The following is a 44437-nucleotide window of genomic DNA, read 5'->3' as shown; positions in this document are numbered from 1 at the left end:
GATTAAAGTGGGTGTCTTTGTTAGTTGTTTGTTAGTTGAAGAATCTTTGAAATAACAAAGACACCCACTCTAATTTGATTTAGTTTGGGTGTTTTACTATGTTTAGGGTAATATCTAGCACAAGTAGTTCACTATAATTAATAGATTAAGTATTTGCTGCCGTGTATTTTTTTTGGAACGCTGAACTACCATGCTAATATAATTTCTATTTTTGAAGAGTATTAAGTGAAACCTTTTTTAAGCTTTCTTTTGCTTGTTGTTAGTTGTTTATTTTATGCTGCTGCGTGTGATCGCACACTTAACGTAAGTGTGAGTGACTCTTGGCCCCCATATTCTTTTAAAAACGGCAGTGAGTATGAGGGGTTGGATATAGAGATATTAAATCTACTGCTTAAGCACAATAATTTATGTGCTAATTTTTTTGTTTACCCTTCATCTAGTCGCGCTTTTGAAGAGTTTAAAAAAGGTAATGTTGATTTAATCCCTGCGGCTACTTTTTCGCAAAAGCGCCGCGCCTATTCTGAGTTTAGTATTCCCTACAGAAACGAAGTAATGGGTCTTTTTCATAATGCTAAAAGTGACAAAACAAGAGCTATAGTCACGCAACTCGACAAAATTGACTCTCCGTTATCCTTGTTAAATGAAAGCACTGTTCTGGTTAATCGAGGCAGCTATTATGGCGCTGCTTTTGAGCAATTTTCATCTAATTGCAAAGACTGTGTTGTTTATCTGAATCAAACAGAACAAAGATTTAAATTACTGAAATCTAAAAGAGTCGACTTTGTCGTTGAAGATGCATTGACCGGGGGATATTTTAAGTACCAAAAAGATGTCGTTCTGACACCCGTTTTGATAAATAAAAGCCCAACATACTTTATGTTACGCCCTGGTTTTTTCAATGAGCAAGAGCTGCAAGCTTTCAACCTATCAATCATTAATAATCGTTATGAAATTAAAGCGATATTGAAAAAATATGCTAAAAATTATGGCGTTGATCTCTCGCAGTAATCACAGTTTTTAAATAAAACGGCCTAGGAATATATAACAAAGACACCCACTCTAATTTGATTTAGTTTGGGTGTTTTTCTATGTTTAAGGGAGTTAACACTTCTTAAGGATGAGAAGTCATGGCGGTTCCAAGAAAACAGCAAATTAGTCTGGTTGATACTCCTTTCTATCATTGTATTTCACGTTGCGTAAGGCGCGCCTTTTTATGTGGCGAAGATAAAGTTACAGGGCAATCGTTTGAGCACCGTCGTGTGTGGGTTGAAGATAAATTACTTGAATTGTCCAAGGTGTTTTGTATTGATGTTAGAAAGTTAAAGTGGGTGTCTTTGTTATTTGGTGTCTTTGTTATTTCATGGTTAGATTTTTAAAAGGTTAGCTAAAATCAGGAAAATTAAAAGGAGTGTCCTCGATAACTCATTTACCATAGTGTTTTATGTTTATTTGTTGACAACGCACAATGCTGGGGGGTTAAATGTAACCTATTATTTATAATAAGAAATCCAACTAACAATGAAAATATGCAAGGACGTATCGATAATCATTCTTACAATGCTAGCTCTACAGGCATGTATTTCCGCAGATATTGTATTCACCGCAACCGAGGCCACAGGAGATAAATCACAAATCACCGAAGATGCAGAGAAAGTATTTGATCACGACGGTAGTTACAAATGGGCAGGCATTGTCGTTGGGCCCATCGTCCCTCTTCCGGTTCCTTTAATCATACCCTATGGCCAAACGGGCACAACGTCATGGTATGTTAATGGAAAAATAGTTTATTCAGAGTATGTAACAACTAAAGCATTCGGTGCGACCTGTAGCATGATAATTTTCCCGTACTGCGGCACTGAAGTAACATGGGGGCAATATATGTTTGGCAATATTCAATGGCACTAGAAATCAGAGGCGATGATTTTGACTCTGCATTAACTAGTAACACCATTGACAATTAAAGTGAGTGTCTATTGTAGTGGCATAGTTATTTTGGCCACCTAATTAGGTTCAGATCTATCCCATAGGCAACTTACAAGTATCATTAAGAATGCTATAAACAGCTAATAACAAAGATATTGAAGCAATATAAAAAGAGCGGGTGATCCGCTCTTTTTAAAGATTAGAACTTGTAAGTCACGCCGATTGAAAATGAATCGTGATCAATTTTAGCGCTGCTTTCATCAACGTTGATTTCGAAATCAGGGTGTAAGCTGTAATCTGCATAAACTGCCCAGTTTTCATTAAAGTTATACTGTGCACCTAAACCAAAACCCACGCCAGAATCTGAAAATGCAAACGATCCTCGAGACGGTATGCCCGTTGTTGCACCATTTTCGTCTAACCGGAATTCTACAAATTCGCCTTTAATTTCTGTGTCCAGATACGAAGCATAAGCAAATACGCTAAATGCATCGCTGATAGGGTAAGTGCCTTTGGCTTTTAGTGACCATTGGCTGTCGATGTCCACATATTCTTGTGTGAAATAGTAGGCATCTTTCGCTTCAAACAAATCATCGTTCGAAGAAACAACAACGTTAGCTTCAACAGAGAAGTACTGGTTTACTTGATAACCAGCAACTAGGTCAACAGTTTTAACGCTGAAGGAACCGGCATCAGCCTCATTTGGGGAAAGTTTTTGGTTGTTATAAGCTGCGCCTAAATAAATGTCATTCGCTAGCGCTGATGAGCTTAATCCTGCTAATGCTAGCGATGAAACAAGTAATACTACCTTTTTCATAATGATCCTTACTAATTAATAGGTTGAGTAATTTTCGGCATTATATTGCTCAATCATTGCGTTGTACCCTGAATGTTGTAAATAATTGTAATAGAAAATTTTTTTATAATTTAGAAAAGCTTAAAGTGGGTGTCTTTGTTATTTCATATAGACTGTAAATTTACAGGAGTAAAATTAAAAGAAGAGGTGTAATTGGTTGTAATAGACATTTCCCCAACCTTTCATAGTATTAAATAGCCTTTACAAGGAAAGCAAAGCCTATCGGCAAGTGTTGTAGTTTGGTGTAGTGAAATTACGCTGCAGCTTTGTTACTTAACACCCATATAAGGAAGATATTATGAGCAAGAGCGTTGACTTTTCGTCATATTATGCGACCCCCGCAGAGATCAAAGACTTTCCCAATGAGCCAGAGTTACAAAGTACCATGGATAGGTTATGGGATTCGGGTCTTGACGCTGCTAATCAAGCAGCAATAGTGAGCAATCCATGGACCGTTGATAATCAAGCGCCATGTAGCTGGTATGTAAACCGCAAAGAAGTGCAGTTGCCACTCGATTCACATATCGTAGAGCCCGTATTTTGGACAGCCTTTCCAAATCGTTTGAAACTTTATTTTTCACAAACGGAGAAAAGCCCTTATGGTTTGTCGGACCAACAAGTGTATCATTTGGCTGATTTTGCTGATGTGACTTTATCACCCTATCCAGCAAATGTGCCAGACAAAGATCCGAGTAATAATGGATTGCCATTTAAAATCCCGTCTAAAACCTGTCCGAATATGTCTTGGCAAGAGTCGCAAAGTACTTGGCAAGGTTATGATCCAAATGGCCCTAGGGGCTGGCTTGATGAATACTGTGAATGGGCCGTGACGCGTAATAAAGATGGCAAGATTACGAAAATCAACTTTACCTGCGAAAATCCAGAGTATTGGTACACGTTATGGAAAGTTTCACCGTCAAAAGTAGCAGAGCTTTACACCCAATTACTCGATAATGGCACCACCATTACCGTTGAAGACTTGCAATTGAAAGATGCAAACGGTGAGCTTGTTATTGACCCATTTACCGACGCACCTGCTTACAACCCGCTTAATAAGTGGAATGTAGGTACCATCGCTGACAACGAAAAAGGCGGTGCTGTACACTTAACAAGTCCGCCAAATACGATAGGTGCGGAAATTCTACTGGCATCACAAGCGACGTTATTGAGGGATTTACCTGCTCAGCAGTATAATATGCAACGGCTTGTTTGCGCAGGTGCCTTTGGCCGTCCCTATCGCAATAGTGATCCACATATTGGATTCCAAGTGAATCAGGTGATAAAAAACTTAACCGTTAAAGCAATGCTAACTAACCCGCTAGGTCTTTACTTACAAGCGCCAGATTTTAGTAGTTACACCTTTCCTGCGGGAACCCAATTAAGTGATTGGTTTAGTATTGTAAGGGGTAGAGCGGCGCTAGATGATGGCGAAAGTTATGACCAAATTCTTCACATGCAATTTCATGCACCTGAAGGTTTTACGCTTGAAGATGTAACGATTGGAACGACTGTTGAAGGCGCTGCAAGTGGGCCAAGTCAACAACCCCAAGCGATAAAATATGCAGGGCAAATTGCTGAAACCTTTAAAGTAGGTATAGCTGCCAGTGCTGTGCCATCAGAACCGAGTCAAAAACAGCAGCCCTTGCCTAATGTAATTGCTAAAACTTCAGAATGTAATGGCTATCCAGCCATGGTGATTGCAGAGAATGTACTTAACGCTATGATGGCGGCAAATCAGAACCCACCGTTTGTTTCATTCCCTGCTTATTTAAATAGCAATACCAGTTATCAGAATATTGTCGTTCAGGCGGGCTATGTTAGTCCAACAGGAAATGTGACCCAAGCGACGGTTGAAGCGTGCCGTGAAGACGGTAGTGTCGATTCAAATATTATTATTGTAGTTAACCAAGTTACAAACAGTAATGGAACACCTGTCGGTGGTGGCTCTGGCAACAGCGCAGGCTATTATAACTTTTTTGTCACTATCCATGTTGAAGCGAGCGCTGAATCTGGATTGCGTGGGGTGATAGTGAAAAACCCCGCATCGACAGAACGCCCGACGCCAATGCCTGGCTTACTTTATATTAATGTTTAGGAGTGCTATGAAATGAAAATCAATAAATTAGTTTCAATGCTTATGGTACTTTCATTGTTATTACATGTACTTTTAGCATCGGTGAGCGTTAAGGCTCAGGAAAAGCAGGTCTCTTCGCCTTCATTTGCTTGTTTAAATGCTCCTAAAGTGAGTAGTTTTGTACCTGGTGACACTAGTATTACGTCGCAAAATGGCTTGAATTGCTTTGCGTGGCAAGTGTTTATGGGGCTTAATTGGGCAGTAAAAGAAGGTGAACCGGGTAAACCCGAACTCAGTGTGCTCGCTGCGCAATTTGGTGCATCGGGCAGCGCATCAGAACAGCCTACAACGGTTTGGGAAACGTATGCGAATGCTGATGCCGTATTTTTACCAAATGCGGCAACGCCTGCACCATTTGGTAGTCAAGCTAAGCCCTGGGGCAATAAACCAATACCAGCAAGTTGTTCGGCAAATTCGACGAAATATCGCGTTATGAGTTCGAGTCGCAAGGCGAGTATGACCTCAAGCACTGGCGAATCCTTTAATTTAAGTGCAGAAACAGCGCAGGCATTTCCTAGTAATAACCCAAATTGGTTGGCTGATAAACGCGGTCAGTTGGTTTATTACGAAGTGCTTATGAGTGAAGACGAATATAACTTCATTGTCGACAACACCCTTTATGATGCGAATGGTCAAGCCGATAGGATTAATGCGAAAAAGAATATAGCAATGCCTTTGGGTGTAGGCACTAATGCAAAAGAAAAAGTCGTATTAGGAGGCCTTGAGCTCAAGGCCGCTTGGTTAGAAGTGGCCGATCCTAACACAGGCAATTGGCAAACTGATTTCAAACTGAGTACGGCGACTATTTATGATGAGTCAACCAATGCTTGTAGTACTAAAACTCTGGCATTAGTTGGCTTACATATTATTCACAAAACGGCGTCACAGCCGCAGTGGGTATGGGCTACATTTGAGCATAAAATGAATGCGCCTGACACTGCAAAAATCGACCAGCTGGCTAATCCAAATGACTATACCTTTTATTCTCCAAGCTGTAGCGAAAAAACGGTTCCTTCTGCCTGCAAAGCTAAAACGGTATCGGGTGTGGCAGTTACTAAAACGAGCTGTGATGTCAATGTGTCACCGGCTTATATGCTAGATAGTAAAAATGGCTGTGAACCTTATCCAATACAAGTGTCACGTGACTTTACTATTAAAGACACAACCGATAATAAGATAGCATCAATTAATGCATCTGCCCAAGCACTCATTAAACAGGCGAATCCTAGTTCTGTATTTGCTAATTATCAGTTGGTAAATACGCTTTGGTCATCGGCGTCGATTAATGACAATGAACCACCAGGCAACCCACCATTAACCCCATTATCTATCAGTGGGGCAACCCCGACGATTAGTGAAGTACCTGTGGCAAATACAACGCTAGAAACTTATGCTCAGGGCTTTAATTGCCTGTCTTGTCATGCCTTTGCTGGAGTGCCAGAAGGTGCGAGCAAATTGCTAGGTGGAAAAAGTTACGCTACCGATTACTCATTTGTATTTGGTTTTGCCCAATCGGCAAGTTGTTATTGGATGCAAAACAGTGCTGGTTTTGCATGGATTGATGCACCGCAAGGGGAGTTAACTAAACAGCAATGTTACAATTTAAATAGCTGTGGCGACGGTGGCAATCAATCTGGTGGAGGCTGTTACAAATGGGCGGCAGGTCCAAATCATCCGCCTCAACCATGGGCTGTTCAATAGTCACCTAGATCCCGTAGTTATTCCTCATCGGGATAACTACGGGCTTTATTATTATTGGCTCTAAATCTAGAAAATTTAGCGCAATCGCAATCATCGCGTCTTTGAAGCGCTCTTAGAAGAACAACAAAGACACCCACTCTAATTTGATTTAAGCAAAAAACTCTTTAAGTGTTTTTAGAACAGCTTTTACTTTGTACGATTGTTTTCTATCAATGGTTAACGCATATAAATCTAGGGGTTCTAATTGCCAGTCTGGTAACACTTTTACTAGCATACCTGCCTTGATTAAATGCTGAACTTCTAAATCAGGCAAAATAGCCATACCGTACCCAGCTTGCACATGGCTTGTAAGCGCATTGATATCATTAAAGCGCATTCTATATTTAGGTTGATAATGAAATGTTTCGTTATTTGAATGAGTAAGACTGATATCCGAAAATTTTCCTTGGCTTAGGTGTTTTAACCAATAGTGCTTTTTCAGATCGCTTGGCAGAACAGGGTTACTATGCTTTTTTAGATACTCAGGGCTTGCATAAATACTTTTAGCTAACTTTCCTAGAGAATGATAAATAAAATTAGACTCTTCAGGCTCACCTACTCTCACGGCAATATCAATGTGCTCTGCAACCAGATCAATACTTTTATCATTTGCTATAACAGTAATCGATAAGCCAATATTGTTATCCAGAATCTCCTTTAAGCCTTGCGCCAAAGGGTGAGATGCGATGCCTACTGTTGCAGAAATACGAATTTCACCTTCCAAGGAATGCTTTACTTCGTAAATGGCATCTTCTGCATCTTCTGCAGCCATCAACATTCTCTTTCCGTGTTGGTAGTAGCGCTCACCCGCTTCAGACAAACTAAGCCTGCGTGTTGAGCGATATATTAGCGCAACTTCAAGCTCATTTTCTAACTGGGTAATGTATTGGCTTACTGCTGAAGGGGTCATACTAAGTGCTTCGGATGCTGCCCGCATACTGCCACATTCAATAACCTTACAAAAAATAGCCATTTGCTTTAGGCGATTAATGGATGAAATACTCATTAAATTGACCAACTATTAAGTAGAGCTTAATAAAGTAATCAATTAATAGCATCTAATCAAATGATTGGTTAGTTATTATTATAAATTTCGAAATCACAAGCCATCACGTTAAGGCAAATCATGAAAATCAAACATTCAACTAGTAAGTTCTTGGCTGCAATCATCACCTCGGTGTCAATATTGAGTAGTGCTAGCGCCAATTCAACAACGTTAGAACTGTCAAAACAAGGTAACTCAATGAAAGCAATAGCAATTAAAGCACAAGATGCATTTTTTAAAGATTACAATGCAGCAGAAGTTAAAAAGTACTTCCGAGAGGATTATATTCAACATAATCCGCATGTTCCCACGGGGTTAGCACCGGTGTTAGGCTTTTTACCGAAATTAAAAGAGGCGGGCACAACTTATACAAACCATCGTCTGTTACAAGATGGTGAATTTATCATTATGCACAATACCTACAACAACGCAGAAGCGTTTGGTGCTAAAGAAGTGGTCACTTTTGATATCTGGCGCATGCAAAATGGGCAAGTTGCTGAGCACTGGGATGCGATTGCGCCAATTGTTAAAGAAACTGCTAGCGGAAGGTCACAGTTTGATGGACCAACAAAGGTTGAAGATATTGATAAAACTGAAGCCAACAAAAAGCTTATTGCTAACTTTATGCAAGATGTTTTTTTCGGTAAGGCGCCGCAAAAAATTACCGAATACATCAGCGCAAAGCAGTATGACCAACACAATACTATGGTTAAAGACGGCTTAGATGGCTTGAATGAAGCGCTTGCCTACCTCGCATCTCAAAACAATATGTTTGAGTACCATAAAGTTCACCGTATTTTTGGCGAAGGTAACTTTGTATTGACCCAAAGTGAAGGTCGCTGGAATGGAAAACCTCAGGCATTTTACGACTTATTCCGTGTGAAAGATGGTCAAATCGTTGAGCATTGGGATGTTATTCAAGAAATACCTGCTCAAATGGCTCACTCAAATACGATGTTTTAAATTAGCTAGTCAGTGGGGCAGAGGCGTTGATTCTCGGGTTCGATTCAGTTCATTTCATTGGGTAAAGCGCTTTTTTAAAAGCTAGATAAAACTATCTAGCTTTTATCTTGATAGTTTATAACCTACCGTTTTCTGGATTCATTACTCGTTGCGCTAGTTCTTTTGAATTCGCAGCTTTGAATTTTGGTGCTAAGTAGGTTTTTGCCATTTCAACACGGGTTTTAAATTCATTACTGTTTAATACGTCTTGATTAACCACTTTTAATCTTGCTTTATTTTGCCATTTAGAGATGGTTTTTTTATCTTCTTCAGCATCTAAAGGTAAAATTTGTACATGTGCTTGGTTCCAGCCCATATCAACATCAAACTCTACAAAATACTCTTTGCCAGCTTCTACATTTGCTTCAAGTACTGAATAACGTTCTGATAGGGCGATATATTTATGCTTGCCCGGTTTGACTTTAACTTGAAAATATTGTCCCACTCGCGTACTTGCGACAAAACCATCCTCATCCCATATATCAAATGGAACACTGCCTATTAGTTTTTCCATGCGGAAAAAATTAATTACAGCATGTTCGTTGTCTGGCTTTATAGGGGTTTTGCCATCTTGCATCACATCAAAACCAAGTAGCGAAGGGTTTGCGAGCAAATTGTCATATGCATCATTTTTTCTTGGACTATCAAGCTCGGCTTTATACTTAGTGCGCATTACCATCGATGCACCTAAATCGTAGTCAAGCTCAGTTGTTTTTCCTGTCGAGTAATCAATTGACATGAATACAGTTTCACCTGGTCGGTTATCAATTTTCGCATAACCGAATCCTGCTAGTCCTTGTACTAGGTGGAGTGAATTGATCCCCGAATCCAACTTCAATAGTGTATGCGAGCCATTTGAAAGGTCAGCCACAACTTTATCATTTACCGCAATCCATGCGCCACGAGCGCCTCCTTGAAAATTGCTCCCTCTAATCATGTAAACGTAAGTTTGATCTTCTTTTGGTTGTTCAGTTTTAAACTGCTGAACTAAATTTTGGTCTACCTTGTAAGTTGTTTTACATCCGGTAAGCGTAAGCATTAAACCTAAAGCCACGGCCGAAGCGGAAATTTTAAAAGATTTCACTAATCTCTCCATATAGTTTGTTTTTATATCCAATTAATTCGCTTAATAGCGAGCATATTATCTAATAAAAACAAACTACTTTAAGCTATTTATATTACTTTATTGTAAATGAACGAAAATCAATGGTGTCAAATGAGGGGGTAAGTTAAAAACACGGAGTCCGGTCTAGAATTGTGCATTGAAGAAAAAGTCACCTAATTTTATTAACCTTTCAGGCATACTAATGGGCGATCCGTTCGCCCCATCTTATTTTATTTTGTAAGCAAAAAATCACTTTGGATTTGAGTGAAGAACGCTTTATTAAATGCAGGTTTAGTGCGTGTTGATTTTGCAATAGTTACGTGGCTGTTGTAGTTTGTTGCTTTTGACGTGATATGTGATCTGCATAAGGAATGCAATGAGTAGTACCATTAATATTTTATACGTTGAAGATGATGTCGCCAGTGCACAAATTTTAACCCTTTATCTTGAAAAGCAAGGTTACCGAGTTAGTCACTTTGATAATGCAGTCGATGCTCAGCGGGCGCTCGATAATTTGGCGTTTCAGTTAGCTATTTTCGACGTTATGATGCCAGGAGGAGATGGTTTCTCTTTATTAAAAAATGCGACCAAAAAAGACATTCCCAGCATTATGGTGACGGCAAAGGTAACTGAAAGCGACCGCATTCATGGCTTTGACTTAGGCGCTGATGATTATGTGTGTAAACCCTACAGCCCAAGAGAAGTGGTATCGCGTGTTCAAGCGTTACTTAAACGCAGTTACAAGCATACAGGTGCGCACCAAGTATGGCTGTTCGGCCAGTTAGAGATTGATGTCGATGCCAAATTGGTAAAACTAGCTGGCGATCATTTAAAACTCACCGCTGTTGAGTTTGCCATTTTAGTTAGTTTAGTCACTCATGCAAAGCGTATTATCTCGCGTGAACAATTGATTAATCTCGTGTGGCAAGGGCGCAGCGATATCACCGATAGAGCAGTCGATACCCATTTAGCTAACTTACGTAAAAAGTTGGGTGATAGTAAAAAAGATCCAACCTATATTGCCACACACTATGGTCAAGGTTATCAGTTTGTTGCGGCTAAAACACAATGAAATTACGTACCAAATTTACGCTATTAGTTGCTAGTTGCACTTTTGTATTGTTGGGAATTTATTACTTGTTAAGTGTATACACAGCAAGTAATGCATTTGTCGAGTTTAACCAAAAAAGTGTTGTGCAAATGACCACTGAGTTACTAGATGATGATGACGTGGAAGCGCAGATTACTTCGTTACCACACAATTTGCCTGTTCAGCAACAATATACAGCACTATCTCATGTCTTTACTGAGCAGTTATTTATTTTGGTGCAAAACGAGCGCGTTATTTTGCCATCAGAAAGTGCGACTGATTTGCGGATTACCTATATTGCTGTGGAGCACGGTCATCAGTTTAAAATAGCGCCGCTCAATCAATCTCCATTATTAATTCAATTCAGCCAAGAACAGTTGCTACTGAATGACCAAATGGGTGAATATGCATTATTTTGGTTACCCAAAAACACGTTGGAGCGAAAGCATCAAGAGTCTTTGTTGATGTCGCGCTTGGCCGATGAATTTATGCTGAGTTTGCTTGGCTTATCTCTGCTTGCTGCGCTGCTGTCTTGGTTGGGCGCATGGTACTTTTTAAAGCCGCTAAAACACCTTAAACACAGCTTTAAAGATATTGAAAATGGCAATTTAGACACCCGTATTGAAGTAACTAAGCACGATGAGGTAGGTGAAATCTTAGCCAGTTTCAACCGCCTTGCAGCGTGGTTGCAAGGGTTGCATCAGCAATATCGGCAAATGAATTCAGATCTTTCTCATGAACTACGTACACCGCTCAACGCCATTCGTTCACGTGTTGAAGCAATGGAAGACGGAATATTACCGATGGAGCTTGAGCAGCTAAGCGTACTTGGTAAAGAGGTTGAATCACTGAGTCAGTTAATTGATGACTTAAGCCTGTTATCGCTGACCGAATCAAATCAGCTAACCTTACAATTTGAAGAGGTTAATATTACACAGCTTATTACTGATTTAATGGCTAAGTATCAGCTTCAGGCAAGTTCGCATGGCATTGTGTTTACATCGGATTTAGCACCAAACACTAAGTTAGTCACCGATGCTAAAAGACTGAGGCAAATATTGGTGAACTTACTTGATAATGCATTTAAATACGGGTCAGCTGGTCGGTTTATTAAAGTAAGCCTACACGCTTGTGACACGTATGTTGATGTTGCCGTAGAGGACCATGGTGAGGGGATGTCGCAAACTCAATTAGACAATATCTTTGAGCGCTTTTACCGAGTACAAACATCTCGTAACGATACCAATAGCTTAGGGCTCGGGTTGCCTATTTGTAAACAACTTGCGGAGCTCTTAAGTGCAGCATTGACGGTAGTAAGTGAACCAAATAAAGGCGCAAAGTTTTCATTAAGGCTTTTTAAAAAATCTTGATAATTGCTTAACAATTGCTTTTTAAAGTACACCTAACAAAACAAAGAACAACAAAGAAGGTGATTTATGAAAGCAATTTTAAGTGCAGTAATTGTGGGAATTATGAGTTTCTCAAGTAATGCAAATCAGGAGAACACGAAACCAGTTACAATGCCAATGCAGTTCACACAATATGGCCATGTTATGGTGGATGCTCAGTTAAATAACGCCGACACAGTACCTATGGTTTTAGATACCGCAGCTACTTCAGGAGTTATTTCAAATAGTTTATTAAATGAGTTGGCATTGCCAGAAAGCGCACTCGAAAAAGAAGAAGTGACCAGTGCAACAAGTAAAATGATACTCACGCAAGCAAACGTCAATACAACCCGTGTTGGTCATACTTCGGTGATGGATTTACCTTACATAACACAAGATTTAACCGTGCTCAAAACCGCACAAGGTAAAGTGCCGGGTATTTTAGGGTATGGATTTTTAGAAAAACACTGCACCGTTTTAGATTTTGTTAAAAGTGAAGTGACTTTTTATGCACAAACCTGTTCAGAGCAAGTTACGCATGATTTAAAATCGCAAGCGTTTTGGCTTGATGAAGAATTTATTAAGTTTAACGTTGAGTTTAATGGCCAGAATGTTGATGCGGTGTTAGATACAGGCGCACCTATAAACATCATTAACTCTCTCTTGTTGGCAAAGCTTGACGTTGAAAAAAAAGACAAAGAAGATCTTAAGGGCCTTCATGGTAAAGCAATACAAAAACAAAAGTTAGGTGAGGTAAGGTTTAATATTGGCGAACATATCGTAACTAGCTCTAATACAACGGTTTCTGATATGCCAGTATTTAAAAAACTCGGCTATGAAAATAAGCCAGTAATACTAATGGGCCTTGCAGATTTCAAAGGCGGAAAATTGGTTATCGACTATCAAGCCAAGCATATTTATTTTTAAATCAATACACTAAGAAAATAACAACGATTTACCCATCAGGAACAACAAAAACACCCACTCTAATTTGGCTTAGTTTGGGTGTTTTTATATGTTTAGGTATGGCTTATGGGGTTAAAGAGCTAAAAATCACAGTAACCCACTTTATTCTAATTGAGTTAGTGTCATTTTAAGCAAATGGGAAAGATCAGACTCTCCCCATTGAGCAGGCCTTGTTTAAGGTGGTGACTAAAGCTTTTGTTTGAAAGCTGAATACTCATTTACGGCTGTGGGTATAGACATGTAGGGGTTAGTACCATGATCAGCACCTTCTGTAAATTGATGGGCCCAAACCAAGTTATTAGGTGCATTTTCATCGAGCGCAGCTAACAGTCCTTTAAACGAGCCTTGTAATAATAGACGGTTCTTTTGCCCCTAAACTTAAATAAAAAAACTTCGGTGCACCCTCAAGTTTAAATAGGTTCTTTTTAAATTCTTTTACAACCACTGAATCGTCGTACCACGCTGCAGGGCTAAACGCAAAATATGCATTAAATAGCGAAGGGTGAGTGATCATGGTGTACAACACAAAACTGCCACCTGCAGAATAACCGCTGAGTGAACGGTCGTTTGATATTTTATAACGACTTTCTATGTAGGGCAGCAACTCGGTTCTAATAAAGGCTAAAAACGTATCTGCGCGGCCAAACAGCTCTCTTGCTGTTTGATTAGTTGGGCGAGTAGAAAGAACAAAGACACCCGCTCTGATTTTTCATTGTTTCTTATAAATAACAGAAAAAACAAATGCATAATAATTAAACTTTAACGTCATACTATGTAATAAAAAATTGGGTAATAATAGTTCCAGAGCTCGTTAAAAAAGTGTTTCGGCACGCAAACTCTTAACTAGATGTCTATATTTGAATTCTTTGCTGTGAACAATTCATATGGAATAAAAAACAAAGGACCCTATATGAACAATTTTACCCAAGGACGTATTGCAGTTAACGTCAAAACATTACGATTACTGAGAAAAAAAAGCCCTTAGTCAGGAGAAACTGGCAGAAGAATGCGCTCGCTGCCGACTACCTGTTTCTGTTTCATCAATAAAAAGAGCAGAAGCCGGCAAGAATATACTTTATCGAACCCTCTTTAACCTCGCCCATTACTTTAATGTCAGTGTCGACTCACTGATTCAAAAAGCCCCATTGCCAACGTGGCTTTATAGTCAGCTAATGAATGCAAGCCCAGAAACTTGTTATGGCAGAGAGTGGGAATTGCAACAACTTCACACGTTACTCAATCATGCTGAAACTGAATGTAAAACTAAGGTCGCGTTTCTGTCAGGAATGATTGGGATTGGTAAAACCTGTTTATTGGGGACATTTACCAAGCAGCTTGCTACCAACAACAAAACGGTGGCCAATATCGAAGTCTGTGCCACGCCTCATAGCAAAGGGTTTTCAATCGCTCTGCTGTTAAAACTACTACTAAAGATAAGCGAAGCAGACTCGTATGATGACGTAAAAAACAAAACGCAACTTGTCTTCAGTTCGACCAAAAGCGCAGTAAGGGTATTGTATTTAATGAACTATGCGCTGGATAGTAATCAGATGAATGCGCTCGCCAATATAAACAAAAACCAACTTGATGAGATAGACGCACACATCGCAAACGATCTACTGGCCTATTTAGGCCATAAAAAAGTATCCGTTGTTGCGATTGATGGGCTACACCTTCTCACCCATGACGAAGTAACGTTCATCCGTCACTTAACGCAAGTGAAAACCTCTGCTCCGGTACTAATTGTACTCACTGCACAAAACAACGGGCTATTTACTTATTTGCCCAGTTGGTTATCTAGTGCGCATAGTATTCCGATCAAAGAGCTGGATGTGCCAACACTGGAAACGATTGCAAAAAACACACTAGCTAAACAAGGGGTTTGTCCTCACAAATATCGCGAAAAAATAGATCTTGCTATTCGTCGTATCAACGGTAATCCGCTGTTTTTGAATCAGCTATTGATTGCCCCTAATATCGACTCCTCACTCCCTGAAAAGCTAACACAAAGTATCAAGTCGACCCTTGATGAAATGCCACCAGATGCATGCGCCATATTGAAACTCGCATCCCACAACGGTCAACACTTCGATTCAAAACAGCTACACCAGTTTTCATCTCATAAGGCGATTAAGTTCCCGCTTTGTATGGTGCAAAAACTCCTAAAAAGTGGGCTTGTAACCCAAACGACAGAGCACTTTAGCTTTGTACACCCAATGGTGTGCGAAGCCATTAAACACCATACGCGCGACTTTGAAGATCATGGGTATAAACCACAACAAAATAGGCAAAACTATCAAGTGAGCCGTAACTGACCCATTTTAAGGTACACGAAAAAGTAACCTTTCCTTGAACCAAAAGCACCCATGAAATAGTTCCTACTAACAACTTCATGGGCTGCCTTTAACACATCAAATTAAGGAAAGGTTATGCTCACAGAACTGACAGTAACACACGAAGAAACAGCATGGATTGGTAGTAGCGATGCATTGTTTCAATTAAAAACACGTATCAACAAACTTGCACATTCAGATTTGCCAATTCACATTGTTGGGGAGCCTGGCAGTGGCAAGCAACTTGCGGCTTATCAAATTTACCGAACCCCTTCTTACAAAAAAGGCAAATTTGTCAGCTTTTGCTGTAAAGAGTTCTCAGAGCGCAACTTAGAAAAACAAATGAAAGGCCTGATAAGTCAGGCAAAACGGGGGACTTTATATTTAAAAAATGTGTGTCATCTGACATCTTTGCAATTCAACGATATCAAGCACTATTGGCTGACGGATGTGGCTCAAAAAGACGATGTTCAGCTGATCACCTCAACCACGGCGCAAAATCAGCTTAACGCACATCTCGCCTCTGACCCAGACGAGCTGCTGAATTGGCTGCAGTACCATTGTCTTGAGCTATCAATGCCGACACTGGCACAGAGGTGTGATGATATTGCCTATTTAATTGACCACTACAAAACCACCAACGACAAGATAGCAGCTCTTAACTTCGACGCCACAGCCATGACAGTATTAAAAAACTATGCGTGGCCAAACAATGTTAAGCAACTCAAACGATGCCTCGAAAAGCTCACTTTTTCAGTCGACGATCGCGAGATTAACGCTGACATTTTACTACGCAACTTTCCGAGCATGAACCACAATGGTGAAATATCAAACGCGCCTGGAATTACCAGCAACAACCCTCACTCACAACCGACAATATCACTTAGCAGTGACGATACTCACACGGTAGAGCAACCCGTGGATTCGATGTATTCTCACGAACACTATTTGCAAATTGATATCAACAAAACCCTCACACCAAGCAATAGAGTTCACCCGGCACTGGGTAAAGCCCTTTCATATATTGAAGTGTATTACACCCACCCTTTAAGTCTAAGTGAAGTTGCCAGTCATGCCTGTGTAAGTCCATCGCACTTATCCTATTTGTTTAAGCGTTATGTGGGGCAATCATTTAAACAAACCTTGCTGAAACACCGCATTCGCGCGGCGATGAACTTATTTCGCAACGACCCTTATAGCCAAGTGACCGAAGTGTGTGACGATGTTGGCTTTTCAGATCTCAGCTTTTTTGTACGTAAATTTAAGGCGGTGGTAGGGGTTAGCCCTGGGGTTTACCGCGACCAAAGAGCGAAACATTAACAATGGATAATGCCACGAGTGTGGTCAATCGCACTCGTCTAGCGGCACCAGTTGAGCTATCCGGTGGTAGGTATATTTGCTTTTAATGCATGTTTTTTTCCCTCGTTTTTACCAAATAGCTTGCGCGTTCCTACCAATCTAAAGCAAAACATCGTCAGTATACTGAGTTCAGTGTTTAGGCAAATGGTTTACAGTGAATCGCCTAAGCATTAGGCATTCAAACACATTAATTTTTCAATAAAAAGGTTTAATCATGGCATTTCCAACAGCAGTTAACGATCAAATTACAGATTCAGTCACTCAGGCAAACGTAAAAGTGCTAGGCGATGCGCCAGCGATGTCGATGGGCAACTTATTTCAAGCCACATCACAAGCACTTGCCAATGCAGCACATAACGCGACCTCGGCGCAACAACAAACCGGCGTTACCGCACAAGCTGCGACCACAATGGGCGTAACAACATTGTACTCAATTGATACGGCATCGACCGGGGTTGCAACCAAAGACATCTTAACCCCGAGCAACAAGGTTGCCGGACTCGGTAGCTAATCCGCTCAAACAGTAGACTTATTAGGAGTTAATTATGGCTTTTCCAACCGCTGTAAACAGTCAAATTACGGACTCAGTAACACAAGCAAATGTGCAAGTGTTAGGAGACGCGCCTGCCGTTGCTATGGGCAATTTATTCCAGGCAACGTCACAAGCGCTGGCCAATGCGGCACACAACGCAACAACGGCACAACAGCAAGCAAATATTACGGCGCAAGCAGCCACAACAATGGGCGTAAATTTACTTTACTCCATCGATACCGCATCTACTGGTATGGCGACTAAAGCAATTTTGGGTTAATCCCATCGCTTAATCTCAGCTAGTAAATAACCTTGTAATCATATGATTACAGTATATTTAACTTAAAAAGGAATATAACTATGGCATTTCCAACAGCAGTAAACAGTCAAATCACAGACTCAGTATCTCAAGTAAACACGAAAGTGCTAGGTGATGCGCCTGCTCTTGCAACTGGCAACTTTATGATTGCAACAAGCCAAGCGCTTTCTAACGCTGCACATAATGCAACGTCTGGTCAGCAAAACAACGGTATTACAGCGCAAGCAGCTCTGGTACAAGGTGTTAATACGCTATACAGCGTAGACACAGCTTCTGCAGCTGTAGGAACGTCTAGAATTTATCGTTAATTAGGCGATTGCAGAATCAATCATTATATTGATGCTCACCGCAGGTGTTTTGATATTCGCTCGTCGCAATCAAAACACCTGATTTATAGGAGACGGCACCCAATGCAAAGCCAAGTTTTTTCAGTCGATGTTGCAGCTATTGCGATGGCAAATGCCATTGCGCTTGTGATGGAAAATGCACAACAAAATGAAAAAAACGCACAAGCGATTCAAAACGCCAGTGTGACCCAATGCTGCGCGTTGATGATAGCCGCAGGTGCTGCCGCGGCTGCGAAAGGTTAGTTAGTCATTTAAGCAGCGAAAATAAAGACAAAGGACATTCAACATGAGTACAGTAAACGATCAAGTCACAGATGCAATCACTCAGCTAAATGCACTGCTTAGTGGCGGCGCGGCAGCACAGTCAATGGGCATGCTCGACGTAACGGGTACAGAAACCATCGGCATGTCGATGTTTAATGCGGTCACCGCACAACAAAATGCACAAACGTCAGCCTCAGCAGCTGCAACGGCAAGCTGCGCGAAAATGCTCAACTTGATGATACCAACGCCACCACCTGAAAAGGTATTAAAGCCTGACGACAAAAAGACGATTGCTGATTTAACACACACAATCCAAGCGCTGCAAAAGAAAGAGCCAGCCGCGGCAAGCACCACCGCAGGTGCGCCCTCAGAAGGTGGCACTGACAACGCAAGCACAAAATAGAATTACACGGGTTGCACGTTAATGGCAGACAACTGTATAGCGGTATTTGCAATCTCAAACCCAATCGAAGGTAGATAAGGTAATAAATTATGGCCGATTCCACACAAGTCAATCCGCAAATAGTCAACGCACTGGAAGTCATTCAAAACGGTGTGCTGTCAGGTGAAATGAATAAGCTGTCAGGTGCTGGTAAGGCGTACCAGTCGGTTTCACAATCGTCTGCAATTGCCGTTCAGGATGCAACCGACAACTTGCGTAACATCAACACAATGGCAACCACAGCGATGGGTGTCGCGATGGCGCAAATGCTTGCTACCGGTGATGTTGCTAAGTATTCACAAATTATTGACGCGGCCAATACTATGGTCAGTGATGGCGCAAGCAACTTTAAAACGGTCGGTGAAAACGCGGGTACTTTGTTGAGTCAATTTCCAACAGGTGGTTCTTCGTCTGCTTCATAAATAAACAAAACCTCGCAGCATCAAATAAGTAGAGCTCATTATGACGATAAAAATTAACAATACAGAGATAACGGCACTCGCACAATTACCGAATAGAATTCAGACGTTATTGACATTTACCCAGGGTGACAAGGGATTTGATGCGCTGGCGAGCAATAAAGATGAGGTTTTTGAGTTTGCGTCGTTTGATGCATTTGCAGAGCAACTACCACAGGGCTTTCGCAATTCATCCCTGATCCTAGTAGCGCCAATACAGTTGGTTGCAGATGTTAAAAAGCTGCTGGAGTTTAGCGCTAACGACTTACGTGACTTGGCTGTATGTAAGAATGCGCAACAAGCAAAACCGCTGCTGACAAAATATCAATTGCTCAATAACGCTGACTTTGAACTCGTTAATCAGTTTTGTAAGCAAAACGGCCTATTTACGCAACCAATCATGGCCGCCGCGCAATTTAGCGAGCACATTGTGTTGCAAAATGTACTTACCTATTGCGACAAGGTATTTTCGCCAACCACCACACAGCTTAAGGCTGCGGTTAATTGGGCGCTGGGAGCCGCGCAAAACCTAAGCGAGTTTGCACACTATTACTGCTTATATTTGGCTTGGCAAAACAGTGACCCGGGTAAAAACCAACGCATTGATGACGTAGTGGCGCAGCTAACTGACGTTGTTAAAGATTACTTTCAATGCCCAAAGGTAACGTATGAGCTAGATGCGCAAATGCTAAACGCCGCCATCATCCAATGGCATGCTAAGGGGAATTTATTGGGTTTTACCAGTATTAGTAGTGCCATATTGAGTACCGCACTGCATATCAAATTAGCTGACTCCTCAACAGTTGCAGAACAAGCGAATACCTATTTAACCTCGGTACAAAACGAGCTTGCAAGCAAGTTAGCCAACGATAGCTTCATCGAGCAGGCAGGCACAGCACGCAGCTATGTATTTGACCTGGATTCATCGCAAGCAATTATCAATATTGATCCTATTGGCTGTATGAGCATCGCAAGTATTCGCCCTAACTACCCCATTGTTAACTCGGCTAAATGAGGCAGTTTTCATGAAAAATGACAATCCTAACAATCACAATACGCCAACGGATAATACGCAGCCACAAATGCATGCCTTAGCTCAGCTAGCCATGCCTCCTGGTCTTGATAATTTATTGGCGAGCATTGATCAGATGCTCGCCAATGCGCAACACACTATCGACCAGTCGCTGCAACAATCAACACAACTCATTGCGCAATCTCGTCAACAATTGCAACAGTACGAACAGCAAAGTACCGTTAATTCTGATGAAACCGGCGCGCAAGACAGTTCAGCAAACCTTGCCTTTTCTTCACTGGCAGAGCAGCAACAAGCGGCCCAAGCCTCGGCAAAAGCGGCTCAAGAGGCGATGGATAAAACCATTCAAAACATGCATGCGCAATTGCTGGAGAAGAACAAGCAATACGAACAAGCAGTGACGCAACAGGTAGCAAACCATCAAATACAGCCCAGGATAAGTCATTATGATATCGCTTTGTGCAACGCCCATTAACGATTTACCTGACGAAGAAGTTAAGAAAAGTGCGGCATTAAAACAAATGGAAGAATTGGTTAGCCGCTTACAGAGCGGGCCAAAATACCACACGCTGACCGCATCAGATCGCGCCTTATTGATCAAAGAGGGCTATGCCAGTGACTTGGTAAATAACCTTGTTTTTATGACCCAAAGGCTCACACACCCCGTTCATACACTAGGCAGCTCGCCAGTGACGCACGACGACCATGTAAAAATAGGCTTTACCTATGCTGCGTTTGATCCCGCGCTATATGCAAGTAACACGGTCGCTGAGCAAGTAAAACAGCGGTCAAAAGGATGTTGCGCACTGTGTGAAAGCGATTTAACAGCAACCGAAAGCGGTGCCGTGAGCCATTTTCGCCCTGTAAAATTACTTGATGACATTGCCAACGATGGCAAAACGCCTCACACAACCTATTCCCCTTACTATGCCTTGGCGTATCAACACGACAACCTTCTTTACGTGTGCAAAGCGTGTGATGAACAGCATAAAGCCGGACTATTCCCCGTTATTGGCAAACGCTTTCCAGATACGCCTCTTGATGAAGAGCAAGCGATTTTAATTCACCCGTATCGCGAACAACCGCGTGATTTTATTCGCTTCAACCCCCTCAATGGACAAGCATTTGCCTACGACCAGCTAAGCGCGTTTCTTATGGCATCTCGCCAGCTGTCCAGTCAAGAGGCTGAACTATTAATATGGACAGATCCAAGGGTGATCCCAGAACAACATGCCACAAGCACTCCTATCAGCGATGATTTTCAGCAATGGCATGAGGCATTGCCTAGCGACCAACAACAGTTATTGAGCCGCGGCCAAATTAGCATTGACACCTATGGGTTAAATCGACCAGCTCTGGTCAATGCGCGGCAAGCACATATTAACCAATTATTATCGTTGTATGAGGCGCATAAAAAACTGTTTTCAAACGAGGCAACAATAACGCTCGACGACATTCCCGTCAGCGCCTACCGTAGTTTGTCAATTGACGTATTTAACTACTTGAATACGCAGCAAAACGTTGACAAAAGCAAAAAACAAAGCACACCGAAACCACTTAATATCGAGCCTGACTATAGACCATCACCCGCGCCAATCGCCATGCTGAATTACCCAACATGGTTGCGCTCTTGCCTAGTTTATTGCGTTGGAGAATCAGAGCTACAACAGCAGCAAAAACGCCGCTTAGTCATGCTGTCTGGACAAGATGCTCATTTTGGTAAAAAGCCCATTGAAAAAAGCGTGTTTTTGGCGATTGATTGGCAGCGCGACCAACACAAAATAGTCAAAGTAAAGTCTCATCGCAATATATGGGAAACCTCGTTTTCCGAACTTGCTAACACGCGCCCGCAGGAATTAACTCACTTATTTAGCCAAAATGAAGTCTGGATTGAAGGCGACTTTTCAAGCCTCCAAAACTAACCATTACTAAATAAGTGTATCCGTATCAATTTTCTAACCAACCAACAAGGAAACACAACCATGAGTCAATCGACTGAAGAAAACATCAATATCGCAGAAGCCGTAGCAGCAGACGCAGTGCAAGATTCAGATATTTTAGTCTCTGAGCAAAGTACCGGTTATGCCGCTTACACACCTGAGCAGGCAGAAGCAATTGCCCGTGATGCGGTTATCAACGCCATCAATACCACTGCTCAGCAAATTCAAGGTAGTGTTGGCTACAGCCAAGTTGATCAGGCAGAGCAAAACGCTACACAAGCTGTTGCAGCAACAGACTTTGACTAAACACCATCTTGATACGCCCATCAACCTCCTTACGTAATATAACTAAGGAGGTTTTTTACCATTTAGACACCTCTACTCTTGGCAATCACCCCCCCCCTGAGATCAGATAAAGTACCAACAAACCCATAATAACGACCAATCATCAGCCTAAAAACAGCCCTATAGTAAACGCATCAAAGAATGAAAGGGCTTGATTATGTGGCTCACACAAACCAAAACACTAACCAGTCAGTACCGCAGTGCCGTTGCGCAGAAGCGCCGAAAAGTGCCTCATATTCGCGCGTTACCGCCCCGTTTACAGCGCGGCATGGAAGCATTGACGGGTGTGAACCTAGCGGATGTGCGAGTGCACTACAACTCCCCGAACCCGGCACAAGTACAAGCCCACGCGTATGCACAAGGACGTGATATTTACTTAGCTGCCGGCCAAGAAAAGCACCTCCCCCATGAACTGGGCCACATAGCCCAGCAAGCGCTGGGAATGGTAAAGCCCACCACCGAAGTCAATGGTGTAGCGGTCAATGACGATCCTAAACTTGAGCAACAAGCGACAGACTGGGGTGAGATGGCGGTTCGTTTAGGTGGGCAGGGGTAGTTGGAACGCAAGGGTTTAACAGCGAACTTGGCCGCGGGATTGTAGGAATGGGCAAGAGCTTACGTCAATAATACTTACATGAGTACTCTTCACAAACATTTTTTAAACACGACAATGAAATGACGACCGTGTTAAAACAAACCGAACAGTAATAGAAGGAAAAACAGCTATGTATAGAAGTTTACAAAAACGCCATGAGCGATACTCACCTAAAAGCTGTGTACGTACCTTGGATAATAACAAGGAACACCGATTTAACGACATAACAACGAATAGAATGATCCGACCAATACACAGCAGCCACTGCCCTAATGTGCGCAGTAACACTATGAAATTTATTCAACGCGCGTGTAACAGCTACGCAGAAAATGACGGAACTATAAAAGATACGGGAAGAGTGACACTTCTATCGATAAAACGAGGGAATAACAAAGAAACTACAAAGATACCACCCTGCCATTACTTAACAAAGCAAGGGAATCCAATTCAAGGGAATCTAAAGCACTACATACCGTATAAATCAATAAGTGAGAAGCTTCAGAGAATGATCAAATCAGCGCGCAACCGCACGGTAGGAGGTCAACGGTTACGGTCATTATGGCTACAGTTATCGGGTGAACTAGTGCTCCCCTTCGAAGATAGCATGAGTGTATACGAATGGAATGAGAAGGCCTCCCAGCTAATACATAATGTGTGTATGTACGGTAATAACCTATTTAAAGGAGACTCCGCTGGCGACAGAGACATATATAACAAGCTAATAGACGACATACCTACTGACGATACTCTTGCAAAAATAATGAAAGATGACACCGAAGATTTTAGGAAACTTCTCGACGCGTATAACACACTACAAAGCGACGAAGATATTGAACCTAACCCGGCAGAGAAGAACAAAGAGATAAAAACCCTTCATGCAGGACTGCAGTCAATTAAACAACAAGGAAGCGATGAGGAAAATATAAATGGTAGTAATATGAATGTGAAAATAGAAGACGATGGGGTTCATAACATCATATACAATATAAAACCTAACGGAGTGGGGCAAGAGAATACAACGATAGAAGAGGAAGGTGAAGATGAAGATGAGCTCTGAGGCACACATCAGTCAGCTGCTGTAAAATAATAGTGTGATTTTTTAGCGAATAATTGTGAGAAAAATTCTGAGGGTCTTTCTTTTTGCTTTTAGCCTTTTTGAAATAATGAGCACACTGTGAACGTGTGTTCATCGCTTACGAAGCTTATAACTTTAAATCGGACAACATGATGGTCACACATCAGCCGGCCACACTGAAAAGTGGTGAAGGTTTCTACCGAATTGTTATTTCAGGGTAAGAGGTGATCACCTCCAGCTTCCTCAAAACCACTTTCTTACAGTGCCAGTTAGCTAATCATCCGTATAAAAATTCATAAAAAAGACCAAATTCTTAGGAGCTATTACCAAGGCCGATACTGCCTGCTGTAACGGTCAAATAAACGTATAGATTCTTATCTGGCAATGTGTTGGTCACACATCGGTCGGCCAAAAAAAATACTGAGAATGTCTACCGAATTGTTATTTTAGTGTAAGAGGTATCACCTCCAGCTCCCTTAAAACCACTTTCTAACAGCACCCGTTGGCTAATCATTCGTATAAACATTCATAAAAAAGACCAAATTTTTAGGAGTTATTACCAAGGCCGATATTGCCTGCCCGCCTAAAGTTAAGATAGTAAGCGTTCGACCAATTAATCAAATTAATCATGACACCCATTTTTATTTGTTAGATGAGATAAATATTTAACCGTGACCTTAACGTGAGCTCCTGAAAATAAAATAGGTACGCCTGAGCGTGGTTTGTTAACAGTTCTAAAATGCGTAGTAAGTGGGTGTTAAAGGGTTACTGAAAATGAATACACGTTTAATCTAAAAATTGAATAGGGATTGTTTTTTAACACCGCGTTCAGGTGTTAAAAAACCATAAATGATAGTGAGATAGTCAAGGTATAAGCCACTCACTTTTACTTGTGTTGTTATAGGTAATAGGGACAGCCTAGTGCATTGGCTAATTAAAAACTTAAAAAGGTTTGAGATATGTATGAACAAGTAGAGAAGTCGAAAAAAAAATTAGAAGGACAGGCATCATACGCGAACAAATTACCCAGATATGAATACAAAAATACGGTTTGTTTCACCAAAACACCTAAAGCCATTATTCAAAAAAGAATGAATGTCAACAATATCAACTGCACAGATTCAGACTCGGAATTCCAAGCCATGGAGCAAGCTGTAAGGGCCAGCACTGATATTGTTCTACAAGCTGGCTGGGCAGCTATCAATCACAGGTTTTCAGAAACAGAGTTAAAAAGCATTATCGCTAACTGGATTTCAGGCGGAACCAGTACCTCTTCAAAAATTTGGGAGGCATTAGGTTATACGCCATCTGTTGCAAGGACGTGGGATTTTTCCTCTAACGAAGAAGCTGCTCGTACTTTGGTTGCAGAAGCCATGCGCCCACATGCAGAAGCCAAAGAAACAGCTCTGGCTGATGAAGTTTTTGATTCTGCCGAGATACTCACCGGTGTGCGACGCTATCTGAAGAAGGTAAGGTCTTATGTTAATAAAATTATTGCATTACGTTACCGGGATGATGATTGGCTGGATGACACCAGTATTTACGGCTATTACTATAACTCGCTGAGCTCTACACTTTGGAGTAAGGTCAGTGGTAAGAAGGCCACGACAATTAACGATATTCTCGCTAATCCAGATGATTACTCATTGGAATATTTGATACCTGCCGTTAAGGATATTACTCAAAAATTTTGGGACTGGTTTAATGGCCCAATTAATTCCCAGGAAGCTCTAGATCTTGCTAATAACTCCATCAATGTGCCTGCACATTTGAGCAATGCACATTATATTGATGCTGCTGGACTGCCTCAACATGAGCCTATTAATATCGTACGGCCCAATGGTATTATTGACGAGTCCAGTGCAACAATGCGTTGCCTGCGTAGCAAGGGCATGATCGTAGACCATGGCCCATCCTATAGTACCGGTAGAATGATGCAACTGGGCCGAGCTGTTGGTGCTACAGATGCAGAAATGGAAGCGGTGGCCTTAGGTATTTTTGCTTTCTGGAACAGAAAATATTGGCGTAGTACCAGTGGCATACATCAATACCACTTTGTTATGGATATGTTGAAAAACTATGTCCCTGCTATAGACAGCCTAAATTACCCCAACGATCTAGCCGCAGGTATGTCGGTAGGACTTACTAATATCAACAACACACGTTATCAAATAAACCCTCAGGCGACGGAGGGTAACTGGGTTGCTCCATAACAAAATAGTACGGTTTCACCCATTAGACAGCCGTTGTAAAGTAGTCGAGTGAATTTCTACCGAATTATTATTTCAGTATAAGCAGGTAGCCACCTGCTTTTCACTCGCCCCCGTTGTTTGTTTGCGCTGATGTCAAAAATGCATCTACATAAGTCATATATTTTTCATGATTAGTCAGTGCCTTATCAATCCTTACCCCCACTTTCATTTTTAACAAACCCATAAACCATCAAATTATTCGTTGCTTTTACCAAGAGAAGTAACTCCGACAATTCTAAAATCTAGCGCATGTCGATTAAACATAAGCGAGCTGTGCAAGCCGCTTCACAATTTCTCAAACACAGTTGATCTATGTATGCCCAGTTAGTAAAACCAAACGCGCAAAAAAGCAAATCCATCGACAGTGCCATTACCCAACGAAAGAATTTGGTTAGGCAAAAAAACGAAACTACACGTCATATTCATAAGACGGCTGTGCAGTGTAGAGGTGCCCACTCGAACACATTTCGCCTTGTTGTTAATGGCGTGGCGTGACGAGGAATGAGATAGAACACGCAATTGAACAATATACAATATACCTGGCGGCAATGGCGGCAATGGCGGCAATGGCGGTTATGCAGAGTAAAATGGGAATGCTGGGTTTGATGTGGTAATTTATGCACTCAATACGTTACCAGTTGCGACGGTAAGAAACGCTTTGCAGAATCACTTGCCCAACGCAATTCTTGGTCCAATAACGCGCACTGTTGAGCACTAAATATTGTCTTCACTTTAAAAACCATTCAAGCTGTTTTTCGGGCGATACTTAGGCATTACACTCGTATCGCTCCTGTCACTTAATTACATGCATCCCGTAAGTATATGAACAAGCAGTAAGTCTCGATATGAGAAGAGAGCCTGAACAGCTCTCTTTTAATATCGGTATACGTTTTACGATAACGCTTAAATAACCGCAGTTACGCCATTGGCGCAAGACCTGCCTTGCTCTGCATCATAATTCAATGCCCACACCATGATTCCACCATACTGCGGATTAGATAAGACATCGCCATTCTACTATCACCTAAACTCCTACTCACTTAAAACAACACTCCCTCAGATACACCATTATTTTCATAACATTTACCAATCGAGTCTGCCATTGCGCCATTAAGCTACATAACGACAAAAAACGCCTCTAGCAATAAAGGACACCAAGATATGAGCGAAACGTCAGTAAATGAGCAAGATCATACTACCGATCACGCTAGCGCGAGTGACGACGATACACCACAACATCAAGTTGAAACAAAAAACAGTGAAAGTAAGGCTGCAAGCACTAAAGTAACATTACTTGCGCTGATCGTTCGCGTTCTAGCATTTTTACCCGGGTTTACGAACCCACAAAGGGATGATGTGATCTTCGCTAATCATATCTTTAACTTTGGCGTAAAAGATATCCCAGACAACGACGTCGCCTATGCTAAAGAGGCAATGGAGTCAGCGCGTAGCTTTTACCATAAATACGCTCACTTGCTTGGCCTGCTTGTGGGTGGAACGATAAGTGTTGGCGTAGAGTGGCTACAGCATACCTACCCCGAATATCATGGGATTCGAGCTGCACACGCTGGCAGCGGCGTGGCTGCTGGTTGGGTCGTTAATAACATTATGAGTGAATACGAAAAACGTATACATCAGTTAAAAATAAAACTAGTTTAATTAAAAATACGGCTATCAATTAGCCTATGGTAAAAGGAAAAAATAATGAATACGGAATTAATCTATACTATTCAACCAGGTGACACTTTAACAAAAATAGCAAATGCCATTTCTGCATGCGCAGGTGTAACGCCAGAACACATTGAACAAGCCAACACGCTTACTGACCCAAATAATTTGCAAATAGGACAATTGATAGCGATTCCCTTTGTTCTCGGTGTTGGTGATTTGTCGTATACGATCCTCTCAGGTGATACCTATAGCAATATCTGTAGCCGATTAGCTCAAAGCACAGAGCTCTCAGTTGCTGACATCATTGTCGCAAATAAAGGTATAGAGCCTAACAACTTGCAAATAGGTCAATTATTAACGATCCCCTCAACTGAATGTGACCAAAGCAGCTCTTTATCTCCAAGCGCTGATGTTATGGGTTACTGGCACTGGACTTACTCTCAGGCAGCAAACCCAGGCAACGCAACAATCAGCCTTGCATTTAGCGGGTATGTTAATGTCAATGAAGTGCTGAGTAATGCTCAAAAAATAGAATCCAGTTTAACTGGCGGCAAATATGTTTGCTTTGGAGGCGGGAATCAAGCCGGTGCATTTAATATTCAAGCATTGGTCGGTATTTATGAGGCAATTCAGAGTAATTTATTGCAGGGCTATGATGGCATTGCGTTCGATATCGAAACAGGAGACAGCGGATTAACTCAAGATTTTCAGAAAGTCTTTGCAAAGGCCAAAAAAGCGGGGCTTGATGTCCTTGTCACCGTAAGCCACTCTGCCCCATACGGTATTAGTGATGGTAACGAAATGATGGGTACTTTTTTCGCAGATTCCAATATCGATATAATTTCACCGCAACTCTACACCACAGGTGAAGAGCCGCAAAATGACTACGCAACCAGCCTAGGAGTGCAGTGGAGTGAATTCGCTAATTGCAAAGCTAAAGTCGTACCAAGCTTGGTAAAAGATGCGTATTACCCAAGTGCTGTTAATTATTTTGCCAACCAAGGGGTAACACTTGCTGGCTACATTCAGTGGCAACAAACTAACGCACAATAACCTCACGGTTCCCTTCAAAATGAGTAGGCATTTGCCTACTCATCACATCATCACTTTTTCTCTGCTTTTCAATTGCGTGGTTAATACCAATCACATTCGTAACTTTTACCAAGTTGGTAAAAGCTACTCTCGCTAAAGTTAATTCAACCAATTACTTTTGCTAATTGTGTTGAAACGATACTTTATCCATTAACAAGGAGTTTAACCATGGCCGCAACGAACACTGATAACGTTGAGAAGCTATTAGAAAACACCAACGCCATTTTAGAACGGATGGCAAACAGTCAATCCCCTATCATTCAAGCCTATGCAGAAGTTGCAACTGAGGGAGCCAAGGGGTTTGTTTACAACGGTGTAATGAAGCCAAGTATTGCCCAAAGCTATACTAAAGAACACTATGAATTTTGTATTCGTAACTTAAATTGCAATGATAAAAATGGTCTTGATATTCCGCTCTCAGCGCAAGAAACAAACCGCATCACTGCAACCACAAATAATAACGGCTATGGCTTAAAGCTTATGCCTTTGTATCATTTGATAGAGAATGATAATTTGTACAAAGCGACACCCACAGAAGCAGATCTTCAAGATGTAGCTGAAGCTGTCTCAAAAGACGTGATCAATTTGCTTGAAAAAGCACATATTCCTATTGGCACTACGGTTTGGCTAAAACTGGCAAATGGCGACAATAGTATCAAACTCTACATTAAGGGTATTGAGCACAGCATTTTTCAAAAAGGTTATTCTGTAGGCATTATTGGAGATGATATTACCCAACAGCAACAAACAAATAGCAGAACGCTTGAATCGACTTATTCGCCGTTTGAAGAGTCCACCTGTGGCAGTACGATTAGAACCATGACCATAGGAGAGAATGACGGCACGTTCAAAATCTACTGGGCTGAGCAATAACTGCAATTAAACTATACAGCCGGTGCTTGCACTGGCTTATTGTATTTATGCAAAAGGCCCTTAAATACACGGTGCAATTAGGCGATACCATCGCAACGATTGCACATTTAATTAATGTCAGTGCTGGCATTCAACCTTGCGATATTGAAAAAGCAAACCCTAATATCTACACGACCCCTTTAACACCGTTTACGATATTAAACTCCCTTACCGTGATTCTGATGGCTTTTTAGAATATGTGAGTCAACCCGGTGATACTTTGCAGTCGTTCTTCGCCGTCTTATTGTGTTTAAAAGGTCCGAAAGTAAGTGACCTTGTTAGCCACAATGCTTTGCCACTCAATAACAACATCGATTTTCGACGCCTCCATGTTAATCAAACTCTATGAATACCAGTAATTCCTGAAAATAACCAAATCCTCCCCTAGATTTACCAATCCTTGATTTCATGACTTGTTTAATATGTGTAACACACCTTATTAAAGGACTCTAAACAGGATTGTTCATGTGGCAACAAAATACAGCAAACGTCATCGATGCCATTGACCCGATTACATCAAATGCCACTGATTTAACGCGAGATTGCGAGTGGCTATCACACATTATTACGCAACGACTAAATCACTATTTTGAACAGAACGCTGAACAAGCACATTTGTCAGTTACCGAGCCTGTACCAATTACACAACCCACGTCAGCCTATGGCAAATTCGTTGTTTCACATTCCCTCACTACATTAGAAAGGCTAGTCACAGTTTTAAGTTTAGTGCCCATCATTAAGCCTCAATTGTTTGATGTGCTATTGAGTATAAACGAACATACCAATCGCCCGTTTACAGAGTTTGGTATGGTGGAAGTGGCAGGTTGTGTGTATGCAACGGGCGCAACTGCCGCGTTTATTTTGAATGGCGATTGCATTAATGGGCAGCTGGCAGTGCTTGAGCAATTGCATACTAATACCAAATTTAAACGCCTATTAGAGATTCATGAAGAGCATTGCGAGCCGTCAAAACTAAAAGCGCCACTTAAACTTAATCCTGAGTTTAATCATGCGCTCACGATCGCAAAGCCATATCGCCCTGAAACCAGTCATCATTTCCCCGCTTCGCGTATTACCTCCAACATGGATTGGCAGGATTTAATAATACCAAAGGCGACTCGAGAGCAGTTAGAAGAGGTTATCGACTGGGTAAAACATGGCCAAACGTTGGCAAACGATTGGGGTATAGGAAAGCACCTCCGCCCAGGACTCAGAGCGCTTTTTTATGGCCCGCCGGGCACAGGTAAAACGCTGACTGCAAGTATACTTGGTCAAGCGGTAAACATGGATGTGTATAAAGTAGATTTGTCGATGATCACCTCAAAATACATCGGTGAAACGGAGAAAAACTTAGAGCAAGTCTTTACCTTAGCTGAGCATCGTAACTGGATCCTCTTTTTTGATGAAGCTGATGCGCTCTTTGGCAAACGCCAAACAACGCAGTCGTCAAACGATCAGTTTGCTAATCAAAATGTCGCTTACTTACTGCAACGCATAGAACGCTTTGATGGGGTGATTATTTTGGCGTCGAATTTTAAAGACAATATTGACGATGCGTTTTTTCGCCGCTTTGAGTCTATCGTGCAGTTTCCGGCACCAAAAGCAGAACAGCGCTTAACAATTTGGCAAAACGGATTTTGCAACAAAACCCAGTTAGCACAATGCGTTAACTTACCTCAACTTGCGGAAAAACACCCTTTAAGTGGCGCGGAAATTGTCAATGTGGTGCGTTTTGTCTCGCTTAAATTGCTTTCAGAGCAACGCACTATTGTACGACTTACCGACATCGAACAGGGGATTAAACGAAGCCAAGCACATCAAGCACAACCGAGGTGGTAAAAACACGCATGACTGCGCTGCTGGCTATTAAAAACACTTATTTATAGCGTGCTATTTAACAGTTTATCAATAAGTTAATCCAAAACTAATCGAATCGACTCGGATATTATGAATATCGGTAACAACCTAAAACGTAGATAACTACACAATTAATACTAACTAAGGAAGATAACATGGCTTTTCCAACTTCAGTAAACGACCAAATCACAGATGCAGTTACTCAGGCAAATGTAAAAGTACTCGGTGACGCACCTGCAATGTCAATGGGCAACTTGTTCCAAGCAACCTCGCAGGCTCTGGCAAATGCAGCGCATAATGCAACAACAGCGCAGCAACAAGCGGCAATTACGGCTCAGGCGGCGACGACTATGGGTGTCACTACCTTGTATTCAATTGACACCGCAAGCACCGGTATAGCGACTAAGAAAATTTTAGGCGCGAGCTAATCTATACACCAACCACCTGTGATAGCGCTGAAACACGCATTTTTAGGTGGCTTGGGTATAAAGGCACAGGCATTAGCCTGTGCTCTATTCTTACGTGAGATTAAAAAATGAGCTATTTAGAGTCAACAGAGCAACAACCCGAATTGGCGCCAGATAACGTGAGTGCAGATCAACCTAAACAGCAAGCATCTGCCAATGTAACTGACGCCTTTCAAGAACCTGACAACAACGACACGGTAAGCGTGATTGCTGACGAGTCATCGAATATGCCAATCCAACGAAACAGCACAAGCCTGATTTATGCACTAGGACTCGTGCATGTGGTTTTCCCCAATAAGGGACTAGAAAAGCAATTTTTGGCAGCTGCCCGGGCACTTGGCGTCAATGAAAAAAATTACTACGCCGTCTTTACCAATAACAATTCCACGTCAGAACCAGACAAGTATTTGTACCTTGCAGAGCAAGTTGACTGGGTATTGTCGATTGAAAGCGAGCGGGTATATGTCTTAACGCCAGCTTCTAAGTCGGAATTAACGGCTTTGATTAATACGCTTAAGCCTCCGGCTGATACGCTGGAACAAGTATATACCTGTGTAATTGGTAATGCCTATTGGCAGGACAATAGCTTAGGGCTGGAAGCGGTTCTTTGTCAGCAAGTTTATTCTCATACAATGAGTGAATTGCACGATACGATCAAAAACATTTCTACAGCTGAAACTAACGCAATACAAGACGTGATCAAATCGTTAGAGCTGGCGCCTAATAAAGGCCGCTCTAATGACGATCGCGCTAAGAATTTTATTGCCTTTCGCTACCCCGATATATACGCACATACGCATTCAATGCAAACGGGCTCGGCAAGTGGCAAAAGTGCATCACTTATCAAAATTGGTTTCACGCAGTTTGACGCCTCATCAGAACATTCAATTGTCGACATTACTTTTACCTACCAAGAGAACAGCTCTGAAAAGAAACACAGCTATTTTTGCCGTGTTGATGTCTCTGGGTTGTATCCATTTATAAACACAGCAATTCAACCATTTACACCTATTCAGCCTAGGTTATAAACGGTGTTCGAGGAAAGATCTAAGATGAACTTATCAACCAATACATCAGGTACTGAACAAACCAGCGCTAGTGACTCTACAACGCAGGACGCGGTTATCCAATGCAATCATGCAGGGGCTTTTGAGAATGTCTATGCCATCGGGTACATCAAACCTTTTTTCTCGACACTCGATTTGGAAAAACAGTACGAAGCAGCGGCAAAAGTAGTAGGCAAACCGACGACTAACTACAGCGATATTTTTAATTACAGTGTGACCAACCAGAATCAACCCACACTAAACTATCGCCCATTTATGTATTTGGCAAAACAAGCAACATGGGTGTTAACCGTGAACAATGTTGATACGTTTGAGCTAAAACCGAGTACACCAACCCAATTAGACGCGCTTATCGCTGCAGCCGGATTACCGACAAACCTGTTTATACTTGTTGGACAAACACAGCATCATGAACCTGGCTTTAAGCCAAGTTTACCCAAGGTGCGCGTGGAGCATTTAATTGACATAACGAAATTGCAAGCAGCTCATAAAACGACAAGCTCAAGCAAACAACTGACGTTCCCAGCGATTAAGCCCAACATTGGCCGCACAGCAACAGCGCGTGCAACAAATTACCTGACAACCCATTTTGGCCAAATCAATCTTAGCGAAGCAAACACGGACATTATGGGAGCCATTAGCGAAATACACTTTGAGATACAGGCAAACCTCAGCGACAGACAAATTATCGAGTTTATTTTAACGAGTCCAGATGCCAACCGTTACGCCTGCTCCATTGATGTATCTGACCGCTACCCGTTTGTTGCCTCACCGCTAGCCCCATTTGCCAAAAGTAACTAGGAGCACGTAATGATTCACCACAACACACAACTAAAACAGCAACCACAGGTTAACCCTAGTGTGCTTCAACGTGAGATATCTGAGCACTTTGATGTTGACGCCCAGCTTATCAATGAACAAAGCGTTTACGTGATCGGTAACATCAATGCGAAGTTTCCAACACTTAACCTTGAAAAAGAGCTCAATCAGAATAGCTTGATGTCATCCGAAGCCTTGCCGATGTTGGAAAACGTTAATGACAACATTGCGCTAGAGCAGCTAAACCGCAACCCTCAACGCCACCAGCAGCTGTTTACTGGGCTAAGCCAACCAGGTAACCGTTACATTGCGCGCAGTATGGATTGGACACTCGACAATCGCTACAACGAACAACAATACTCACTGTTGATAACCACAGAAGAATTGCTTAACCAATGTATTACCGCATTAGGTAGGAGCGATACCAATAGCTTTGGACAAGTTGCGGTCATTGGCAAGGCAACCGTTGCTGGCGAGATGCATGTTACTGCAATTATGCCCATTTCGGTGATGCCATTTGGCCAACTGCTCCACGGTGATAACAGTAATAACGCAAACTTTTCGAAACTGATGGACGAGATCACCCGACTAGACTGCTCTAGCGGTTGCACTGATGGAACACGTGCGCTTAATTTTGCTCTGTACAATAACCCTGAAGTCTACAATCAATCCTACAAGCTCTACTACGGCGCCAGCGCCAATGGCCCGAACCCCAGTGGCTACCAGTTAATTGACGTTGATGTGGAAACCGCATTTAGCGGAGACCGCATCATTGCTAATGTGGTATTCAAATATCAAGGGATTAACACTGGCGCATTGCAGTTTTGGTTTAGCCGCGTGGATGTAACAGGTGAATACCCTTTTACCATTGTCCCTTGGCTACAATTTTTACCAAACCGTGAAGGGTAGCAAAGTCAAGCCAAGAACCGTTTCAAGGATCGGTTCTTGGACGACATTACAATAAATATTCAGTAGAATGGCATCGCTTAATTCAATGGGTGACTCCATTGCCCCTGTTGTTTCAAAAATACTAATAATAAGGACTTGAGTATTAATGAAAAAGTTTGCCTTTTTAACACTTATTTTGCCATTTACAGCGATTGCAAACCCTTTTGACTGTACAGCTGAGTTTGAGTGGCTCAAAACCACGTTTGAAAATAATGATGCCGGTTTTGAATATGCTGTTTCTACAAAGGGTGAAAGTAGCTATAAAAGTCACAATGTTGAATACCTTAGCGCAGTTAAAAATAGTGGCTCAGCAACTGAATGCCATAAACAACTAAACGGCTGGTTGTCGTTTTTCCGTGATGGGCATATTGGTATTGGGCTTAATGTTAATGGCGAAGAGTTACAAAACAAAACGTCTAAAATTCATGAGTTTAATGAATTAGCTTTTAGTCAGTATCTTGATACCAAACAAGAAGAGGATTGGGAGGGGATTTGGACATTCTCGGGCTATACACTTGCGTTGAAAAAAGAAGGTTCGAACTATAACGCTTACGTTATTGAATCGAGCAACGAAAGTTGGAAAAAAGGGCAAATTAAATTCACAATTCATGATAGCGGCAACGGCACACATACAGTGAGCTACTACATGTCAGATCACTCTTTACGTTCTATCGATTCGATAAGTAACCTAGATAAAAACCATTTATTGATAGGTAAAAATTGGTTAACGCTGTCACGTCAGAATGAAAAAACTGTGAGCGCACCATCGGTTACTCAATATGTGAAGCTTATGGCGGCGCGCAAACCACTATTTGAGGTTTTATCAAATAAAACTGCATTACTCAGAATTCCGTCATTTGATCATAGTTTTAAAAAAGAGATTGATAAGGTTATTAAAGATAATTTAGACACCATTTTGCAGACGGAAAATTTGATTATCGATATACGTGGTAACGGCGGTGGCAGTGATGTTAGCTATGAAGAGATCTTGCCAATTATTTATACCAATCCTATCCGCACTATCGGCCTTGAGTTTTTATCTACAACACTTAATAACTCTCGCATGCTACAGTTTATGGAAGATGATAACTTTAGCGACGAAGACAAAGAATGGGCAAAAGAAAGTTACAAAAAGTTAGAAAATCGCTTAGGTGAATTTGTTAATTTGGAAGACGATACGGTCACGGTTGAAACATTCGAGCGTGTTCATCCACTGCCTAAAAATGTTGGTGTATTAATTGATAATCGCAATGGAAGCACGGCAGAGCAATTTTTATTGGTGGCCAAGCAAAGCAAGAAAGTGAAACTGTTTGGTGTGACAACCCGCGGCGTTTTAGATATTTCGAATATGTATCAAGTTCAGTCACCAAGTAAACATTTCACACTCTATTACAGCTTGTCAAAGAGCTTTAGAATTCCAGAGATGGCGATAGACAGTAAAGGCATTCAACCTGACTATTACATTGATGCGAGCGTGCCGGCTTTCCAATGGATTGATCACACACAACAGATCTTAGAAGCGCGTTAATTCGTTTTTGCTAAATTGAATTAGTTCAGACGAGATCTGATACTGAGGTTTGTAACGCCAGTCATTTTGAAAAAGGTTATCGTTTTACGCGTTAACCTTTTTCCTAAATGTTAATAACTTAGCGTTTTGAATTGTGCTTAATCTAAAACACAACATGTTTTGTAATTAACGTTCACCTTGCACTTCAAATTCGTCGTCAATTAAGCGCGCTTTGCCGTCTTCTTCAACGCGCCATAATTCGCGATGTACAACACCATACGCTTTATTCATTGTCCATTTTGAGCTAAGAATAAAGCTCTTATCATCGAACTTTGACCATGCAACATCTGTGTATTCAACGTCTTTAAATCCTTGTTTAATGATCCCTTGCCAGAAAAATTCAATCTCTGTAGTGCCTTTAAACGTACCAAAAGGGCGAGCATGCATTACGGCATGTTTACTGTATTGTGCAGCACAGCCAGCTGCGTCTTGGTTGTTAAATGCGTTTTGCCATGCCGTAATACTATCTTTACAGGCGTTTAAAATCTGTTGTTCAGTCATCTTGCTGTCTCTTAGTTAGTAATGAGTGGCTAGATTAACGAGCTACTAAGTGCTAAAAAACAGATGTAATAGAAATAACTGTTTTGCTATACAGAACAATAAATATGAATCGACTTAAGCAAATGATGATTTTTGCCCATATTGTTGAGGCAGGATCGATATCGGCAGCTGGTGAACAACTCAACTTATCGAAATCAGTAATAAGCCAAAACTTGAAACAGCTGGAACAATCGCTGGGAGTTGTTTTACTCAAGCGCACAACACGTAGGCTGTCACTGACAGATGTGGGGGAGCGTTTTTACACCAAGTGTAAAACAATTAACTCGATTGCGGACAATGCTTGGGAGCAAGCGCAAGCTTATTTAGCTCAGCCAAAAGGGCGTATTCGCATTACTGCGCCAAATGCCTTAATGGAAACGTTAGTAACGCCAGTGATTGCAAAGCTAATGAAAGACTATCCAGGGTTAAAGCCAGAACTGATAAGCGCGGATGAACAGCTTGATTTTATGGCAAACGATATTGACTTGGCGATTAGAGTTGGCAGATCTGCAGACAGTAACTTGACGCAAAAACGCATTGGGTCGTTTAATGATGTATTGTGTGGTGCAGTGGGGTTTGAGCCGAAAAACATCGATACATTGCCCTACATTGCAAATGTTTGGCAGGGGAATAGCATAAAACACACGTTTACGAGGCCAGATGGCTCTGAACAACTTTTCTCTACTGAGGCGCAATGCACCACGAACTCATTTTACGCGTCTGTGGCATTAATTAAAGCCGGTGCGGGTATTGGGATTGTTCCAGATTTTTATTTGTCGCGATTCGATAGTGAATTAGTACCGGTAGACTCAAACCTTAAATTGCCTAGCAACCCGGTTTTTGCAATTCATCCTTTTGGTAAAAACCAACCGATTAACGTTGTAGTGTGTGTAGAAGGTATCCAGAAACACTTACAAAACTTAGTGGGCGATAGCTAATTTTTGTGGCAATTTTAGGATGCGCAATCATGAGGTTTTTTACACTATGAAAAAAGCATTAACTCACCTTTAATTTAAGCAGAATTACCCCCTTTAATTTCATGATTATAATGATAAAAGTGACTAGCCGCATTTCTCCAACTAGTCACTGCTGTTAAGTAATCACCGGTAATTTATCTATGTATTTGATTAAACTTAACGCCAATTTAACTACTGAGGTTGATAAAGCGGTTGGCTCAAACTCCTTGCTTACAATTTTGCTTTAACGTCTCTAACTAAGGTGTTTATGGCAATTGAATGGCTTTCAAATATATTGTCGTTTGAAAAAATGGGGTATGACTGCGCTGGTTTGAGCCCAATACCTTCAGATATTTTGCCGTCACTTTCTTGATATGTTTCATTAGATAGGCCTAAATGCCAGCCATTTAGAAGTGTTTTATCTAATACATCGGAGTGATTTCCTCGTGTTGTATCACCAACATGAATCACGTTAGGAATTGCTCTCATCGCCATGGTAAAGGTTTCAGCCGCACTAACGGTATGGTCGCTTGTTACTAAATAGACAGGCTTAATATACGGTGGCTCATTTGCTGTGTTTACATAGAACTTTTGAGGTACGGTAGGGCCTCCTAACGCGGTTTTCGAATATGCCAATCGCTGCTTCGTATTGAAGTATTGCGCAATGACTAAGCCAACTTCATCATGTCCACCACCATTGGCAGTAATATCAAAAATAATCGCGTCGCTGGCAGCGAGTGTTGCCATAATGGTATCCATAGCTTGCTGGATTGCCAACACATCATCTTGAATAGAGCCACTTTGTGAAAAGTTCTGCATGCGTTGAAGATTGATGTAGCCAATATTGTCAGTCATACCCCAAATAATGAATTTACCTATATCGTTGGCACTTTCGTTTAAGATGGCGGTGCGCACTTGGTGTTTGTAATGCTCATACCAATGTAAACGGAAGGTGCGTTCGTCCTTAATTTCATTTTGTTCTTTGAACGCGCGCGATAATGCTGGGCGTAGAATACGGGATTCATTCGGCTGAAATCGCTTTGATGTATCGTTTATACGTGCAGATAAAAACAAATGAGCGTCGTCTAATTTCTTTATCATATTTGAAAAGAGATTAAACAGTTCAGTTTGTGACATATCGTCGTTCACTTTCGGCTCGTACTGTTCGATAATTTTTGGCCAGTCCTGCTGGTATGTCTCAAAAAAGGCATAGTGTTCTGCCATGGTTTGAGTAAAGTAAACAAAATTGTCTGTAGGGTTTTGATTGGGTGACGTTAAACACTTATCGATGACGCTTTTCGCATCCTTATTGGGTAACCGATTAAAATAATAGCGCGTCGAATTAGGAGTTTCACTCACCCAAATATGTTCATCTGTTATAGTATGGAATACGGCCATATGAGATGCGATATCGGCACTGCTCATCGCTTTTTGCACGCAACCTACTCGTGTTGTATCAAAGAGTTGCATTCCGTTGGCATCAATTTTCATTAGATAGCCATATCCTTGCGACTGCCACACCCCCGAATGTTCTGCAATATTAAAGGTTGATGATGTTGGAAAATTAGGGCGATTATCGCATCCTGCCAATGCGAGTACGCCACTTAGTATTAATGTTTTTAAAATTTGCATAGTCACGCTCATTTATTGTCCATAAGAACCTTGATACTATGATTTTGTTTGTTTTTTTCGTCCGTCTAAGCTGATTAGTACACATTAAATAAACTTACTTATTGCGATTTTGTGTGTGCCCAAGGAAATTTACGTGGAATTAAAACTAGAAAGTGCTATTCAAATTTTGCTTGTAGGTGCATCTTTTGGCGTATGTCTATTCATTCTTGCGCATTTGTGGCTCAAAGAACGGGTGACATCAGTCCGTTATTTGGGACTATTTTATGGTGCGAACATCGCAAATATTCTTGATGAATGGTTTTGGCATTTTGGTGTATGGCAAGTAGCACCCATATTAACCAACGCATATCTGCCTATTTTATATTTGATCGCTCCTAGTTTTTATCTGTATGTAAAAGGGTTAACAGATCCTAGTTATAACAACCGTTTATTGGCAAATGTAAAGCATGGTATTGGGTTTATCGTAAGTTTCTCGGTGTGTGTACCTTATTATGCTCTCGATAGCGATATCAAACTCGCCCGCTTATCTGCTCCATCGGGTACGTTAGAGCATTTAGGTTTAACAACATTAGGGCCAACCATTGTTTTATTGTTGTTATTGCCGTTTTCGCTTTGCTACGTTATCGCCATCGTTAAGTTGTTAGCTCAACATCTCAATACTATAAAAAGTTATTTTTCTAATATCGATAATCGCAATTTATCATGGATCCGCTGGTCAATTATCGCTTTGTGTATTGCGTTCGCTGTATCAACGATCCGCATATTTTTACCCGAGCGGCTCTCAGAAGAAGGATGGCATAATATCTTCTTCTTAACTTTTGAGCTGTTTTGGCTTGTGATCGTTGGCGTACTATCAATCACTCAAGGCCCAATCTACAAAAGTGAAATTGAGTCAGAGCGAGCGCTACTTTGTGCTGATAAACAGCAAGGGAAATATCAAAACTCGCCAATGCAATATAGCGATATTGAACGAATCAAAAACAAACTGAACGCAGCCATGGCTGATGGCTTTTACAAAGATCCTAACCTTACCTTAAGGAAACTGTCTGATTTAACTGGAATAGCTGAAATTAGGATTTCTCAAGTGCTAAACACAGCCATGAATATCGGCTTTTATGATTTTATTAACAGTTGGCGAATTAAAGCGGCATGCAAATCTATTGAGCAATCTGAACACACTATTTTAGAGGTTGCATTTGAAGTAGGGTTTAATTCTCGCTCCACGTTTAATCAAGCATTTAAAAAGCACGTTGGGAATACACCAAGCGCATACAGAAAACAGCTTATTACTGAACCTAACGCATCTGAAATTTGACGAAGATTGCAATCAATAGAACCCAATCCTGAACTGTACAAGACGAAAAGCGCATTTTGTTTTATGTTTAGAAGCTAAAACAATGGGCTGTAGGCTTATCGAGTGAATCTTAAAGTTCGCAAACATTATCAATTTAACATCAAGTACTCTTTGTTTGTCGCAGTCAGTTAACTTAATCAACGCACTTAAAGTGAAAATAATGAAGCATAAACACGTAACTAAAAATCAGTATGAGCATCGGTTGCTTAATGTCATTGACTATATCTATGAACATGTCGATGGAGAATTGGACGTGAATGCCCTAGCGGATGTTGCCTGTATGTCGAATTATCACTTTCATCGTATTTATCGTGAATTTGCTGGTGAAACGATCAATGTAACAGTGCGGAGAATGAGGTTATTGAAGGCTGCGGCGCTTTTATTGCGGAGCAACTTAACCCAGCAACAAATTGCGAAAGAGGTTGGTTATGGCAGTGTTGAAGCATTTAACCGTGCGTTTAGTAAACACTATGGTGAAACACCCCACCAATACCGAATAACGCGCGTTGAAGAAAGGGTAACCTTGCTCTATCCCAAGTCTAACAAGGAGTACACCATTATGTATCAAGTTGAACAACACACTGTGCCTGCCATGAGCTTAATTGGCGTTGAGCACAAAGGTGACTACATGAAAATAGGCCAAGCGTTTGAAAAGCTATCTGTGATGGCAAGTAAGCTCGGTCTTATTAATGAAAATACACGCTTTTTTGGCATTTATTATGATGACCCAAAAACGGTTGAACAAGATAAACTTAGCGCGAAGGCATGTATCTCAGTTGATGTAACTCAACTACCTGAAGAGCATCAGTTTGAACTGTTAAATATACCCTCATCCAAAGTTGTTTCACTATTATTTGAAGGCGACTACCCTGAGCTAGAAAAGCCTTATGATTGGCTATTTGGTGAATATTTGCCTCAAAGTAATTTCCAACTTAAGGACTTTCCACCGTTTGAAGAATATTTAAATGATGCGAAGAACACACCGCCACAGCAGCTATTAACCCGTATATACTGTTTAACGGCTTAACAATAAGAACCTAGCGATTGCTAGGTTCTTATTTTTACTATTTTTTAATTACTTCTAACACACCTTGATGATCTAGAAAGCTCCTTTTGGTATCCAGATAAATGAGTAATATATGGCTATCCGTTACTTAAAATAAACTAATTAGACAATAAATTAGATGTTTTACACGAAACGATTATGTGTCTATGAGCGTCACTCGCTTACCGTTTTTGTCTATTACAAGTTCACCATCTTCTTTGGTTAAAGGCCCTCTAGGTAGCCGGTCAAGTAAATCAAACACAGTTTCACTAGGGCGACATAGCTTCACGCCATTTTTTGTCGCAACAATTGGCCTGTTAACTAAAATGGGGTGCTTTAGCATATGTTCTAGAATGTGTTCATCAGATACACCATCCTCTGGCAGTCCCAGCGTCTTGGCTGGCGACTTGGTTTCACGTAGTAATTGGCGAGGGGTTAACCCTGTTGCCGCTAATAGTGCTAAAAGCTGTGGCCGTGTTCAGCCTTCTTTTAAATATTCAATCACCACAGGGGTATAGCCAGATTCTCGAATAAAGCGCAGCGCATTTCGCGATGTCCCACAGTCGGGGTTGTGATGAATAACAATCATAGTTACTCCTTAAACCACTGCCGGGTTTTATTGGCAAATGCAACCAAAGACAGCATTACAGGCACTTCTACCAATACGCCAACGACAGTTGCTAATGCTGCACCTGAATGCAGGCCAAATAAGGAAATAGCCACAGCCACGGCAAGTTCGAAAAAGTTTGAGGTGCCAATCATGCAAGCAGGAGCTGCCACGTTGTGGGGTAATTTCATTTTTTTCGCGAGTAAATAGGCAAATGCAAAGATCCCATACGTTTGGAGCAATAAGGGAATTGCAATTAATACAATTGCCACCGGGTTGCCTAAAATAGTTTGCGATTGAAAACCAAACAGCAATACCACGGTGGAAAGTAGCCCAATAATCGACCAAGGCTTTAGCTTACTAATAAAGTGATTGAGCTGAGTGTGGTTGACTTTTTTGTCTAGTAATTTACGGGTAAAAACGCCCGCGAGTAAGGGAATAACAACATACAGCAATACTGATAAAACAAGCGTATCCCAAGGGACTGTAACATCCGTCACGCCGAGTAAAAATACAGCGAGTGGGGAAAAAGCAAATATCATAATCAAATCATTTACTGATACTTGTACCAAAGTGTAATTGGCATCGCCTTTAGTTAGTTGGCTCCAAACAAATACCATTGCTGTGCACGGTGCAACACCGAGCTAAATCATACCGGCGATATATTCATTAGCGGTTTGTGGGTCTACCCAACTGAAAAAAATATTTTAAAAAATAGCCAACCAAGAAACGCCATGCTGAATGGTTTAATAAGCCAGTTTACGATTAATGTTAACACTAGGCCTTTTGGCTTTTTGCCGACGTCTTTAATCGCTGAAAAATCGACTTGCACCATCATAGGGTAAATCATTAACCAAATGAGTACCGCAATCACAATGTTCACATGTGCAAACTCTAAACCAGCTATAACAGTAAATAGGTCAGGTAGAAAGCTACCTGCGACAATACCGGTGACAATTGCCAGTGCGACCCAAACCGATAAGTAGCGTTCAAATAATCCCATAATATGCTCCTGACTATTTGCAAGTATTCGCGTCCGTTTGAGCGGACTTAAGGCGAGTTAGTGTATTTTGAAAATAGGGTTTATTATTAGCTGCACTGAGAGTAAGTACCTGCTTTGCCCAATTAGGTAGTTCATTGTGTATTTGGTAGTAAACCCATTTTCCCCGTCGTTCATCCCGTAACAAACCGCATTGTCTTAGTGATGCTAGATGACGTGATATTTTTGGCTGATCTAACTCAAGTGCGCTTATAAAATCGCAAACACATGCTTTTTCAACCTGCGTTAATAACAATAAGATATGCAAACGGGTATCGTCTGCTAGGCATTTGTAAAATTGAAGTGGATCCATAGTATTTT

General features: G+C 41.3%; 44 protein-coding genes and 3 pseudogenes. 38 read left to right on the top strand and 9 right to left on the bottom strand.

All coding sequences use genetic code 11. The features are described from left to right. The first annotated feature begins 225 nt into the window (after positions 1-225). The 3 genes and pseudogenes from L1068_RS20415 (at position 226) to L1068_RS20405 (ending at position 1905) form a co-directional block, all read left to right on the top strand. Positions 226-1008: a transporter substrate-binding domain-containing protein gene (locus L1068_RS20415; RefSeq protein WP_237131721.1), complete on the top strand. Its 783-nt coding sequence runs from the start codon at positions 226-228 to the stop codon at positions 1006-1008. A gap of 119 nt (positions 1009-1127) precedes the next feature. Then, positions 1128-1313, top strand: a pseudogene (locus tag L1068_RS20410) (transposase); the annotation flags it as partial. A gap of 244 nt (positions 1314-1557) precedes the next feature. After that, on the top strand, positions 1558-1905 hold the full coding sequence (locus tag L1068_RS20405) for a hypothetical protein (RefSeq protein ID WP_237131720.1): 348 nt from the start codon (positions 1558-1560) through the stop codon (positions 1903-1905). 217 nt (positions 1906-2122) lie between these two features. On the opposite strand, the gene L1068_RS20400 is transcribed toward L1068_RS20405, so the two are convergent. After that, complete coding sequence (locus L1068_RS20400) at positions 2123-2740, bottom strand: porin family protein (RefSeq protein ID WP_237131719.1); 618 nt, start codon at positions 2738-2740, stop codon at positions 2123-2125. Between the two features lie 337 nt (positions 2741-3077). On the opposite strand from L1068_RS20400, the gene L1068_RS20395 reads away from it, so the two are divergent. Together L1068_RS20395 and L1068_RS20390 are read left to right on the top strand one after the other, a co-directional pair. After that, positions 3078-4874 carry a hypothetical protein gene (locus L1068_RS20395; protein ID WP_237131718.1) on the top strand — a complete coding sequence of 599 codons (1797 nt, stop codon included), beginning with the start codon at positions 3078-3080 and terminating at the stop codon, positions 4872-4874. A 12-nt stretch (positions 4875-4886) separates the two neighbouring features. Beyond that, positions 4887-6614 (top strand): hypothetical protein, encoded by a 1728-nt coding sequence (locus L1068_RS20390; protein ID WP_237131717.1) that lies wholly within the window; start codon positions 4887-4889, stop codon positions 6612-6614. Between the two features lie 148 nt (positions 6615-6762). Here L1068_RS20390 and L1068_RS20385 read toward each other — a convergent pair whose 3' ends face one another. Continuing rightward, a complete protein-coding gene (locus tag L1068_RS20385) occupies positions 6763-7659 on the bottom strand; it encodes a LysR substrate-binding domain-containing protein (protein WP_237131716.1) in 897 nt (298 codons plus the stop codon). 120 nt (positions 7660-7779) lie between these two features. Here L1068_RS20385 and L1068_RS20380 point away from each other — a divergent pair, with 120 nt between their 5' ends. Then, complete coding sequence (locus L1068_RS20380; RefSeq protein ID WP_237131715.1) at positions 7780-8661, top strand: nuclear transport factor 2 family protein; 882 nt, start codon at positions 7780-7782, stop codon at positions 8659-8661. Between the two features lie 115 nt (positions 8662-8776). Here L1068_RS20380 and L1068_RS20375 read toward each other — a convergent pair whose 3' ends face one another. Then, complete coding sequence (locus tag L1068_RS20375; RefSeq protein ID WP_237131714.1) at positions 8777-9784, bottom strand: hypothetical protein; 1008 nt, start codon at positions 9782-9784, stop codon at positions 8777-8779. Positions 9785-10181: 397 nt separating this feature from the next. Between L1068_RS20375 and L1068_RS20370 the strand changes: the two genes are divergently transcribed. From L1068_RS20370 to L1068_RS20360, 3 genes are all read left to right on the top strand, one after another. Further along, positions 10182-10877 carry a response regulator transcription factor gene (locus L1068_RS20370; RefSeq protein ID WP_054981555.1) on the top strand — a complete coding sequence of 232 codons (696 nt, stop codon included), beginning with the start codon at positions 10182-10184 and terminating at the stop codon, positions 10875-10877. Continuing rightward, the gene (locus L1068_RS20365; protein WP_237131713.1) at positions 10874-12265 is read left to right on the top strand and encodes a HAMP domain-containing sensor histidine kinase; all 1392 of its coding nucleotides are present in this window, start codon (positions 10874-10876) and stop codon (positions 12263-12265) included. Before L1068_RS20370 ends, L1068_RS20365 begins: the two co-directional genes overlap by 4 nt. A 66-nt stretch (positions 12266-12331) precedes the next feature. Then, positions 12332-13210 carry an aspartyl protease family protein gene (locus tag L1068_RS20360; RefSeq protein ID WP_054981557.1) on the top strand — a complete coding sequence of 293 codons (879 nt, stop codon included), beginning with the start codon at positions 12332-12334 and terminating at the stop codon, positions 13208-13210. 373 nt (positions 13211-13583) lie between these two features. On the opposite strand, the gene L1068_RS20355 is transcribed toward L1068_RS20360, so the two are convergent. Continuing rightward, positions 13584-13853 carry an alpha/beta hydrolase-fold protein gene (locus L1068_RS20355; RefSeq protein WP_237131712.1) on the bottom strand — a complete coding sequence of 90 codons (270 nt, stop codon included), beginning with the start codon at positions 13851-13853 and terminating at the stop codon, positions 13584-13586. Between the two features lie 568 nt (positions 13854-14421). Here L1068_RS20355 and L1068_RS20350 point away from each other — a divergent pair. From L1068_RS20350 to L1068_RS20230, 26 genes are all read left to right on the top strand, one after another. After that, on the top strand, positions 14422-15564 hold the full coding sequence (locus L1068_RS20350; protein ID WP_237131711.1) for an ATP-binding protein: 1143 nt from the start codon (positions 14422-14424) through the stop codon (positions 15562-15564). A 114-nt stretch (positions 15565-15678) separates the two neighbouring features. Continuing rightward, entirely contained in the window at positions 15679-16902 is a 1224-nt protein-coding gene (locus L1068_RS20345; RefSeq protein WP_237131710.1) for an AraC family transcriptional regulator, read from the top strand. Positions 16903-17155: 253 nt separating this feature from the next. Beyond that, complete coding sequence (locus tag L1068_RS20340; protein WP_237131709.1) at positions 17156-17452, top strand: RebB family R body protein; 297 nt, start codon at positions 17156-17158, stop codon at positions 17450-17452. A gap of 34 nt (positions 17453-17486) precedes the next feature. Next, complete coding sequence (locus L1068_RS20335) at positions 17487-17753, top strand: RebB family R body protein (RefSeq protein ID WP_237131708.1); 267 nt, start codon at positions 17487-17489, stop codon at positions 17751-17753. Positions 17754-17833: 80 nt separating this feature from the next. Next, positions 17834-18100, top strand: coding sequence for a RebB family R body protein (locus L1068_RS20330; protein ID WP_237131706.1), 267 nt, complete (start codon positions 17834-17836; stop codon positions 18098-18100). A gap of 102 nt (positions 18101-18202) precedes the next feature. Continuing rightward, positions 18203-18382 (top strand): RebB family R body protein, encoded by a 180-nt coding sequence (locus tag L1068_RS20325; RefSeq protein ID WP_237131705.1) that lies wholly within the window; start codon positions 18203-18205, stop codon positions 18380-18382. Positions 18383-18425: 43 nt separating this feature from the next. Beyond that, positions 18426-18806, top strand: coding sequence for a RebB family R body protein (locus L1068_RS20320; protein WP_237131704.1), 381 nt, complete (start codon positions 18426-18428; stop codon positions 18804-18806). Positions 18807-18895: 89 nt separating this feature from the next. Next, entirely contained in the window at positions 18896-19267 is a 372-nt protein-coding gene (locus tag L1068_RS20315) for a hypothetical protein (RefSeq protein ID WP_237131703.1), read from the top strand. Positions 19268-19307: 40 nt separating this feature from the next. Beyond that, positions 19308-20318, top strand: coding sequence for a hypothetical protein (locus L1068_RS20310; RefSeq protein ID WP_237131702.1), 1011 nt, complete (start codon positions 19308-19310; stop codon positions 20316-20318). Between the two features lie 10 nt (positions 20319-20328). After that, positions 20329-20811, top strand: a complete 483-nt coding sequence (locus L1068_RS20305; RefSeq protein WP_237131701.1) for a hypothetical protein — start codon at positions 20329-20331, stop codon at positions 20809-20811. Further along, entirely contained in the window at positions 20783-22258 is a 1476-nt protein-coding gene (locus tag L1068_RS20300; protein ID WP_237131700.1) for a hypothetical protein, read from the top strand. The genes L1068_RS20305 and L1068_RS20300 overlap by 29 nt, the downstream gene beginning before the upstream one ends. Before the next feature lie 60 nt (positions 22259-22318). Continuing rightward, positions 22319-22582: a hypothetical protein gene (locus tag L1068_RS20295; protein WP_237131699.1), complete on the top strand. Its 264-nt coding sequence runs from the start codon at positions 22319-22321 to the stop codon at positions 22580-22582. Between the two features lie 196 nt (positions 22583-22778). Further along, positions 22779-23177 (top strand): DUF4157 domain-containing protein, encoded by a 399-nt coding sequence (locus tag L1068_RS20290; protein WP_237131698.1) that lies wholly within the window; start codon positions 22779-22781, stop codon positions 23175-23177. Positions 23178-23799: 622 nt separating this feature from the next. Beyond that, positions 23800-24273, top strand: a complete 474-nt coding sequence (locus L1068_RS20285) for a hypothetical protein (protein WP_237131697.1) — start codon at positions 23800-23802, stop codon at positions 24271-24273. 977 nt (positions 24274-25250) lie between these two features. Then, positions 25251-26504 carry a hypothetical protein gene (locus L1068_RS20280; RefSeq protein ID WP_237131696.1) on the top strand — a complete coding sequence of 418 codons (1254 nt, stop codon included), beginning with the start codon at positions 25251-25253 and terminating at the stop codon, positions 26502-26504. A 530-nt stretch (positions 26505-27034) separates the two neighbouring features. Further along, the gene (locus L1068_RS22105; RefSeq protein WP_275419809.1) at positions 27035-27157 is read left to right on the top strand and encodes a hypothetical protein; all 123 of its coding nucleotides are present in this window, start codon (positions 27035-27037) and stop codon (positions 27155-27157) included. 547 nt (positions 27158-27704) lie between these two features. Continuing rightward, entirely contained in the window at positions 27705-28202 is a 498-nt protein-coding gene (locus tag L1068_RS20275; protein WP_237131695.1) for a hypothetical protein, read from the top strand. A 45-nt stretch (positions 28203-28247) separates the two neighbouring features. After that, complete coding sequence (locus L1068_RS20270; protein WP_237131694.1) at positions 28248-29267, top strand: LysM peptidoglycan-binding domain-containing protein; 1020 nt, start codon at positions 28248-28250, stop codon at positions 29265-29267. A gap of 207 nt (positions 29268-29474) precedes the next feature. Continuing rightward, a complete protein-coding gene (locus tag L1068_RS20265) occupies positions 29475-30179 on the top strand; it encodes a DUF1906 domain-containing protein (protein ID WP_237131693.1) in 705 nt (234 codons plus the stop codon). 47 nt (positions 30180-30226) lie between these two features. After that, a complete protein-coding gene (locus L1068_RS20260) occupies positions 30227-30412 on the top strand; it encodes a LysM domain-containing protein (protein WP_237131692.1) in 186 nt (61 codons plus the stop codon). Between the two features lie 271 nt (positions 30413-30683). After that, a complete protein-coding gene (locus tag L1068_RS20255; RefSeq protein ID WP_237131691.1) occupies positions 30684-32057 on the top strand; it encodes an ATP-binding protein in 1374 nt (457 codons plus the stop codon). 173 nt (positions 32058-32230) lie between these two features. After that, positions 32231-32503: a RebB family R body protein gene (locus L1068_RS20250; RefSeq protein ID WP_237131690.1), complete on the top strand. Its 273-nt coding sequence runs from the start codon at positions 32231-32233 to the stop codon at positions 32501-32503. 107 nt (positions 32504-32610) lie between these two features. Then, entirely contained in the window at positions 32611-33570 is a 960-nt protein-coding gene (locus tag L1068_RS20245) for a hypothetical protein (RefSeq protein WP_237131689.1), read from the top strand. Positions 33571-33594: 24 nt separating this feature from the next. Next, positions 33595-34410 (top strand): hypothetical protein, encoded by an 816-nt coding sequence (locus L1068_RS20240; protein ID WP_237131688.1) that lies wholly within the window; start codon positions 33595-33597, stop codon positions 34408-34410. 9 nt (positions 34411-34419) lie between these two features. After that, a complete protein-coding gene (locus L1068_RS20235) occupies positions 34420-35337 on the top strand; it encodes a hypothetical protein (RefSeq protein WP_237131687.1) in 918 nt (305 codons plus the stop codon). Positions 35338-35482: 145 nt separating this feature from the next. Next, the gene (locus L1068_RS20230) at positions 35483-36904 is read left to right on the top strand and encodes a S41 family peptidase (RefSeq protein ID WP_237131686.1); all 1422 of its coding nucleotides are present in this window, start codon (positions 35483-35485) and stop codon (positions 36902-36904) included. Between the two features lie 165 nt (positions 36905-37069). Here L1068_RS20230 and L1068_RS20225 read toward each other — a convergent pair whose 3' ends face one another. After that, the gene (locus L1068_RS20225) at positions 37070-37444 is read right to left on the bottom strand and encodes a nuclear transport factor 2 family protein (RefSeq protein ID WP_237131685.1); all 375 of its coding nucleotides are present in this window, start codon (positions 37442-37444) and stop codon (positions 37070-37072) included. Between the two features lie 104 nt (positions 37445-37548). On the opposite strand from L1068_RS20225, the gene L1068_RS20220 reads away from it, so the two are divergent. Next, positions 37549-38421, top strand: a complete 873-nt coding sequence (locus L1068_RS20220; RefSeq protein ID WP_237131684.1) for a LysR family transcriptional regulator — start codon at positions 37549-37551, stop codon at positions 38419-38421. Between the two features lie 249 nt (positions 38422-38670). On the opposite strand, the gene L1068_RS20215 is transcribed toward L1068_RS20220, so the two are convergent. Beyond that, a complete protein-coding gene (locus L1068_RS20215; RefSeq protein WP_237131683.1) occupies positions 38671-40071 on the bottom strand; it encodes a S41 family peptidase in 1401 nt (466 codons plus the stop codon). 133 nt (positions 40072-40204) lie between these two features. Here L1068_RS20215 and L1068_RS22190 point away from each other — a divergent pair, with 133 nt between their 5' ends. Then, positions 40205-41386 carry a helix-turn-helix domain-containing protein gene (locus tag L1068_RS22190; RefSeq protein ID WP_237131682.1) on the top strand — a complete coding sequence of 394 codons (1182 nt, stop codon included), beginning with the start codon at positions 40205-40207 and terminating at the stop codon, positions 41384-41386. A gap of 199 nt (positions 41387-41585) precedes the next feature. Further along, positions 41586-42452 (top strand): AraC family transcriptional regulator, encoded by an 867-nt coding sequence (locus L1068_RS20205; RefSeq protein ID WP_237131681.1) that lies wholly within the window; start codon positions 41586-41588, stop codon positions 42450-42452. A gap of 175 nt (positions 42453-42627) precedes the next feature. Here L1068_RS20205 and L1068_RS20200 read toward each other — a convergent pair. From L1068_RS20200 to L1068_RS20190, 3 genes and pseudogenes are all read right to left on the bottom strand, one after another. Further along, positions 42628-43059 (bottom strand): annotated as a pseudogene (locus tag L1068_RS20200) (arsenate reductase family protein). Positions 43060-43061: 2 nt separating this feature from the next. Further along, positions 43062-44080: pseudogene (gene arsB, locus L1068_RS20195) on the bottom strand (ACR3 family arsenite efflux transporter). A 13-nt stretch (positions 44081-44093) separates the two neighbouring features. Continuing rightward, positions 44094-44429, bottom strand: a complete 336-nt coding sequence (locus L1068_RS20190) for a metalloregulator ArsR/SmtB family transcription factor (protein WP_237131723.1) — start codon at positions 44427-44429, stop codon at positions 44094-44096. Positions 44430-44437: the final 8 nt, after the last annotated feature.

Source organism: Pseudoalteromonas sp. MMG024 (assembly GCF_021654175.1).
Classification (GTDB): domain Bacteria; phylum Pseudomonadota; class Gammaproteobacteria; order Enterobacterales; family Alteromonadaceae; genus Pseudoalteromonas.
Note: the sequence above shows the minus strand (reverse complement) of the source record. Positions and strands in the feature narration are given on the sequence as shown.

Bases quoted from the DNA above. Each gene is read 5' to 3' on its own strand.
- L1068_RS20295 (WP_237131699.1), top strand. From the start codon at position 22,319: ATGAGTCAATCGACTGAAGAAAACATCAATATCGCAGAAGCCGTAGCA.
- L1068_RS20405 (WP_237131720.1), top strand. From the start codon at position 1,558: ATGCTAGCTCTACAGGCATGTATTTCCGCAGATATTGTATTCACCGCA.
- L1068_RS20220 (WP_237131684.1), top strand. From the start codon at position 37,549: ATGAATCGACTTAAGCAAATGATGATTTTTGCCCATATTGTTGAGGCA.
- L1068_RS20340 (WP_237131709.1), top strand. From the start codon at position 17,156: ATGGCATTTCCAACAGCAGTTAACGATCAAATTACAGATTCAGTCACT.
- L1068_RS20235 (WP_237131687.1), top strand. From the start codon at position 34,420: ATGATTCACCACAACACACAACTAAAACAGCAACCACAGGTTAACCCT.
- L1068_RS20380 (WP_237131715.1), top strand. From the start codon at position 7,780: ATGAAAATCAAACATTCAACTAGTAAGTTCTTGGCTGCAATCATCACC.
- L1068_RS20240 (WP_237131688.1), top strand. From the start codon at position 33,595: ATGAACTTATCAACCAATACATCAGGTACTGAACAAACCAGCGCTAGT.
- L1068_RS20390 (WP_237131717.1), top strand. From the start codon at position 4,887: ATGAAAATCAATAAATTAGTTTCAATGCTTATGGTACTTTCATTGTTA.
- L1068_RS20345 (WP_237131710.1), top strand. From the start codon at position 15,679: ATGCTCACAGAACTGACAGTAACACACGAAGAAACAGCATGGATTGGT.
- L1068_RS20335 (WP_237131708.1), top strand. From the start codon at position 17,487: ATGGCTTTTCCAACCGCTGTAAACAGTCAAATTACGGACTCAGTAACA.
- L1068_RS20365 (WP_237131713.1), top strand. From the start codon at position 10,874: ATGAAATTACGTACCAAATTTACGCTATTAGTTGCTAGTTGCACTTTT.
- L1068_RS20300 (WP_237131700.1), top strand. From the start codon at position 20,783: ATGATATCGCTTTGTGCAACGCCCATTAACGATTTACCTGACGAAGAA.
- L1068_RS20290 (WP_237131698.1), top strand. From the start codon at position 22,779: ATGTGGCTCACACAAACCAAAACACTAACCAGTCAGTACCGCAGTGCC.
- L1068_RS20320 (WP_237131704.1), top strand. From the start codon at position 18,426: ATGAGTACAGTAAACGATCAAGTCACAGATGCAATCACTCAGCTAAAT.
- L1068_RS20395 (WP_237131718.1), top strand. From the start codon at position 3,078: ATGAGCAAGAGCGTTGACTTTTCGTCATATTATGCGACCCCCGCAGAG.
- L1068_RS20225 (WP_237131685.1), bottom strand. From the start codon at position 37,444: ATGACTGAACAACAGATTTTAAACGCCTGTAAAGATAGTATTACGGCA.
- L1068_RS20280 (WP_237131696.1), top strand. From the start codon at position 25,251: ATGTATGAACAAGTAGAGAAGTCGAAAAAAAAATTAGAAGGACAGGCA.
- L1068_RS20385 (WP_237131716.1), bottom strand. From the start codon at position 7,659: ATGAGTATTTCATCCATTAATCGCCTAAAGCAAATGGCTATTTTTTGT.
- L1068_RS20370 (WP_054981555.1), top strand. From the start codon at position 10,182: ATGAGTAGTACCATTAATATTTTATACGTTGAAGATGATGTCGCCAGT.
- L1068_RS20215 (WP_237131683.1), bottom strand. From the start codon at position 40,071: ATGCAAATTTTAAAAACATTAATACTAAGTGGCGTACTCGCATTGGCA.
- L1068_RS20255 (WP_237131691.1), top strand. From the start codon at position 30,684: ATGTGGCAACAAAATACAGCAAACGTCATCGATGCCATTGACCCGATT.
- L1068_RS20230 (WP_237131686.1), top strand. From the start codon at position 35,483: ATGAAAAAGTTTGCCTTTTTAACACTTATTTTGCCATTTACAGCGATT.
- L1068_RS20265 (WP_237131693.1), top strand. From the start codon at position 29,475: ATGGCCGCAACGAACACTGATAACGTTGAGAAGCTATTAGAAAACACC.
- L1068_RS20260 (WP_237131692.1), top strand. From the start codon at position 30,227: ATGCAAAAGGCCCTTAAATACACGGTGCAATTAGGCGATACCATCGCA.
- L1068_RS20305 (WP_237131701.1), top strand. From the start codon at position 20,329: ATGAAAAATGACAATCCTAACAATCACAATACGCCAACGGATAATACG.
- L1068_RS20330 (WP_237131706.1), top strand. From the start codon at position 17,834: ATGGCATTTCCAACAGCAGTAAACAGTCAAATCACAGACTCAGTATCT.
- L1068_RS20245 (WP_237131689.1), top strand. From the start codon at position 32,611: ATGAGCTATTTAGAGTCAACAGAGCAACAACCCGAATTGGCGCCAGAT.
- L1068_RS20190 (WP_237131723.1), bottom strand. From the start codon at position 44,429: ATGGATCCACTTCAATTTTACAAATGCCTAGCAGACGATACCCGTTTG.
- L1068_RS20325 (WP_237131705.1), top strand. From the start codon at position 18,203: ATGCAAAGCCAAGTTTTTTCAGTCGATGTTGCAGCTATTGCGATGGCA.
- L1068_RS20205 (WP_237131681.1), top strand. From the start codon at position 41,586: ATGAAGCATAAACACGTAACTAAAAATCAGTATGAGCATCGGTTGCTT.
- L1068_RS20270 (WP_237131694.1), top strand. From the start codon at position 28,248: ATGAATACGGAATTAATCTATACTATTCAACCAGGTGACACTTTAACA.
- L1068_RS20275 (WP_237131695.1), top strand. From the start codon at position 27,705: ATGAGCGAAACGTCAGTAAATGAGCAAGATCATACTACCGATCACGCT.
- L1068_RS20250 (WP_237131690.1), top strand. From the start codon at position 32,231: ATGGCTTTTCCAACTTCAGTAAACGACCAAATCACAGATGCAGTTACT.
- L1068_RS20310 (WP_237131702.1), top strand. From the start codon at position 19,308: ATGACGATAAAAATTAACAATACAGAGATAACGGCACTCGCACAATTA.
- L1068_RS20400 (WP_237131719.1), bottom strand. From the start codon at position 2,740: ATGAAAAAGGTAGTATTACTTGTTTCATCGCTAGCATTAGCAGGATTA.
- L1068_RS20350 (WP_237131711.1), top strand. From the start codon at position 14,422: ATGAATGCAAGCCCAGAAACTTGTTATGGCAGAGAGTGGGAATTGCAA.
- L1068_RS20360 (WP_054981557.1), top strand. From the start codon at position 12,332: ATGAAAGCAATTTTAAGTGCAGTAATTGTGGGAATTATGAGTTTCTCA.
- L1068_RS20315 (WP_237131703.1), top strand. From the start codon at position 18,896: ATGGCCGATTCCACACAAGTCAATCCGCAAATAGTCAACGCACTGGAA.